Origin of the sequence: Ventrimonas faecis, assembly GCF_040096075.1 — a bacterium.
GTDB lineage: Bacteria > Bacillota > Clostridia > Lachnospirales > Lachnospiraceae > Brotaphodocola > Brotaphodocola faecis.
In genome coordinates this window covers 1-57671 of record NZ_JBBMFJ010000015.1, presented here as the reverse complement: position 1 = coordinate 57671, position 57671 = coordinate 1, and the positions used below count along the sequence as shown (strand labels likewise).

The window sequence follows — 57671 nt, the reverse complement described above, 5'->3', positions numbered from 1 at the left end:
AGCTTCCGGGTGTTGTCATCAAGATCATTCCGGATACCGAGACCCAGTCCATGATGTTTGAGAGCGGTGAGCTTGATATTCTCGACCTGGATTACGCGGCAGATTCCGTTGACCGTTTCACCGAGACCTATCCAGACCAGATCGTACAGGGTCCGCGTGTTGGTATCGTGTACTTTACCATGAACTTTAACAAAGAGCCGTTCCAGGATGTCAGAGTCCGCAAAGCGGTTCAGATGTCCATTGACCGTCAGGCCATTCTGGATGCCCTTTACGGCGGCAGAGGCCAGGTGGAGCAGGGGATCTTCCCGCACGGCCTCATCGGCTTCAACCCGGATCAGGAAGAAATCAAGTACGATCCGGAGGCTGCAAAGGCGCTGCTGGCCGAGGCTGGTTATGCAGATGGCTTTGATATGGAGATTGCGGCAGACAGTTCCGCTTCCGACACTATGACCATGGCGCTGGAGATTGTCAGCGACCAGCTTGCTGAGGTTGGCATCAACGCGGAGATCAAGAATTACGATGAGTCTACCTGGTTAGAGACCAGAAAATCCGGTGAGCTTGGTTCCTTCATGTCTACCTGGTCCGCGGATTACAATGATCCGGACAACTTTATTTATACCTTCTTCGGCAACGAAGAGAAGACCAAGATTCGTTCCATCAACTATCCGGATACAGAGGTGATGGAGCGTGTAGCGAAAGCGCGTACCATTGTAAATGAGGATGAGCGTCTTGCAGAGTACAAGGCTCTGGAAGAGAAGATCGTCCATGAGGATGCAGCCTGGGTGCCGATGTTCTCCAGACTCCATCTGTTTGCGGTGAGCAAGCGGGTACAGGGCTTTGCGCCGATGTGGAGCGGTCTGAGCGATCAGCTTTTCTACAATATTTCTCTGAGCGAGTAAACGCATAAATGCTAAGGGAGTGTTGCACAAAGAGTTCCAGCACGTTCACGTTGTTGTTTGCTGGATCTCTCTTCGCGGCACTCTCTTTTCCTATATAATGTAGAGGAGGATATAGTGTGTTAAAGAAAGTACTCAAGCGGATTCTGATCTCCATCCCGGTACTGGTGGGGGTGGTGCTGCTGATTTTCATTATGCTGCGCATTGTCCCGGGTGATCCGGTCACCACCATGATGGGAGAGCATGTGAATCCGGCTGTGATCGAGAAGATCAGTAAGGAAATGGGGCTGGACAAGCCTCTTTATGTACAGTTTTTCCAGTATATCGCCCATGCGCTGCGGGGCGATTTCGGAACCTCTTACCGGCTGAACCGGAATGTCACAAAGATTATTTTAGAGGCATTCCCCAACACGGTGAAATTGTCGCTGCTGGCAGCTGTGGTGGCCTGGATCATCGGCATTGTGGCGGGCATCATTGCGGCGGTGCGTCAGAATAAGCTGCTGGACCGCCTGTTTATGGGCGGCGCGCTGATCGGCGTGTCCATGCCGGTCTTTATGACGGCGCTGGTGCTGCAGTATCTGTTTGCGTTTAAGTTTAAATGGTTTCCGGTTTCCGGTTTTGATTCCTTCCGGGCCATGATCCTTCCGGCCATCGTGCTGGGATGGAATTCCGCGGGAAGCATTGCCCGCATGACCCGTTCCAATCTGGTGGAGATCATGCAGAATGACTTCATCCGCACGGCAAGGGCCAAGGGTCTTCTGGAGTCCGGCGTTATCGTGAAGCACGCACTGAAAAATGCCATGCTTCCGGTTGTCACCATGATGGCGCTGCAGGTGTCCAGCATGCTGTCCGGCGCGGTGCTGACCGAGAGCGTGTTTGGCGTTCCGGGTATTGGCCGTCTGGCGGTGAACGCTATTGAGACAAGAGACATGCCGCTGTTACAGGGCACGGTTATTTTTACTACAATTCTGATCATTGCAGGCAATCTGGTGGCAGACCTGCTTTACAATGTACTGGATCCGAGAATCAGGGAGGGCGCGTAAGATGGACGAGAATAAGAACATACAGAATCTGTCTGAAAACGGCCAGACCGGAGCGGACAGCAGGATGCAGAATGATGCAAAAGCAAAGTATATGCAGACGGACTTCAGCGCAGAGATCGGCGAGGCAGACACCTGGCTGGACAAGGCAAAGACGCTGGTGCGCCAGAACAAGCTGGCGGCCTTTTCCGCACTGCTGATCATTCTCATGATCCTCATTGCGATTTTTGCCCCGGTGGTGGCTCCTTATGACCACTTGCAGCAGAGTCTGACAGACCGTCTGCAGCACCCAAGTGCGGCTCACTGGCTGGGAACTGATGAGCTGGGACGCGATGTGCTCAGCCGTATCATTTTTGGCGCGCGCATTTCCTTGACCATCGGCCTGGTGCCAACCCTGATTTCCATGGCCATTGGCACGGTGCTTGGCATGTATGCCGGTTTCTATGGCGGCAAGGTGGATTTTATCATCATGCGTCTGGCCGATGTGATGCTGGCATTCCCGTCCTTACTGCTGGCTATGGTGGTCATGTACACCATGGGCGGAGGACTGATCAACATTTTCATTGCGTTAAGCCTGGTAAACTGGGCGGGAACCGCCCGCATTGTGCGCTCCCAGACCCTTTCCTTAAAGGAAAAGGAGTACGTGGAGGCAGCCCGCAGTATTGGTGTGAAAAAATGGGTCATCATGTTCCGGCACATTCTGCCGAACTGCATTCCGTCCCTCATCGTGCTATTTACGTTAAACATCCCGTCAGCAATTCTGTCTGAGGCATCCTTAAGCTTTCTGGGGGTCGGCGCGCAGCCGCCGAGTGCCAGCTGGGGACTGATGGTGGTGCGCGGCAAAAAGTATCTGTTCTCAGAGCCGTGGCTTTCCATCGCGCCGAGTGTGGCCATCATGATCGTGGTTATGGCGTTCAACTTCCTGGGCGATGGTCTTCGGGATGTGCTGGACCCATATTTAAAAGAGCAGTAAGGGAGAGGAGAAACGAGCATGAGTGAATCAATCGTATTGGATATCCGTGATCTGAAATCCCACTTCTTTACCGCGAAGGGGGAGATTCCGGCGGTGGACGGCGTCAGCATTGAGGTTCCGGCCGGAAAGATCGTTGGCATTGTAGGAGAGAGTGGCTGCGGCAAGAGCATGACGGCCATGTCCGTGATGGGGCTTTTGCGGCATCCGGGCAAGGTAGTTGGCGGCAGCATTACCCTGGATGGGCGCGACATTACCCATCTTTCCCCGCGGGAGCTGGCGAAGGTGCGCGGCAATGAGATTTCCATGATCTTTCAGGAGCCGATGACATCCTTAAATCCGGTATATCCGGTGGGAAAACAGGTGCAGGAGGCGATTCTTCTCCACCAGAAGGTTTCCAAGGAAGAAGCAAAGCAGCGGGTGATTGATATTTTCCGCGCGGTGGGAATTCCGGAGCCGGAGAAGCGTTACAGGAGTTATCCGCACCAGCTGTCCGGCGGCCTGCGTCAGAGAGTTATGATCGGCATGGCCATGGTGTGCCGCCCGAAGGTGATGATCGCCGATGAGCCCACCACGGCGCTGGACGTGACCATTGAAGCGCAGATTCTTCAGCTGATGAAGAAGCTCTGTGAGGAGCAGGGCACTTCCATCATCCTCATCACCCATAACATGGGCGTGGTGGCGGAAATCTGCGACTATGTGTATGTCATGTACGCGGGCCGGGTGATGGAGCAGGCCGAGACCTTTGAGCTGTTCGACCACACCGCGCATCCGTACACGAAGGGCTTGTTAAAGTCCATCCCGAAGCTGGACGGACAGGAAGACCGCCTCTATACCATTGAAGGTGTGGTGCCGAACCTGCTGCACCTGCCGAAGGGCTGCCGCTTCTGCACCCGGTGCGAGTGCGCCACGGAGCGGTGTTTTGAAGAGGGACCGGAGCTGTATGAGACAGCGGAGGGGCATAAGGTACGGTGTTTCTTAAGTGAACATGAGGGAAGCTGTGAAAACAAAGCAACAAAGCTGCAGGATGAGGAGGTGACCGCAGATGGAAGCAGATAAGAAAACTGAGAATACAGCCGGTGACCGCAAGCTTCTCCTGCGCACCGAGCATCTGGTAAAGGAATTCCCCATTGGCGGCACGAAGAAGGATCCGCTGGTGGTGCATGCGGTGTCCGATGTGAACCTGGAAATTTACGAGGGCGAGACCCTGGCGCTGGTGGGCGAATCCGGCTGCGGCAAGAGTACCCTGGGCCGCCTGCTGATCCGTCTTCTGGATGTGACCTCCGGCAAGGTGGAATTTGAAGGCCAGGACATCACCGCCATGAAGGAAGCAGAGTTTGCAAAAATCCGCAGACAGCTGCAGATCATCTTTCAGGATCCCTACGCGTCCTTAAATCCACGCATGAGCGTGGCGAAGATCATTGCGGAGCCGTTAACGACTTACGGCATGAAGGATAAAAAGGAACTGGAAGCCCGGGTGAAGGAGCTGATGAAGGAAGTCGGCATTCCGGAGGAATTTTACAACCGGTATCCGCACCAGTTTTCCGGCGGACAGCGCCAGCGTATCGGTATTGCCCGGGCCATTGCCCTGAATCCGAAGCTGATTGTCTGCGATGAGCCGGTATCGGCCCTGGACGTTTCCATTCAGTCCCAGGTGTTGAACCTGTTAAAGGATTTACAGGAAGAATACAAGCTGACCTATCTGTTCATTTCCCATGACTTAAGCGTGGTGAAATTCATTGCGGACCGGGTATGCGTGATGTTTCTGGGAAGTGTCTGCGAGGTGGGAGAGACGAAAGAACTCTACGATCATCCGCTGCACCCATACACCCGCTTCCTCATGAATGCCATTCCGAAGGCAGACCCGCATCTGCGGACCAAAGAAAAAGAACTGCTGTCCGGCGAGATTCCGTCTCCGGTGAACCCGCCGTCCGGTTGTAAATTCCACACAAGATGTCCTTATGCACAGGAAATCTGTGGAAAAGAACAGCCGCCATGTAAGACTTTTGGGGATAGAAAGGTGTTTTGTCATTTCCCGCTGGGGGAAAAAGCATAAAAAGTACAGGCGGTCCGTAATGGGCTGCCTGTTTTCATAAGGAGGAGATTTTGGATGGCATTTGTGTTTGAACATGTAAAGGAAAGCGAGGCGGACGAGGTTCTGGCGCTCTACCGTTCCCTGGTGGGTACCCCGTTCTGCGCCTGGACCGCGGATTATCCGGCCCGCAGCGATGTGGACTTTGACTTATCCCGCAAGGCGCTGTTCTGTCTGCGGGACGAGGAAACCGGGGAGATGGAGGGGGTCATTTCCATCGATGAGGATCCAAAGGTAGAGAATCTGACCTGCTGGACGCCGGAGCTGCAGCCCGGGCGGGAGCTTTCCAGACTGGGCGTAAAGGAAAACTATCAGAATCAGGGCATTGCCAGAAAGCTGATGGCGGGAGCTATCGAAGAGCTGCGCCGCCAGGGTTATAAGAGCGTGCATATCCTGGTGGCGAAGGAAAATAAAAAGGCGCTAGCTTCCTATAAAGTATTTGCCTATGATGAGGTCGGTGAATGTTTCATGCATGAACATGCGTATTTGTGTTACGAAAAGGCACTATAACACTAAAAAATACAATCTGCGTAACAAACTTAACTGTATTTTTGAGTAAGGATGCGGATAAGGCGGCAAACAAAAAATAACTTTACAAATCGGGTAAAATCAAGTAGAATACCGACAGGGAATGAAGTTCTCCCCTGGGAAACCAGAACCGCTTATACAAAGCTGATGACTTCTGTGAGAAAATCACAGGGTCATTGGCTTTTTTTTCGCGAGCAATGGACCCTGTAAAAAAAGGAGGAAAACTTATGTTAACGTCACTTTCATTTATTTTTCTGGTGGGTCTGGCCATGGCGGCTATCTGCCAGCGCATCCGCCTGCCGCGTATCATCGGCATGCTCCTGACCGGTATTGTACTGGGGCCGTATGTGCTGGATCTTCTGGATCCGTCTATTCTTTCCATTTCGTCAGAACTGCGGCAGATGGCGCTGATCATCATTCTGGTGAAGGCGGGACTGTCACTGAATCTGGCAGATTTAAAGAAGGTGGGACGGCCTGCCGTCATGTTGTCCTGCGTACCGGCGAGCTTTGAACTGTTGGGCTATGTGCTGTTTGCGCCCATGATTCTTGGAATTAACCGCATCGAGGCAGCCGTGATGGGCGCGGTGCTGGCTGCTGTTTCCCCGGCGGTGGTAGTTCCCCGTATGGTGAAGCTGATGGAAACGGGCTACGGAACAAAGAAGAGCATTCCGCAGATGATTCTGGCCGGGGCATCCTGCGATGATATTTTTGTCATCGTCTTGTTTTCTACCTTTTCGGGCATGGCCCAGGGCGGAAGCGCGCGGCTGATGGATTTCGCCAACATTCCGGTGTCCATTGTGAGCGGCATTTTGCTGGGCGCTGCCGCTGGATGGCTGTTAAGCCTGTTCTTTGAGACGGCCTATGCGAAAGAACATTACGTCCGCAACAGCATGAAGGTCATTATTGTGCTGGGCGTATCGTTCCTGCTGATGTCCGTGGAAACCTGGGTGAAGCCGTATCTTTCCGTGTCCGGGCTTCTGGCTGTGGTCGGTATGGCCTGTGTGCTGAAGCTGCGGAGCATCAAAGCAGTATCGGCGCGCCTGTCCGAGAAATTTGGCAAGCTGTGGCTGGCAGCAGAGGTGCTGCTGTTTGTGCTGGTGGGCGCGGCGGTAGATATTCGCTACACCATGGGAGCAGGTCTGGCGGCAGTTCTTATGATCTTTACCGCACTGTTGTTCCGCACGGCAGGCGTGCTGATCTGCCTTGTGGGAACCGAGCTGAACCGGAAAGAGCGTCTGTTCTGTGTCATCGCCTATCTGCCAAAGGCAACGGTTCAGGCAGCCATTGGATCTGTGCCGATGGCGATGGGACTTCCGTGCGGTCAGATTGTGCTTTCCATGGCAGTTATGGCGATTCTGATTACGGCGCCGCTGGGGGCACTGGGGATGGATGGTACGTTTGAGAAACTGCTGGAGCGGGAATGATTTCCGTGTTTATTAAGTTTTTTTGAATTCGTTTTTCCCCCTGATGACAGTCAGGGGGAAATCTGTTATATTGGGATACAAAATGAATTACAAAGGAACGAACCAAAATGCGTGACAGACAGAAGGAATCTTACAGAGGAAAATCCCCTGCTATGCAGCGGGTGGAACAAATGCGGAAAAAACGGGTGCAGCGGGAGCGCATGATGGTAGGCGGCGCTGCGGTGGCCCTGGTTGCAGTGGTGTTTGCGGCGGCGCACATGCTGTCAGGGAAAAAGAGCAGCAATGCGGAGCCGGAGAGCAGTATGGTGATCGAGACAACCTTTGCGTCGGATGACATCCGGGTGAATGGCATTTCCCTCACCGGTATGACCCGGGCAGAGGCGAAGGAGGCCATTGCGAAGGAGTATCCTTGGAAGGTTACAGTGACGTATAACGGAGAGACTTTGGATGCGGATAATATTCTGGATGCGGAACTGGAGACATTTCTGGATGGGATCTGTACGGTGAAGGCAGCTGGTGACTATACGTTTTCCGTGATAGATTCGGATACGCTGCGGGAAAGCGCGAAGGCTGCTGCAGAGAAAATTGCGGCGGTCTGGGATGTAAAGGCGAAGAGCAGTACCATTTATGATTACGATGCGGCGAGTGATAAATTCCTCTTTTCTGAGGGAACGCCGGGAATTGCGGTAAACCAGGAAAAACTGGCGTCAGATCTGGCAGACGCAGCGGTAAATGGCAGTTATGACGCTGTGATTGCGGCAGAGGTGAGCACGACCCGGCCGAAGTATTCCGAGGCAGAGGCGCGGGCGCGCTATGAGAAGCTGGCTTCTTTCACCACGGAAACGACAGCCAACGAAAAGCGCAACACCAATGTACGGCTGGCGGCAGAAGCTATCAACGGAACTATTGTGAAGCCGGGCGAGGAATTCTCATTTAACAAGATCGTCGGGCCGAGAACGGCAGAAAAGGGATACCAGGAGGCAGCGGCTTACAACAGCGGCGAGGTGGTGCAGGAGCTGGGCGGCGGCGTCTGCCAGGTTTCTTCTACTTTATATCAGGTGGCGTTCCGCTCCGGTATGAATATTACCTACCGCCGGTCTCACACCTTTGAGCCAAACTATGTTACTCCGGGCCAGGATGCGGCCATCAGCTGGGATTACCCGGATTTCCGGTTTGTGAATACTTCGGAGGTAGCTATTGGCATCCGGGCCAGCTACAGCAACCGGAAGACTACGGTGGCCATTTACGGAGTTCCGATTCTGGAAGATGGAGTGACCTGGAGTCTGGAATCAGAAAAGGTGGAGGAACTGGATACGCCGGAACCAACCTACGAGGAAGACCCGACGCTTGCGCCGGGAACCGAGGTGGTAAAGAAAGCCGGAACCAAGGGAAGCCGCTGGATCACTTATAAGGTGGTGAAGAAGAATGGCGAAGTAGTAGAGCGGACCGAGGACCACTCCAAGGAGTACAAGGGGCATGCAGCCATCATCCGCCGCAACAGCGGAAAGACTCAGGTGAAGGAGACCTCCGCAGCAGCAAAGACTACGGTGGCAGCAACGGTGGACGGCATGCCGGATGATTACGTTCCTGGCCAGAAAGAGAAGGTAGCGCCGGAAAGCTCTGCAGCTGCCACAAAAGGAACGTCAGAGAAAACAACTGCGTCAGAGAAAACCACGGCAGCAGAAAAAACAACGACAGCAGAAAAAACAACAGCGGCAGAGAAGATGACAGCAGCGAAAGACACCACGGTGGCAGAGAAAACAACTGAGGCAGAAAACATGGCTGAAAAAGGTACAACTGCGCCAGAAAAAAGCAATGTACCTGCAGAAGGACAGGCCGTAGCAAAGCCGACCGCGCCGGAAACCTCTGCGCAGTAGAGAAAGAAACAAAATTACAACAAAACATGAAAACAGCAGGAAATGGCAGAGAGGAGGAGTGCATTTTGGGTGGGCGAGATTCGTTAGGAAGTTTCGAAAACGGGCGGGTTTTGTATTATGACAGCAGAAAGAAGAGGGGGATCCTATGCCAGATCAGGAGAAGATACAGAATGAAAATGAAGAACCCCGCACACTGACACTGGAAGAACAGTGGCAGATGGACGAGGAAATGCAAAAAGAGTATGGGAGTAATTATCAGCTTTTCACACCGCAGTGCAGGAACTGTCGTTTCGCAAAAGAGGGAACAACCGAAAGCTGCCAGAAGTACGAGGAGATTCCATGGGAAATCCTGACGGTTCAGAAACGGCGATTTTGAGGGAAAAGGTATAAATCCCTTACCGCACGAAAAACACGCCCGCAAAGCCGCTTGTAGCAAGGCTTTTTCTGCCCCTACTGCGTAACAAAGGGCATGAAAAAAGCGGCGTTCCTGTTCTTCCGTGTGGAAGTGGGAAACGCCGCTGGTGCGGTGCAATATTTAGTTGTAGTACAAACCATGCTTGTCCGTTGTCCGAAAAACCTTGATTTTACTGTGTTTCAAAAAGTATCGTTATCTAACTTCATCTTTCAACCGTCCTGCCTTCCAGCGCATGATTGCTGACATTGGGGCGGGGAAAATCGGCTGCGTTGTCACCAAAGACCTATCCAGACTTGGTAGGAACTATATCGAAGCCGGAAGCTATATCGAAATCTTTTTCCCAAAACACAATGTACGTTATATCGCCATCACGGATGGCGTGGACAGCCTGACCCGTTAGGAAATGGACATCACGCCCTTTAAGAATATCCTGAACGACATGTATAGCCGGGATATTTCCAAAAAGGTGCTGGCGGGGCGTATGACCCGTTCCCGTCAGGGAAAGTTCTGCGGCGGGCAGCCGCCTCTTGGCCTGATGCGTGACCCGGAGGACAAAGGGCATCTCATCCTTGACCCGGATACTGCGCCGGTTATCCGAAAAATCTATGATATGGCGCTGGATGGCTGGGGCTGTATGCGGATTGCAAAGCAGCTCATGGATGATAAAATCCCTATTACCAGAGTAAAGAGCAATACAGAATGTGACTTAAATTACTATTCATGGGGAAGTGCGAGGATCAGCCATATCCTGCGGAACCCCTTTTATAAAGGCGCACATCTTGTCTGCCGGACACATCAGAAAGGCATCCGCTCCAACACCTATGACATTATCCCCCGTGAAGACTGGGAAGTGATTGAGGGCTGCCACGAAGCGGTTGTGACGCCGGAGGAATGGGAACAGGTGGAGGAAATCATTGACCGCAGACCCACCATTATGAAAGGCAACGCCTGCCCCTTCTACAACCTGTTCCACGGGCTTGTCTACTGCGCCACCTGCGGGAAGTCTATGCAGGTGTGGTATGAAAAAGTCGGCAGAACCGGGAAGAACCGCTTCACCGGCGAAATGCGGGAGCCGATTGATAAGGCATACTATATCTGCCAGACCTACAACCGGTTGGGCAAGAACGCATGTACCAGCCACAAGATTGAGGCAAGGGATTTGTATAATCTGGTGCTGAAGGATATTCAGGAATTGGCGGAACAGGCCATGAAGGATGCCGATGCGTTCTATCAGCGGCTCAGCAGCCGGATGGAGCGCCGATATCTGGTGGACGCTTCCCAGACGGAGAAGGAACGGAAACGGCTGGAAGTCCGGAATCAGGAAATTGACGGGATGTTTTTAAGCCTGTATACGGATAAGGCCAAAGGCGTCCTGACCGAGCAGCGGTTTATGAAGCTGACGGCGGCGCTGGAAGAGGAGCAGGAAGCCAACCAGAAGCGCCTGCACGATCTGGCGGTGATGCAGAGCCGGGCGAACCTTTTTACATTCAGTCAAAATGGTAAGGCTGATCCATCAATAAAAATCAACTAAAGGTCTGCAATTTATCGATTGCGTCCTGTATCAACTTTCTGATATTTAAGTCGTCTACACCTGCTACTAAATTATCACAATGATTTACGGGAATTAGAATACGTTTTGCACTGCTTTGTGCAACAGCCAATGCCATACGGGGGGTAATTTCTCCCAGCAGAGCGTCTGCAATTACAATTCCGATAGGACCAATAATTACATCGGCCTTCCCGCTACACACTACAACAGCATTTTCTCCGGTGGCTGCGAAATCTGCCCCGGCCTTTAACATTGCAGATGTCGCCAAAGAGTTCGTTCCGACTGCTGTAACCGTAATGCTAGGCAGAGTGCGCTTGATTTCCATAACAAGTTGTTTACCAATACCACCGCCTTGAGCGTCTATAACTAATATATCCATATTGGCGTTTCATCTCCTTTTCTTTTTGCGATTGTGGGTTATTTGATAAATTGCTCAATCGCTTTGTTCAAACGGTCGATTGATTCTTTGTCGCCATTCTTAACGGCATCCACCAGACAATGATCGATGTGATCCTTCAGGATAACTTTACCGATATTATTGATAGCAGATTTTACTGCGGCAAGCTGAATTAACACATCCGCACAGTCTTGCCCGCCTTCTACCATTCGCCTGACTGATTCCAGGTGTCCAATGGCACGGGAAAGACGATTGATGACCGCTTTGGTCTGCGTATGGCTGTGGTGATGTGTATGACTGTCTTCTGTGGGATCAGAAATGGGATGAGCGGAATTGGGCATAGTGTGGTCACCTCCCTGTGCGTTTAAGATTCCATAGTATTGTACGTAGAAATGTGATATTTGTCAATTGTAACATCCCCCTAGGGGGCTTCACAAAATTGCGCAACATGATATAATTCTTATGGTTGAGATTTGCAGAAACACAAAGATTGCCTGCACGTAGCGGCAATGCGGCCAGAAGGTTGCTCACAGCTTTGCTCTGCCCTCCGCTGTCATCAAGCGGTATAAAAAAACACATGATAGAGCTGAAGCAGGAACGACACAGACAGAAGTCTGCTGTATGCACATAGGAGTGCAACGGCAGACTTTTTCTTTTTCTGAATAATGAAAGCAATTTCATATTGCACGGGGAGGAAAAGGTATGCAGAAGGTAGGAAGAAAATACAAAATTATTTTCAAGGGACGGCAAAAGAAGCTGTATGCCGTAGCTTTGAACAAATTGCGCGCCTGACAAGCGTTCCCTATATTGTGCGGTCCAGTGCGGAAAATGGCTTTTACAGTTGGGCGGGCCAAAAGGGTGTTCCGGCTGTTATTATTGAGCGGGGCGGCTGCGGTCTGGTGAAACGTCATGAAATAGAAGCAGATATTGTGGATGTACGGAATATCCTGAGGGGGCTTGGATTTCTGCGCGATGGCATACAGACCGTGACGTCTTCTCAACACCTGATCCGCAATGCTTATTATGAAAACGCTCCATGCCACGGCTGCTGGCATCCTCAAAAGTTACCTGGAGACATGGTTGTAAAAAATGAACTTCTGGGAGAAATCCGTGATATTTACGGCGAACTGTCGGAGCGAATTTTTGCAAAAACGACGGGCGTTATTCTCTATCAGACCGTCTCCCTGGGAATTGAGGAGGGAACACCGATGGTTGCATATGGAGAGCTGAATGATTGATAAAAGGAAACTAAGAGGATATGGACACAATCAAAAATGACATGAAAAAATACTGGTCCCAAAGAGCGGAGAAATTTTCCCTGCTCCGGCAAAGGGAATTTGCCAGTGAAAAGCACGAACAATGGCTTGCCGAATTGGATCGGTATCTTCCTCCGGGACGGAAGCTGGATATCCTGGATATCGGTACGGGTACAGGTTTTTTGGCTTTTCTTCTGGCTGAACGAGGGCATCATGTAACAGGTATTGATTTGACACCGGACATGATCATGAAAGCAAAGAAAATAGCCGGCAGGCTTGAACTTTCCGCCGACTTTTTTGTTATGGATGCAGAGAAGCCGGATTTTTCGCCCGCATCCTTTGACGCCATTGTTACCCGAAAACTCACATGGGCGCTTCCAAATCTGCCGCTTGCTTATCAAACATGGCACAAACTGTTGCGGCCGGGAGGAATTCTGGTGAATTTTGACGCCGACTACTGCCGGGAAAAACCGGCAGCCGTACCGTCTCACCATGCACACCAGGATGTAAGTACTGGACTCATGCAGGAATACGAGCGGATGAAAAACGTTTTGCGTCCGTGTCAGAAGCCGAGACCACAGTGGGATACGGAATTACTGTTGCAGGCGGGTTTTTCCAATATTGCGATAGACAACGGCATATGGCAGAGGATTTACGCAAAAATTGATGAGTTTTACGACCCAACGCCGGGGTTTGCGGTCTCGGCAACCGCATAGAGAGGAGAAAACATGAATCAATCAAGTTGCTATATCAGTGAAAATATTGCCTACTGGACAAAACGGGCACCAAGTTATTCGAAAGTAAACCAGAAAGAATTGCAGACAAGGCAGCATATCGTTTGGGGCAGGGCGTTGGATATGCGAATTCAAACACACTTTAGCGGGAGAAAAAGAGAGGAGATCCATGTTCTGGACGTGGGGACAGGACCGGGCTTCTTTGCCATCGTTCTGGCAGAATTGGGGTATCAGGTTACGGCGGTCGACTATACGAAAGCCATGCTGGAGCAGGCGCGCATAAACGCCGGGATGTCTGCCGAACGAATCGGCTTTTATCATATGAATGCGGAAAAACTCTCGTTTGCAGACAGCAGCTTTGATGTTGTTGTTTCGCGCAATCTGACATGGAACCTGCCTTCGCCTGAGCGGGCTTATGCCCAGTGGACCAGGGTGCTGAAGCCAGACGGGCTGCTATTGAACTTCGATGCGAACTGGTATCGATATCTCTATGATTCGCAGGCTCAGGAAGGGCATCTTTCTGACCGAGAGAAGGTGCGTTCTTCCGGTGCGGAAGATGATACTGCAGGGACGGATGTGGCGGCGATGGAAGCGATTGCCCGACAGACTCCATTATCAAGGTGTTTACGCCCGCAGTGGGATCTGGACATTTTAAAGCGCCTTGGTATGGATGTGACCGCGGATACAGAGATATGGAAACAGATATGGACGCAGGATGAATGGATTAATAATGCCTCTACACCCATGTTCCTAATTGCCGCATCAAGAACTCCGGGAAGGAGGAGGCTATGAAAAATTATGTCATACGACGTTTGCTGCAATTGATCCCCATTTTGTTAATCATCACCTTTCTTTCGTTTGGCATGATGCAGCTAGCAGGCAGCGATGCCGTCATTCAAAAAATGGAGAATACCGGCATGGCGGCGACCCAGGAGGTGATTGATGCGGCGCGGGCAGAGCTGGGGCTTGATAAGCCTTTTTTGACCCAGTATTTTGTGTGGCTGGGAAATCTCTTGCGCGGAGACATGGGAACCAGCTACATATCCGGGCAGGAAGTGTTCTCTACATTTATTTCGAAACTTCCTGCCACCTTGCTGCTGACGGCTGTATCCATTGCGCTGACCGTTGTGATTTCCATTCCTCTTGGAATACTGGCTGCTGTAAAACAGAACCGATGGGTAGACTATCTGATCCGGGTGGCCAGTTTTTTGGGAAACAGTATGCCGAACTTTTTTACGGGATTGCTGCTGATGTATTTTTTTGCGATCCGTCTGGGATGGTTTCCTGTGATTTCCCGGGAGGTAACTCTGCAGAATGTGGCGCTGCCTTCCCTGGCCCTTGCCATCGCCATGTCGGCCAAATATTTACGGCAGGTCCGCGCCACCGTGTTGGATGAACTGAGCAAGGATTATGTGACAGGCGCAAAAGCGCGGGGAGTCCTGTTTTCCGTGACCTTGACAAAGAGCGTGCTGCGGGCCTGTCTGGTCACGATTATTACTCTGCTGACCCTCTCCATCGGGAGCTTGTTGGGCGGCACTGCGATCGTGGAATCCATTTTTATGTGGGACGGCGTGGGAAAACTGGCGGTAGACGCCATCAATATGCGCGACTATCCCATGATCCAGGCGTATGTGATGTGGATGGCGATTATCTATGTCTGTGTGAATCTGATTACAGACCTGTCCTATCGGGCGCTTGATCCGCGAATCCGATTAGGGGGTGTAAAAGAATGAGCAGTTCCGTTACCGTGCGCCGGCAGAAGATCTGCAAGGATCATACCAAAAAAAGACTTGTCTTCTTCCTGCTCTTAACGGTGTTTTTAATGGTCATTGTCGTTTTCGCCGAGCATATTTGCCCGTATGATCCCAATGCACAAATCTTCTCTACTTTGGAACCGCCCAGTGCACTGCACCCTGCTGGAACAGACCGTTTTGGCCGGGATATGCTGTCCCGCATCCTGGTGGGCCTGCAGACCAGCGTGCTCTCTACACTGGCTTTGGTGGGAATCATCACCGTTGTGGGGACTACCATTGGCATTCTGTGCGGTCATCTGGGAGGCATTGTTGATTCTCTGATGATGAGGGTGTCAGATGTGTGCCTTGCTTTTCCCGGGCTGGTATTCGCTTTGGCGATTGCTGCGCTCCTGAACGGGGGACTTCAAAATGCTATTATCGCCCTGGCGGTGGTCAGCTGGCCCAAATATGCCCGTATTGCCAGAAGTCAGACCCTTGCCCTGAAAAGTACGGACTACATAGCCGCCGCCAAACTTTCGGGAGACACAACCATACAACTTATTGTGCGGCACATCCTGCCCAACAGTGCAGGGCCTATCCTGGTCACCGCGATGCTGGATATCGGCACCATGATGATGGAACTGGCAGGCTTGAGTTTTCTCGGTCTTGGCGCTATGCCGCCTACCGCCGAACTGGGAAATATGATGAGCGGCGGGCGTAGTATGTTGCAGACCTATCCCTGGGTTATTATCGGTCCCGGTATTGGGATTTTTGTAGCGGTTGTGATTTTCAATCTGCTGGGCGATACCGTGCGGGACTATCTTGATCCCCGTAACAATAGAAGGCAGTAATGAGACTTTGACAGTTATTATTGAAAAAAGGAGTAAAAAAGATGAAAAAATGCAGATTCTTGTTGACGCTGTTGACTGCGGCTTTCCTCGCACTGGGAGCGTTATCCGGGTGTGCCGCACAAGGCGATTCCCCTGATGGCGAAACTGCCGGAACCACCTTTGTATTCGGCGATACTACCTTTAATGCGGAAAACGAAGAGCCGGACATTAACCCGCACAACACCTATTCCGGTTGGGCTTGCATCCGTTATGGCGTTGGAGAGACGCTGTTCCGTTATTCAGACACCATGGAGATCGAACCCTGGCTTGCCACCGATTATGAGCTGATCGATGAGTTGACCTGGAAAATCACTCTGCGGGACGGCGTTACCTTCTCCAGCGGCCGGGCGATGGACGGCGAGGCCGTGAAAGAGTGCCTGGAGCATCTGGTGGAGATTCATGACCGGGCACGTGGTGACTTGATGATCGATACGATTACCGCAGAAGGACAGACGGTAACCATTACCACAACGGAGCCTCGCCCCACATTGATCAACTATCTCAGCGATCCCTATGGATGCATCATTGATATGGATGCAGGTGTTACCGAGGATGGCATTGTGTCTGGAACAGGACCGTATATCGCCACTTCGCTGATTACCAGTGAGGAACTGAATCTTAAGAAAAATGAAAACTATTGGAACGGCGAGCCGGGATTTGACAATGTGACGGTGCTGACGATTTCGGACGGGGATACGCTGACCATGGCCCTTCAGTCCGGAGAGATCGATGGCGCTTATGGAATGCCTTATGCCAGCTACCCGTTGTTCCAAAATGACGATTATACCTTCTCCAGCACGGCTACCAGCCGGGCGTTTTTCGCACACATGAATTTTGAGAGTCCCATTATTCAAGATCCTGCCGTACGCCAGGCGATTGCTATGGGCATTGACAAAGAGCGTTTTGTCAACGATCTGCTGGACGGCAATGGTTACCCGGCCATTGGCGTATATCCGGACAATTTCTCTTTCGGAGGCGATGCGGTCACTGCCAAAGCGTATGACCCCGACGGTGCCCGACTGATTCTGGAAGAGGCAGGCTGGATGGATACCGATGGGGACGGCATCCGGGAAAAGAACGGCCAGCCCCTGACCATTCGCTGGCTGACCTATCCCAGCCGCCAGGAGTTGCCTCTGCTTGCCGAATCCGTGCAGGCCACCCTGGGCGATATTGGCTTTGATGTGATTATCAACAGCACAGCGGATCACAACAGCATCCGGGTGGACCCGGCGGCGTGGGATGTCTATGCCAGCGCTATGGTCACGGCACCTACCGGCGACCCGGCGTATTTCTTTACCACCCACTGTCTGGATAGCTCAGCGGTGAATAACGGGCACTATCACAGTGATAAATTGGAAAGTTTGGCGTCAGAACTGGACAGAACCTTTGATATGGACCGCCGGGCGGAATTGGCAGTGGAAATGCAGCAGACCATTCTGGACGACGATGCCTTTGTATTCTGCTCTCACCTGCAGATGAGCATGATTTGTCAATCGGATGTGGAGGGACTGGTTGCGCATCCGTGTGACTTCTATGAAATCACGGTGGATTTGAAGCCTGTCCAGTAAGAGGTCATTTTGAGAGGAGGAAGCGGCATGGAACCCTTATTGACCTACGATTCTGTGGAAGTCAGCTTCAATGGACACGCAGTGACTCATGACGTGAGCTTTACCCTTCATAAAGGGGAGATCCTTGGCATTGTAGGAGAATCCGGCAGCGGGAAAAGCACCCTTTTGAAGGCGTCCATGGGGCTTCTGGGAGGAGGCGGATTGGTGACTAGAGGAGATATCTGGTTTCAGAATAAAGATTTGCCTGACTTGCCGGAACCGGAACTGCGGAAAATCTGCGGCGCACAGATCGGGATGATTTTTCAAGATGCGGGCGCTTCCCTTTGTCCAATTCGAACAATCGGAGATCAGATTTATGAAAGCATGGCGGCGCACATGGAAATCACCAGAGTCCAGGCGAAAGAAAAGGCTTTGATACTGTTTGACAAACTCCAGTTTAAAAATGGACAGCGTATCTGGGAGAGCTACCCGTTTGAACTTTCCGGAGGCATGAACCAGCGAGCTGGTATTGCCATAGCCATGCTGATGGAACCGCTTGTGCTGATGGCTGACGAACCTACAAGTGCGCTGGATGTGGCTGTGCAAAAACAGGTGATAGAAGAAATGCTGCACTTGCGCGAACTGTTTGGAACTGCGATTATTTTGGTTACTCATGATATTGGCGTTGTGTCAGCTATGGCAGATACAGTTCTGGTGCTAAAGGATGGACGAATCATGGAGTTCGGAACGACACAGCAGATCCTGTGTGAACCGCAGGATACTTACACCCGTAAGCTGCTGGCAGCAGTGCCGAAACTGCGGAGGGCATAAAAGGATGGGTGTTTTATTAAAAATAGAAGGATTGACAAAGATTTTTTTAGAGGAAGACAAAACAGAGCATATGGCAGTTGACCATGTCAGTTTTCATGTCGATGATGGCGAAACCGTAGGACTGGTGGGTGAGTCAGGCTGTGGGAAGAGTACACTGGCGAAACTGATTACCCGGCTGATTGAACCTACTGCCGGAACAATTCATCTGAATGGAAAAGAGATTACGAAATCCAGAGGAAAGGAACTGCGGGAAGCATACCAGCAGGTGCAAATGGTATTTCAATCTCCTGCGGGTTCATTTGACCCTCGCAAAACCATAGGTCATGGCATCAGTGAAAGTATGCGAAATAACGGGACGCCGAAGGCAGAGAGGATGCGGCGCACAGAGGAACTTCTGGGGCAATGTGGGCTTTCCCCAGAGTATGCGAGACGTTATCCTTACGAGATAAGCGGTGGTCAGTGCCAGCGGGCGGCTCTTGCCCGCGCACTGGCAATCAGACCGAAACTGCTGATCTGTGACGAGGCCACCAGCGCCCTGGATGTAACAATTCAGCAGCAGATTATGGAACTATTAAAATCTCTAAAGCAGGAGAAACAACTTTCTTTTTTGTTTATTTGTCATAATTTGGCTCTGGTACAGTCTTTTTGTGACCGAGTGCTGGTTATGTACGAAGGAAAGATTGTTGAGGAAGGTACTCCGGAGCAGATCATTCAATCTCCGCAGTCTGAATACACCAAACATTTAGTGGATGCTGCCTTTTAGAATACATTTCGAGGATTGTTTAACAACAAAGAAATCTGACGCGTTTGCGCAACGTGTGAACAGCAACGGGTTTCTAAATTTTCCATAAAGAATCCTCTGATCTACTGACAATAGAACAGAAATCTGGTATATTGATGAGGCGGCAAATTGTTTGGAGAAAATACAGGGCTGTTGTGAAATGGAACCAGCCCTGGTATGACAGAAAGTGAGTGATAACACATGATTGATGAAATTATGGAATATAACCGGAAATTTGTGGAGAACAAAGGCTATGAGCCGTATCTGACCAGCAAGTATCCGGATAAGAAACTGGCTATTTTAACCTGTATGGATACCCGCCTACTGGAACTTCTTCCGGCGGCGCTGGGCATTAAAAATGGTGATGCCAAGATCATCAAGAACGCCGGCGGCGTGATCGTGCATCCCTACGGCAGCGTGGTGCGAAGCCTGCTGGTCGGCATTCTGGAGCTGGGCGTGGAAGAGGTTATGGTCATCGGCCATACCGACTGTGGCGTGCAGGGCATGGACGGAAATGAGATGTTAGAGAAGCTGGTGGAGCGCGGCATTGACCAGCAGCACATCGACATTGTGCGTCACAGCGGTATTGACTTGGAGCGCTGGCTTGGCGGCTTCGAGTCCGTGGAGTCTTCCGTACATGAGACGGTACGCAGACTGAAAGAACACCCGCTGATGCCGAAGGATGTGCGGATCAGCGGATTTATCATGGATTCCGCAACCGGAGAGCTGAACCGGGTGGAAGAGTAACAGCTGTGGATTACAGGCAGAATTTGCTGTGCAGCGCGTGAAGCTTCTTATCGGTTGATATAGCGCCACAGAGTGGTGCGGCTGATGCCGAGCCTTTTGGCGGCAGCAGTCTGGTTTCCGTCGCAGAGGGCCAGCACATGCTGGACGATATCCTGGCTGATCCTGTCCAGAGACTGGTCCAGATTCAGGGCAAAGGCCGGCTTGTTCGTTTCATTGCCCTGCGTATGCGCATGCGGATGCGGCATGGCATGGGATGGAGGATCCGCAGGAAAGAGTACGGATTCTTCCTTTAATATGGTTTTTATGGTTTCACCGGATATGTAGGCGGTGCTGGTTTCCAGCACTGCCTTTTTTAGAATGCGCTTGAACTGCGTGCTGTTGCATGGGTAGTCGTAGTCCATGACAAGCTGGGCGGCATCTTCGGAAAGTCCGACTACTTGGCGCCCAAGATCCTGGTTTAAGGTATCAATGTAAAGGCTGGCAGAAGATACCAGGTCGCTTTTCTGTTCCCGCAGCGGTTTGATGGGAAGCGGAATACAGCCCAGCGTGTTGCTGTATTCGAGGGCGGTGTGGGGCAGACAGCCATCTCTGGATTGGGTGCAGGAGAAAATCAGCCGGTTGCGGATATGCAGGTTGGTGTCCAGAATAATGGATAAAAGCTGCTTCTGACGCTGTGGCGGCAATACGCCCAGATTGGAAATATAGATGGTATTATCGTTGTCTGTAAACGGCGAATTATAATGGTTGATCATAAAATTCCAGGTTTTATCGTTTAACAGGGCGCAGTTGATGACATAAAGCGGATTATCACAGCGATGGCTTTTCGCATAGTAAAGGTAGGCAACCCGGTCTTTTCCGGTGCCTATCTCGCCGGTGATCATTAGGGGCGTGTCGAAGGGCGCAATTTGCTCCGTGGCGGAGATAATGTCGCGGGCAAGTTCAGTATTACTATAGAAGCTTTCTACAAAACTCTGCTGTGCCTGCTCTTTATCCATGATGGTGATACCGTATTTGGAATGGCTGAGCGGAATTTTGGAGGGCATGACCCGGAAAATAATGTACGGTTCACTTCCTTCCTCGGCAAAGCTGGAACGGATGGAATATAGCTGGTTTTCCAGAGTGACAAAGAAGGAACGCCGGGGAATATTTTTCGATTTGGAGATTTCTTTTTTCAGACAGCTGATGAAGAGATCTTCTTTTTCTGCATCCAGTGTGGAATACAGGCAGTTTCCGTCCAGATCCAGGATCAGATGGCGGTTGGAGCTGCTGTGAATCAGGGCCTGCATCATGGCGTTGGAGGAAAGCAGCTTCTGGTTCTGATGCCAGGTTCGAATGGTGCTTTCTATGGCCTGCTTTACGCTTTCCGCGCTGGAAGTCAGGATAATGGGCGTGATCCCGATCATTTTCGCGTGGTCGTAGGGGATCATGTCGCAGATGACGGTTTTGTAATCCTGTTCCTTCATATTATCCAGCAGACGGTCCGAATCCGTCCAGTTTTCCGGGGAAAAGGAGAAAATGTCCAGTTTGATCTGCAGAAGGTCACAGAGATTTTTGGCAATGACGGTCAGGGACTGGAAACCGAGCAGCGCGAATTTGGTGCTGGTATTCTGAGCCATTTTGATGCATCGCAAAATGTCATAATATCCGATACCGATATCAATAACGGGAATGTGGACCGCCTGGGAAATCATGTTTGCGGTATTTGCGCGGGAGATGATGATGTCATACTGTTCGCTGTACCGCCTGGCAATGGCAAGTCCCTGTTCCATGCTGCCGGTGAATGCGGTCAGCTCAATTTCCGGGTACTGCAGGGCGCATTGTTTCATGAGCGTGACGAGCCCTTTATAGGGTGCAATTCCAAGAATGCGGATTTTTTTCATGTATAAAACCTCCGAGTGTTACAAACTTAAACATATTATAAAAGAAATTCATTGAAAATAAAAGTGGATTCTGTGTAAAATATGAAATGTAGCGAAAATAAATCTAAAATTTTTGGAAATTAAAATAATGGTGTTTCAAAAATGAACAGCAAGGGCGGTGAGAAGAATTGAAAGACAGATATCTGATCATTGCGGATGATTTTACGGGCGCGAATGACACCGGCGTGCAGCTTCGGAGAAGGGGCTTTGCCACGGATGTGTTATTTGCAGGAAAGCCGGTAGGAGCAGAACATTCAGTTGTGATCGATACCGAATCCAGAACGGTGCATCCGGATCATGCGTATGAGATTGTATCACATGCAGTGGAGAATGTGGATTTTGACGAGTTCTGTTTTGTAATCAAAAAAGTAGATTCTACCATGCGGGGAAACATCGCGTCAGAGGTGAAGGCAGTAGATGAAAAGTTCCAGCCGGAACTGATTATCTTCGCTCCGGCGCTGCCGGATCTTGGACGTACGACAGTGGATGGAGTACAGTGCCTGAACGGTACGGAAATCTGCAGAACGGAACTGGCACTGGATCCGAAAAATCCGGTGGTGGAAGATAATCTGGTGCGTATGCTGTCTGCGGTATATGACGAAAAGGTATTGTTAAAGCGCCTTCCGGATGTGCGGAGCAAGGATCTGGCTTTCGGGGAAGGAAGAATCTATGCCTGTGACGCGGAGACAAACGAGGATCTGAGAAGGATTCTGGTTGCGGCCGGCAAAGAGGAAAAAAAGATTCTCTATATCGGAACGGCCGGACTGGCAGATAATCTGATGCAGCTGGAGCGTCCGTCACTTCCGGCGTTCGGTGTTGTGGCGAGTGTCAGCACGGTAACAAACCGGCAGATGAAGTACTGCGAGGGAAAGGGCATCACCATGGTTCAGATCCCGATGCACCGCATTCTTTCCGGGGAAGAAGATACGAGCACTTATCTGGAGCAGACAGTCAGTGCATTGAAGCGCGGCGAAGATACAATTCTTCTTGCGAATACATCCTACAACCGTGAGGAACTGGAGCTTTCCTTTGAAGCGGGCGAGAAGCTGGGACTTGGTCCGGTGGAGACCGGCGATAAGGTCCGTTCCATCATCGGCCATCTGGCACTGCAGGTGCTTGAGCAGGTTCCGGTGTCCGGAGTATTCCTGACCGGTGGAGATACGGCACTTGGCATGCTGGCCAACATCGGGGCAGACGGATCGGAAATCCTTTCCGAGATTCGCGTAGGCATCCCGTTAGTCCGGGTGAAAGGCGGTTCCTTTGAAGGCATGAAGCTGGTTACCAAGGCGGGTGCTTTTGGTGAGGATGACGCAGTTGCGTTTGCGCTCAGAAAATTGAAAGAAACCATTTAAATTCTTATACATCATAAAGGAGGAGTTACAATGAAAGAATTTTTATTACCTTACGGAAAAGAAAAATTAACTGCAAAGATTGAGGACGAGCATTTTGCCGGTGTCCTTTTATCTGAACTTCATAGCTATAAAGCACCGAAGAGTGGCGCAGAACTGGTTCAGGAGGCTCTGGAGCATCCAATCGGAACTCCGAGACTGTGCGACATGGCAGCAGGAAAGAAAAAGGTCGTTGTGATTTCTTCTGATCATACCAGACCGGTTCCGAGCCATATCATGATGCCTCTGATCCTGGCTGAGATCCGGAAAGGAAACCCGGATGCAGATATCACCATTCTGATTTCCACCGGTCTTCACAGAAGCACCACGAAAGAGGAGCTGGCAGCAAAATTTGGACCGGAGATCATGGCAAATGAGAAAATTGTAGTTCATGACTGTGACGACAAAGACAACCTGGTTTACCTGGGAAAACTTCCGTCCGGCGGCAACCTGATCATTAACCGTCTGGCTGCAGAGGCTGACTTATTAGTAGCAGAGGGCTTTATTGAGCCGCATTTCTTCGCTGGTTTCTCCGGCGGCAGAAAGAGTGTGCTTCCGGGTGTTGCAAGCCGTGAGACTGTTATGTACAACCACAACTCTGGATTCATCGCAGACCCGCACGCGCGTACCGGCGTAATCGAAGGCAACCCGGTCCATAACGATATGCTGTATGCAGCAAGAGCAGCAAGACTGGACTTCATTGTGAACGTTGTCATTGACGCAGCACATGATCCGATCTTCGCTGTTGCAGGTGACTGTGATCTGGCTCACAGAGTTGGCCGTGAGTTCCTGGCTTCCAAGTGTCAGGTAGACGCAATCCCGGCAGACATCGTCATTTCCACCAACGGTGGTTATCCGCTGGATCAGAACATTTACCAGTCTGTAAAGGGAATGACCGCTGCAGAGGCTACCGTAAAAGAGGGTGGCGTGATCATCATGCTTTCCAAGGCAGCAGACGGACACGGCGGCAAATACTTCCATGAGACCTTCCGCGATGAGAAAGATTTGAACCGCATGATGAAGACCTTCCTGGACAGAAAACCGGAGGAGACCATCATTGACCAGTGGCAGTCCCAGATCTTCGCAAGACTGCTGTTAAAGGCAACGGTTGTATTTGTTTCTTCCTGCGATGACCAGTTGGTAGAAGACTTACATATGGTTCCGGCTCACAGCATGGAAGAGGCTATGGAGAAGGCAAAAGCAATCGTAAAGAAAGACGATTACAAAGTAACCGTAATTCCGGATGGTGTATCTGTTATCGTAAGAGAGTAAACAAAAGAGGGGGATTATCATGAAATTTATTCTGATACCGGATTCTTTCAAGGGAACCTTAAGTTCTGAACAGATCTGTGAAATCGCGAAAGAAAAAGTAGAAAAGCATTTCCCGGGCGCAGAAACCGCGTGTGTCCCGGTAGCGGACGGTGGAGAAGGCTCCGTAGATGCGTTTCTGACTGCGCTTGGCGGCAGTAAGGTGTCTGTAACCGTAAAGAATCCTTACTTTGAGGATATGGAGTCCTACTACGGACTGATTCATGAAGGAAAAACCGCGGTTATCGAGATGGCTTCCTGCGCAGGACTTCCGTTGGTGGAAGACAGAAAGAATCCGAAACTGACCACAACTTACGGTGTTGGACAGCTGATCCTTGCGGCAGCAGAGAGTGGCGTGGAGAAGATCATTGTAGGTCTGGGCGGATCCAGTACCAACGATGGCGGATGCGGAGCAGCCGCTGCAGTTGGCATTAAATTTTATGACAAAGACGGCAAGGAGTTCGTTCCGACCGGCGGAACTACCGCGGATATCGCGAAAATTGATTTAAGCGGCAGGGCAAAGGTTCTGGATCAGGTTGAGATTGTTACCATGTGTGATATCGACAATCCGATGTACGGACCGACCGGTGCCTCCTACATTTTCGGACCTCAGAAGGGTGCTGATGAGGCCATGGTAGAAGAACTGGACGCAGGAATTAAGAACTTAAGCCGTGTGATTGCCGAGGCAACCGGCGAGGATATCAGCCAGGTACCTGGCACCGGCGCAGCAGGTGCTATGGGTGCCGGCATGATCGCTTTCTTTGGTTCCCGTCTCCAGATGGGCATTCAGACTGTTCTGGATACCGTAAACTTCGATGAGATGATCAAAGACGCGGATTACATCATTACCGGCGAGGGCAAGCTGGATTCCCAGAGCCTGCGCGGAAAAGTCGTGATCGGCATTGCGGAACGCGCAAAGAAACAGAATAAAAATGTAATCGCTGTTGTAGGCGGAGCAGATGACAGTGAGATTGATAAAGCTTACGAGATGGGCGTGACCGCGGTATTCCCGATCAACCGCCTGCCGCAGGATTTCTCCATCAGCCGTCATCACAGCAAGGAAAATCTTGGCTACACAGTCGATAACATTTTAAGATTACTGGCAGCAAAATAGTGCCAGATAGGGGGATAACTACATGAACATTTTAAAAACTGTGAAAAAGATTCCTGGCGGACTGATGGTAGTTCCGCTGCTGTTAGGTGCCATCATCAATACCTTTTTCGGCGGCACCATCTGGACCATGTTTGATGGTACGTTTACCACATATCTGTGGAAATCCGGCGCAATGCCGATCCTGGCAGTGTTCATTTTCTGTAACGCGACAACCATCAACTTCAAGAAAGCCGGCGTAACGATTTATAAAGGTGTAACGATCACGCTTGTAAAAGTTGGTATGGGTATCATCATCGGCCTGATCTGTGGCAAGCTTTTTGGTGAAGCTGGTTTCCTTGGCCTTTCTACCCTGGCAATCGTAGGTGCCCTGGCAAACTCCAACGGTGGTCTGTACGCAGCTCTTGCAGGTGAGTATGGTGACGCAACCGATGTAGGCGCAGTATCCATCCTGTCCATCAACGATGGCCCGTTTTTCACCATGGTCGCATTAGGCGCTGCTGGTGTTGCAAAAATCCCGATGTCCGTTCTGGTTGGATGTATCATTCCGGTTATTGTCGGATGTATCCTTGGTAACCTGGATGAAGATATCCGTAAATTCTGCGAGCCGGGTGCTTCCATGCTGATCCCGTTCTTCGCATTCCCGCTGGGCGCAGGCTTAAATATCATGAACCTGTTAAAGGCAGGCGCTCCTGGTATCCTCTTAGGTGTTGGATGTACCGTGATTACTGGTCTTGCAGGCTACCTGGTTTACAAACTGTTAAAGATGGACTATCCTGAGGTTGGCGGTGCTATTGGTACCACAGCAGGAAATGCAGCAGCAACTCCGGCATCTGTAGCAGCAGTAGACGCAACCCTGTTAGCAGTATCTGAAGCAGCAACCGCTCAGATCACCGCAGCAATCATTGTTACAGCAATCTGCTGTCCGCTGCTGGTATCTACCCTTCACAAAATGGAGGAAAAGCGCAGAGCAGCTAAGAAGTAATAAGGTGTTGTTTAGAAAAGGACCGGATGGATTGACGCCTCCGGTCCTTTCCATGTAAGATAGAATATGGGTAACTGTTCAGTAGGTCTGCGCATTCACTGCGCTGACCGTATGAAAACATGGGCTTGCAGGCAAAAATCCCATTGCCGAAGGCAATTTTCAATGGATTTTTGCCCGTAACTGTGAAGGTACTGAACAGTTACGAATATGGAAAAATTTCAGGAGGACTGTTACCGATGAGTGAAAAGAAAATTGTGGGAATTACCATGGGAGATCCGGCCAGCATCGGACCGGAAATCACGGTAAAGGCATTTGCGGACAAGTCATTATACGATCTGTGCCGCCCGGTTGTGGTTGGTGATGCCTGTGTGATGGAGGCAGCTCTGCCGATCGTGGGACATACGGAGATGAAAATCAATCCGATTCAGGATATCAGCGAGGCAAAGTATGAATATGGCACCATCGATGTTCTGGATATGGGCCTGGTAGATATGGACAAGTTAAAACGCGGTGAGGTTTCCGCTATGTGCGGCGAGGCAGCATTCCAGTATGTAGCCAAAGTGATTCATCTGGCTATGGACCATAAAGTAGATGCCACCGTTACCAATGCTTTTAACAAAGAGGCAGTCAACCTTGCCGGCCATCATTATTCCGGCCATACGGAGATTTACGCAGAGATGACCGGAACCAAAAACTATACCATGATGCTGGCGCATGAGAACCTGCGGGTTGTTCATGTTTCTACGCACGTATCTCTGCGTGAGGCCTGCGACCGCGTGAAGAAACAGCGTGTGCTGGATGTCATCCGCATTGCGGACAAGGCCTGCAAAGAGCTTGGCATCAAAGAGCCGAAGATTGGCGTGGCAGGACTGAACCCGCACAGCGGCGAGCATGGCTTATTCGGTCATGAGGAGATTGACGAGATCATCCCGGCAATCGAAGCTGCGCAGGCAGAGGGCATCAACGCAGACGGCCCGGTACCGCCGGACAGCTTGTTCTCCAAAGCAAGAGGCGGCTGGTATGATATTGTCGTTGCCATGTACCATGATCAGGGACACATTCCGTTAAAGGTTGTCGGCTTTGTATACAATCAGGAGAAACACGCGTGGGATGCCGTTTCCGGTGTGAATATCACGCTGGGACTTCCGATTATCCGCGTATCGGTAGATCACGGAACCGCCTTTGACCAGGCAGGAACCGGCACCGCCAGCGAACTGAGCCTGCGCAATTCCATTGAATACGCAGTGATGTTTGCGAATAACCGAAAATAAGATAAAAAAGTGCCGTTCCGGCTGTTGCGTGACAGTCTGGAATGGCACTTTTTGTTTTGGATTTTTTACCGAATCACGTTGGTTTCCCCGGTTTTCATGATCCGGAGAATTTCTTCCTCGCTCACCAGGTTGAAGTCGTGCTGGATCATCAGTTTCATGACACTGGCGGTGATGGAAAAGTCGATGAGCTTCTGGGGGGAGAACCCGTGCACCAGACCGTGGATCAAAGCTCCGGCGAAGGCATCTCCAGCGCCCACGGCTTCCAGGCTGTGTACGGTATGGATGGGGCTTTCGTAGAAGTGTCCATCCTTTAAGTAAATGCCCATCCATTCGCCGTCCTCAGCGGTTTTCAGATTGCGCAGAACACTGGCTACAGCCTTGCAGTTCGGGTAAAGCTCCTGAATTTTCAGTATGCCCTGGCGGTAGGTCTCAATCTGGTCGATGCCGTGGGCCATGTCACCGTCAAAGGCGTGAATGCCCAGGGTGGCTTCAAAGTCCTCGTCATTGGCAATGCACAGGTCCACGTACTGCATCAGCTCCTTCATGACAGACTGGGCCTTTTCCTGAGACCACATTTTTGTCCGGTAGTTTAAGTCACAGATGACGGTAATGCCGTGGCTGTGGCAGTATTTCAGTGCGCCAAAAACAGCCTGCTCTACGGAAGGGCTGATGGCCGGGGTCACGCCGGAAAAGAAGAAGATATCAATGCCGGAAAGCAGTGCCTCCCAGTTAAATTCATCTGCGTCTGCCTCAGCCAGGGCGCTTCCGGCCCGGTCATAGAGGACACTTGTGGGGCGGATATCACTTCCTTTTTCAAAGAAATAGATGCCAAGCCGCGCGCCGCCCCGCAGAATGCGGGAGGTATCGACACCGTAGCGGCGAAGCTCATTGAAGGCGGCATCGCCCACCGGATTTTTCGGAAGCTTTGTCAGAAATGCGGCATCATCACCCAAGGTGGCGAGAGATACGGCTACATTGGATTCGGCGCCTCCATAGCTGGCTTCAAAACCGTCTGCCTGCACGATACGAAGGTGTTCCGGAGTTTTTAAACGGAGCATGATTTCTCCAAAGGTAAGTATTTTCACGAAAAGATCATCCTTTCAGAGTGAGATTTCTGTATTTGATGTGTGGTGTTTCTTCTTACTCGTTATATTATAACATGGATTTTGTCACTGTACAGTGGGTAGGAATTTTTCTGCAGGTTATGGCTGAAAGACCGTAAAAAGTATGGTATGATAAGGAACGGAAAAAATTGTTGAAGACAGAAAGCAGAGGAAACATCATGGACGAGCGTTTACAGAAGCAGCTGGATTTTATTCTGGAGATTGATAAAGAGAAAAATATTTTCCGCCAGACCCATTTAAGCGGCCACGGGCGCAATGAGAACGATGCGGAGCATGCCTGGCACATGGCCATCATGGCCTATCTGTTACAGGAGTATTCCAATGAAAAGATTGATGTGGCCCGGGTTATGCTCATGTGCCTGATCCACGATGTGGTGGAGATTGACGCGGGAGACACTTATGCTTACGATGCGGAGGGCTTAAAGACCCAGAAAGCGCGGGAAGAGGCAGCGAAAGAGCGCCTGTATTCCATGCTTCCGGAAGATCAGAAGGCAAATCTGGTGACAATTTTCGACGAGTTCGAGGAGCGAAAGACCCCGGAGGCGAAGTTTGCCAGAGCATTGGATAATCTGCAGCCACTTATCTTAAACAACAGCAACGACGGTGGCGACTGGAAAAACCACGATGTGACCGCAAAGCAGGTATACGGAAGACAGTCCCGGACCCGCGAAGGATCGGAGAAGCTGTTTGAGGTGACAGACAAAATTCTGAAAGAGAATATCGCAAAGGGAAATCTGAGACAGGAATAGACTGAAAAACTGCAAAGCAGAAAGTCCCGGAAAGCAGCGAGAATGCCTGCTTTCCGGGACTTTTGTTTTGCCAGACTTATTTAGCCGGTTTTTCTTCCGTTTCTTCGTCCTCTTCCTCAGCCTTTGCGTATTCGCCAATGTGGAACAGCTGGGAATCAGCAGTGGTGGTTACGGTAACACCTTTCTCTTCCAGTTTCAGATCCTTCACATACAGAGTCTTGGTTCCCTGCGGAAGCTTAGCCAGATCAATTTCAATCGGGTCAAGAAGATGTGCCGGATCTGCTTTGTAGTGGATCTCGGTAATCTCCGGTTCGAAGACACCCTGTACAACCTCTTCATTGAGGAAGGTAACCGGAACGGTGGCGGCTACCACTTCACCAGCAACCAGAGCTTGGAAATCCAGTGCCAGAATCTTCTTGCTGAGCGGATCGTAATCAATATTCTTTACCAGGGCATCGACCTTTTCACCGGAGATATCCAGCATGGTCTGTGCGCCTTCTTTTGCCTTCTTAATGAAGCTTAAAGCATCTTTTTCTGCGTATTTCAGGGCTACGTTTTCTTTCATTTCACGACCGTACAGAACACCGGTGGTGTAACCCTCTCTTCTTAATTTTTTAGCCTTAACCTCAGGATCTCTTTTTTCAGCTGCTAACGTCATCATAATAATTGCCTCCTACTTGAATGGCCGGCCAAAATCCATCCGGTCTTATAATCTTTCTTCATTCGTGTAGATGGAGAGCTTGCTTTATGAGGAAGTTCTTCTTTTTGCACTGACTGTATTATAGCACTTCCGGGAAAAAGTGAACCTTCAAAAAGTACCAAAAAAACAAACATACAAAATAATAAAATTATCTATATTTTCAGAAATTAGCACTCTTTTATGCAGACTGCTAATAACGCACTGGCAGAATTTGGACATTTGTATTGAAAAATGCGTGCAAAAACGATAAGATAAGAACAGAATTATGTATGAATAAAAAAACAATATGTGTGTCGGAAAAGGAGGGCCGGACATGCTTTATATTGGAATTGATCTTGGAACATCCGCGGTGAAGCTTCTTTTGATGAGCGGAGACGGCCAGATCAAAAAGATTGTTTCGAGGGAGTATCCCATTTATTTTCCGCATCCGGGCTGGTCGGAGCAGAAACCGGAGGACTGGTTTGCGGAGACCATGGATGGTTTGAAGGAGCTGCTGGCGGACTGTGATAAAAATCAGGTATCGGGCATCAGCTTTGGCGGGCAGATGCACGGGCTTGTGATCCTGGACAAAGACGATCAGGTAATCCGCCCGGCGCTTCTCTGGAATGACGGACGAACCTGGGAGGAATGCGATTACCTGAATCACGTGGTCGGCAAAGAAAAACTTTCGGAATATACGGCCAATATCGCCTTTACGGGCTTTACCGCGCCGAAGATTTTGTGGGTCAGAAACAAGGAGCCGGAGAACTTTGTGCGGATCGCGAAGATCATGCTTCCAAAAGATTACATCGCGTACCGCCTGACCGGTGTGCATTGTACCGATGTGTCCGATGCGTCCGGCATGCTTTTGTTTGATGTAAAGAACCGCCGCTGGTCTAAGAAGATGTGCGAGATCTGTGGCGTCCGCCCGGAGCAGCTGGCAAGGGTCTATGAATCTTTTCAGAGCGTGGGAACTGTGCTTCCAGAGATTGCGGATGAGCTGGGAATTCCTCATATAGTAAAAGTTGCGGCCGGTGCCGGAGATAATGCGGCAGCGGCAGTCGGAACCGGTACGGTGGGAGATGGCATGTGCAACATTTCTCTGGGAACCAGCGGAACCATTTTCATTTCCTCTGAAAAATTCGGCGTGGACCGGCACAATGCGCTGCATGCGTTCGCTCATGCAGACGGCCATTATCACCTGATGGGATGCATGCTCAGCGCGGCATCCTGTAACAAATGGTGGATGGACGGAATCCTGCAGACTTCGGACTACGCGAAAGAACAGGCTGCCATTACAAAACTGGGGGAGAACCATGTGTATTTTCTGCCGTATCTGATGGGAGAGCGTTCCCCGCACAATGACCCGAATGCCCGCGGTACCTTCATCGGCATGACCATGGACACCAGCCGGGCAGATATGACCCAGGCAGTGCTGGAGGGCGTGGCTTTTGCGCTGCGGGATTCCCTGGAAGTGGCAAAGTCCCTTGGCATTCAGATTGAGCGGACCAAGATCTGCGGCGGCGGAGCCAAGAGTCCGCTTTGGAGAAAGATCATTGCCAATGTCATGAACTTAAAAGTCGATATGATTGAGAGCGAGGAAGGACCGGCGCTGGGTGGTGCTATGCTGGCGGCGGTTGCCTGTGGAGAATACGCGAGCGTGGAGGAGGCAGCCCGGAAGCTGGTGAAGATCACCAAAACGGTGGAGCCGGAATCGGAGCTGGTGGTAAAGTACGAAGAGCGGTATCAGAAATTCCGGCAGATTTATCCGGCGTGCAAGTCATTATTTCAGCTGATCCAATAAACATGTTATAGAAATTCACATTTATATCAGGAGGGTAAGCACATGAACAACATTCCAGAAGTGAAAGCAGGCATTGTTGCGGTGAGCCGTGACTGTTTCCCGGAGTCTTTGTCTGTGAACCGCAGAAAAGCGCTGGTGGAGGCGTACAGCAAAAAGTATGACGCAAAGGATATTTACGAATGTCCGGTCTGCATCGTGGAGAGCGAGATCCATATGGTACAGGCGCTGGAGGATATCAAGGCGGCTGGCTGCAACGCGCTGGTGGTATACCTTGGAAACTTCGGGCCGGAGATTTCCGAAACTCTGCTGGCAAAACATTTTGACGGGCCGAAAATGTTTGTTGCTGCCGCAGAAGAAAGCAAGGGCAATCTGGTACAGGGACGCGGCGATGCTTACTGTGGCATGCTGAACGCAAGCTATAACCTGGCACTGCGCAACATTAAGGCGTACATTCCGGAATATCCGGTGGGAACCGCAGAAGAATGTGCAGATATGATCCACGAATTTTTGCCGGTCGCAAGAGCCGTCATCGGCCTGTCTGATCTGAAGATCATCAGCTTTGGACCAAGACCGTTAAACTTCCTGGCCTGCAATGCACCGATCAAGCAGCTTTACAATCTGGGCGTGGAGATTGAGGAAAACTCCGAGCTGGATCTGTTTGAGGCGTTCAACAAGCATGCGGGTGATCCGAGAATCCCGGATGTTGTGGCAGATATGGAAAAAGAGTTAGGCGAGGGCAACAAGAAACCGGAGATTCTGCCGAAGCTGGCCCAGTATGAACTGACACTCCTTGACTGGATCGAGGCACATAAGGGCTACCGCAAATACGTGGCCATTGCCGGAAAATGCTGGCCTGCATTCCAGACCCAGTTTGGCTTTGTGCCGTGCTACGTCAACAGCCGTCTGACCGGCCGCGGCATCCCGGTATCCTGCGAAGTAGATATTTACGGCTGCTTAAGCGAGTTCATCGGCACCTGCGTCAGCCAGGATGCGGTTACCCTTCTGGACATCAATAACACTGTGCCGTATGACCTTTACGATACCGAAATCAAAGGAAAATTCGATTATAAGAGCCACGATGTCTTCATGGGCTTCCACTGTGGCAATACCAGCACGAAGAAGCTGTCCTTTTGCCAGATGAAGTATCAGCTCATCATGGCAAGAAGCCTTCCGGAAGAGGTGACTCAGGGAACGCTGGAGGGCGATATTGTTCCGGGTGACATTACCTTCTTCCGTCTGCAGAGCACTGCGGATAACAAGCTGAGAGCTTACGTGGCAAACGGTGAGGTTCTGCCGGTGGCAACCCATTCCTTTGGCAGCATCGGTGTGTTTGCCATCCCGGAGATGAAGCGTTTCTATCGCCATGTGCTGATTGAGGGCAACTTCCCGCATCATGGCGCAGTGGCATTCGGCCATTACGGAAAGGCACTGTACGAGGTATTTAAGTATATTGGAGTCGATGTCCGGGAGATTGGCTACAACCAGCCGGCCGGCGTGCGCTATCCGACAGAAAATCCATTTGCGTAATGTGATTTTCCGGGATGTGGGAACCTGTGAAATAAAAAAGGGGCGAAGCTTTTCAAGAAGCTTCGCCCTGTTTTTCATTTCATAAGCAGATCAGATGGCCGGAAGAAACGCGTTGACTACATTATAATTATATCATATAACGCTATGAAAGCAAAGAAAACAAAAGGCCAATATGGCTTCAATTCAGATAATTCCGCATGGTTTTCAGCGCATTTTTCTCCAGCCTTGACACCTGTGCCTGGCTGATGTGAATCTCCTCGGCAACCTCGGTCTGGGTCTTGCCCTCAAAGAAACGCAGATCAATGATATGGCGCTCCCGGTGGGGCAGCCGATCCATGGCTTCCCGCAGGGAGATTTCTTCCACCCAGTTCTCCTCGGAACTCTTCTTATCTTTAATCTGGTCCATGACATAGAGCGGGTCTCCGCCATCGGTGTAGATGGGCTCGTAGAGACTGACCGGGCTCTGGATGGCATCCAGGGCGTAGGTAATGTCCTCTTTGCTTACACCGATTTCCTGGGCAATTTCCATGAGGGTTGGTTCTCTGGAGTTTTTGCGGGTCAGGCCTTCTCTGGCGTAAATGGCCTTGTAGGCTGTGTCCCGCAGGGAGCGGCTGACCCGGATGGAATTGTTGTCCCGCAGATAGCGCCGGACCTCTCCTAAGATCATGGGCACCGCGTAGGTGGAGAAGCGGACATTCTGGGTAATATCAAAATTGTCGATGGCCTTGATCAGGCCGATGCATCCGATCTGAAACAGGTCATCCACATTTTCATTGCTGCCGGAAAAGCGCTGGATCACACTCAGGACCAGACGCAGGTTTCCTTTGATGTACTGTTCTCTTGCTTCTTCGTCACCTTCCAGAATCCTCTGAAACAGCGCGTCCTTTTCCTCATTCGTAAGCAGGGGCAGCTTCGCCGTATTGACTCCGCAGATTTCCACTTTGTAGCCTGCCATGTTCCTTACCTCCGCAAATTGTGTAATGTTCCGGGATGTGATACATAGAACATGATTTACGGAAATGGGGGGAATTATACTTCCAGAAATTGGCTGTCTCCAATTTTGCCGTTGCTTTTTTACGGCTGCCTGTTTATGATGATGCTATGAGACCACAATACGATAAGAAACATAAAGGAGCAGACCCATGGGACATTTTTATTTTGTAAGACACGGACAGACGGTATGGAATGTGGAAGGAAAAATTTGCGGAGCCACAGATATTGCCCTGACTGAACTGGGACATGAGCAGGCTATTGCGACTGGCAAAAAAATTCTCGAAGAGCATATCCATGCGGATGAAATTTTGTATTCCCCGCTGATGCGGGCGGCGGACACGGCAAAGCATATTTCAGAGGTGACCGGCATTCCGGCGCGGGTGGAGCCGCGTTTAAAGGAACAGAACTTTGGCAAGTGGGAGTCCACGCCAAGAGGTGGAGCTGAGTTTAAAGTGGCAAAGCAGTCTTTTGCCTGCAGCTATGAGGGCGGCGAGTCCATGCTGCGCTTGGCACAGAGAATTTACAATTTATTAGATGAGGTCAAAGCACAGTCTGAGGAAAAGACCTATATTCTGGTGGCTCACAATGGCATTGCAAGAGTGGTGCAGTCTTATTTTACGGATATGACCAATGAAGAGTTTGCAGGGTATGGCGTGAAGAACTGTGAAGTGGTGCGGTACGATTTCTAGAAAATTCGCAGTTCGGGCTGAGTTGCAGTGGGACAGATGGTTGGAGGGCGGCCTGGAAAATTTGACAGGCAATTATGAAAAAAGTTGGCAAAAAATACTTGAGGTAAAGTTAGCTTTAGGTATTATGATGTATCCAGAACATTGCGCTTTCAAAATAGAAAGCGATTTATAGTAAAAGGAGGTAACTGTGAGGGTACTGAACAGTTACAAAAGGAGGAACATTGTATGAGTGACCAGAAACCAGTTGCAGCAACGAACGGCAGCCAGTACGTGCCGTATGATCAGAGAACCGGCGAAGAGTCTGTGGTATATTTCACCAGAGATCTTTCCGAGGAAGGTTTAAAGAAAGTTTACAACCGCATTAAGGAGCACATTTCCGGCAAGACCGGCGTGAAGCTTCATACCGGTGAGAAGAACGGCCCAAACATCATCCCGCGTCCGTGGGTGAAAGAGCTTCTGGCATCCGAGCTTCCGGAGGCAAACATTGTAGAGACCAACACCTACTACGAGGGTGACCGCTACACCACTGAGCAGCACAGAGAGACCCTGAAAGTCAATGGCTGGACCTTCTGACCGGTAGATATTATGGATGAAGACGGAACCGCTATGCGTCCGGTGAAGAATGGCAAGTGGTTCACCGAGATGAGCGTCGGCAAAAATCTGTTAAATTATGATTCCCTGCTGGTTCTGACCCACTTCAAGGGCCATGTCATGGGCGGCTTCGGCGGATCCAACAAGAACATCGGTATCGGCTGTGCAGATGCTAAGGTAGGAAAGGCAATGATCCATAGAGCAGAGGGCTCCGATAATATATGGAGCATCGCTACCGAGGAGCTGATGGAGCGCATCAGCGAATCCACCAAATCTGTGGTAGACCATTTTGGCGAGCACATTGCTTTCATCAATGTGATGCGTAACATGTCTGTATCCTGTGACTGTGAGGGCGTAGGCGCAGAGCCGGTTGTTACTCCGGATGTAGGAATCGTGGCATCCGCAGACATTCTGGCAGCAGACCAGGCCTGCGTCGACATGGTATTTGCCATGAAAGAAGAGGATCATAAGGCACTGACTGAGCGTATGCTCAGCCGCCACAGCATGCGCCAGCTCTCCTATATGAAGGAACTGGGCATGGGCAACGACCGTTACCGCCTCATCGATCTGGATAACGACGATGCAGTCATCGATGCAGCCAAGGCAGTCGAGGGCGTGGTACCGTTTGGTCAGGTGAGAAAGATTGAAGTTATCGTGAAGTGATATTGAAGTAGATGTTGAAGTAAATTAAATTTTTTCTATTCCCTTGCTATTTGGAAAATGTGTGTTATAATACAAATAGAACAAGATGATATTGTAATATAAATACATTCAGGCTGCTGTCCATATGCGTTGCGCAGGCAGCAGCCAATTTAGAAAGCAGGGTGAGAACAATGGCTGCAAAGAAAGATTTTTATGAAGTACTCGGTGTGTCCAAGACAGCGAGTGATGCAGAAATTAAAAAAGCATACCGTAAACTTGCCAAAAAGTATCATCCGGACAGCAATCCGAACGATGCCGTGGCAGCAGAGCGGTTTAAAGAGATAAATGAAGCCTATGACGTTTTGAGTGATCCGGAAAAGAAGAAATTGTACGACCAGTTTGGCGCGGCAGCGTTTGAGGCCGGATTTGATCCGAAGGCGGCAGCTGGAGGATATGGCGGCTTTGGCGGTTTCGGTGGATTCCACGGTGGTTTCGGCAGCGGAACCGGTGGATTCCACAGTTACTCGGGCGATCCGAACAGCGGGTACCAGGAGTTCCATTTTGAGGGCAACCCGGAAGATATGGATGACATCCTTGGAGGTATGTTCGGTGGAATGTTTGGAGGACATGGCGGAAAGCGGAGAACATCCGGTGCCAGCGGAAGCAGCTCTCAGGGCAGCGGATTCCATGGTGGTTTTGGCGGCAGTGGTTTCCACGGCAGCGGCTTTGATAGCAGCGGCTATCAGGGCGGCAGCTTCCATAGTGGTTTTGGAAGCGGTGGATTCGATGGTTTTGCTTCTAACGGCGAATACCAGAGCCGTGGCCGGGATATTACCTCTGACCTGACTGTGACATTCGACGAAGCGGCTTTCGGCTGCGACAAGATGATCACATTGACCGGTTCCGACGGACGGAAGCAGACACTGCAGCTTCACATCCCGGCAGGCATGGAGGACGGCAAGAGCCTTCGCCTGCAGGGCAAGGGCGGCGCAGGAATGAATGGTGCTCCGGCGGGCGACCTGCTGATCTGCATTCATGTTGCGGAGAAGCCTGGATTCACCAGAAAAGGCGCGGATGTCTATACCACAGCAAATATTCCGTTCACTACAGCAGTGCTGGGCGGTGAAGCCATCATCCAGACCTTAAACGGCCGCGTATCCTGCCGCATCAAACCGGGCACCCAGTCCGGTTCCAAGATCCGTCTGAAGGGCAAAGGCGTAGCCAATATGCGGGATCCGAAGACCTTCGGCGATCTTTATGTAACCGTTCAGATTGAAGTGCCGACCAATTTAAGCGCGGAGGCTCTGACAAAGCTGAAAGAGTTTGAAGCAGCGAGCAATCGCAAAAAAAGCGGGTTTCACGCCGCATAATAGAAAGTAAAATAGAAAGTTCTGCACAATGAGAGTAACTTCTCAAAGTGCAGAACTTTTTTCGTTCCGTCCCTATATGATTGCCATAATGCGCTCCTCCGTTCAGAACCCGTCTTCCCCAGTTGTTATGCTTTATTCTTTTCGTAAAGGATCATGAGCCCTTTTAAGAGAAGGGCATCATCGTAGAGAATCTTGTGGCGGCAGAGCGGAACCACAAAGCGGGAGAGACCGCCGGTGGCAATGATGGTGGCCGGTTCCCCCAGCTCTTCTTCCATATGGTCCAGAATTCCGTCAATCATGCCGGCATTGCCGTACATAATGCCGCTGCGCATGCAGTCGATGGTGTTTTTGCCAATGACGTGCTTTGGAATATCCAGGCTGATGGATGGAAGCTGCGCGGTGTTGCTGCTTAAGGAGTCCAGGGACACACGGAGACCCGGATAGATGATGCCGCCGATGTAGTTACCGCCCTTATCGACAACGGACATGGTGGTTGCGGTACCCATATCGATGATGATGATGGGACCCGGATATTCCTTTATGGCAGCCACGGCGTCTACGATCATGTCGCTTCCCACGGTTTTTGGGTTATCCATGATGATGTTCATGCCGGTTTTGATTCCGGCGCCCACCAGCATGGGATGATAGCCCAGGATCTTCTTCACGGCGGAAGAGATGGCCGCGTTTAACGGCGGAACGACAGAGGACATGATGGCACCCTCGATCTCGGACGGGTCGATCTGGTGGATTTCCAGAATGTTCTTTATATTAATGGCGTACTCGGTTCCGGTTTTTGCGTGGTCGGTGGTGACACGCTCTACAAAATAAGTTTTATGAGAATCGATACAGCCGATGACGATGTTGGTATTTCCCATATCCAGTGCTAAAATCATGGAAAGAAGCTCCTTTTATTCGTGAAAATTTTCGTGTGGGACAGGCGTAAAAGCCTGTGTGCATTATGTTACATCCTACCATATTTTAGAGCGAATGACAATAAAAAACGGGGTTCTCTGACAACGATCACTCTTTTATTGACGGATAAAATATGGTATACTGAAAAAACTGTTTACGATAGATCGAGGAGGAATTTTACTCTTATGTTAAAAGGAAAAACCGTAGTTCTGGGTGTGAGCAGCAGCATCGCAGCCTACAAGATCGCAAATCTGGCCAGCATGCTGGTAAAGCAGCACGCCAATGTGCGGGTCATCATGACACAGAACGCAACCAATTTCATTACCCCAACGACCTTTGAAACCCTCACCGGACAGAAGTGTCTGGTTGACACCTTTGACCGGAACTTTGAGTTTCAAGTGGAGCATGTATCCCTGGCCAAGCAGGCAGATATCTTCATGATCGCCCCGGCTACCGCCAATGTGATCGCGAAAGTATCCCATGGTCTTGCGGATGATATGCTGACGACTACCTTCCTGGCCTGCAAGGCCCCGAAGTATCTGGCACCGGCCATGAATACTCAGATGTATGAGAATCCCATCACCCAGGATAACCTGAATATCTGCCGGAAATACGGCATGCACATCATCGAACCGGCCAGCGGCTATCTGGCCTGCGGCGATACCGGAGCCGGAAAGATGCCGGAGCCGGAGACATTATTGGAATACATTTTACAGGAGCTGGCCTGTGAGAAAGATCTGGCCGGAAAGAAGGTTCTGGTGACGGCAGGACCAACCCGGGAAGCCATTGACCCGGTGCGCTACATTACCAATCACTCCACCGGAAAGATGGGTTATGCCATTGCCCGGGCGGCGGCAAGACGCGGCGCAGAGGTAACGCTGGTGAGCGGACCGGTGGATTTAAAAGCGCCGATGGGCGTAAAGCTGGTGCCGGTAGTCAGCGCAAGGGATATGTTTGACGCCGTGACCTCTGTCAGTGCGGAGCAGGATGCCATCATCAAGGCGGCGGCTGTGGCTGATTACCGTCCGGCTGTGGTGGGCGCTGAGAAAACCAAGAAGAGCGACGGCAATATGAATATAGAACTGGAGCGCACCGATGATATTCTGGCATGGCTGGGGGCTCACCGGAGAGAGGGGCAGGTACTCTGTGGCTTCTCCATGGAGACCCAGAATATGCTGGAGAACTCCCGGGCAAAGCTTGTAAAAAAGAACGTGGACATGATCGTGGCCAACAGCCTGCGCACCGCCGGAGCCGGATTTGGCACGGATACCAATATCGTGACGGTCATTACGAAAGACGGGGCAGAAGAGCTGGCGCTCATGAGCAAGGATCAGGTAGCGCATGAGCTGCTGAACCGGATTTTTGCCGCAAAGCACTAAAAACAGGGATTTTCCAATCAAAAAGCCATTGTTTCCGGCAACTCTGGCTCTTGTCAAAGATTCATATGTCTGATAAAATGTAAGATTGGAGTAACTGCGCGGGTATGCGTAGTCAGCCAATGGAAACGAGCAGAAAAAGCGGGCGGATTCAGACCGCTTTCACCTATAGAACGGAGGACTTATTTTTGTCAAATATCACAGAAGAAATTAAGAAACGAAGAACCTTTGCGATCATTTCCCACCCGGATGCAGGTAAGACGACCCTGACGGAGAAATTCCTTCTTTACGGAGGCGCCATCAACCTGGCTGGTACCGTAAAGGGCAGAAAGGCCGCAAAACATGCGGTTTCCGACTGGATGGAGATCGAGAAGGAGAGAGGTATTTCCGTTACCTCTTCCGTTATGCAGTTTGAGTACGACAACTACTGCATCAACATCCTGGACACCCCGGGACATCAGGACTTCTCTGAGGATACCTACCGTACCCTCATGGCTGCCGACAGCGCGGTCATGGTCATTGACGGTTCCAAGGGTGTTGAGGCCCAGACCATCAAGCTGTTCAAGGTCTGCGTTATGAGAGGCATCCCGATCTTCACCTTTATCAACAAGATGGACCGTGAGGCGAGAGATCCGTTTGAGCTGATGGACGAGATTGAGAACGTGCTGGGTATCCGCACCTGCCCGATCAACTGGCCGATCGGCTGCGGAAAGAACTTCAAGGGCGTGTATGACCGCCACGACAAGACCATCACCACATTCACCGCTGCCATGGGCGGACAGAAAGAGATTGCTTCCCAGACCTTCCCGGTGGAGGGAACTGACGTGGAGTCCGTCATCGGAGCAGATTACCACCAGCAGTTATTGGATGAGATCGAACTGTTAGACGGCGCAGCCGATGAGTTCGATCAGGAGCGTGTCAGCCGTGGAAACTTATCTCCGGTATTTTTCGGTTCCGCTCTGACCAACTTCGGTGTAGAGACCTTCCTGCAGCATTTCCTGAAGATGACCACTTCTCCGCTGCCGAGAAAGGCCATCACCCGTGAAATCAGCCCGTTTAACGATGATTTCTCTGCCTTTGTCTTCAAGATCCAGGCAAACATGAACAAGGCGCACCGTGACCGTATCGCCTTCATGCGTATTGTATCCGGCAAGTTCGAGGCCGGCATGGAAGTAAACCATGTACAGGGCGGCAAGAAGATCCGCCTGTCCCAGCCGCAGCAGATGATGGCGCAGGACAGAAAGATTGTCGAGGAAGCTTACGCCGGTGATATCATCGGTGTATTTGATCCGGGCATCTTCTCCATTGGAGATACCCTGTGCCTGTCCAACGAGAAGTTTGAGTTTGAGGGCATCCCGACCTTCGCGCCGGAGCATTTTGCCCGCGTGCGCCAGATTGACACCATGAAGCGCAAACAGTTCTTAAAGGGCGTGAGCCAGATTGCCCAGGAGGGCGCAATCCAGATCTTCCAGGAGTTCAACACCGGTATGGAGGAGATCATTGTCGGCGTAGTCGGCGAACTGCAGTTTGAGGTTCTGACCTACCGCCTGGAGAATGAGTACAACGTAGAGGTCAAGCTGGAGAAACTGCCGTACGAGTACATCCGCTGGATCGAGAACAAGGACGAGGTGGATGTAGCCAAGATCCAGGGTACCTCCGACATGAAGCGCATCAAGGACTTAAAGGACAACCCACTGCTGATCTTTGTCAACAGCTGGAGCATCGGCATGGTGGAGGACCGCAACCCTGGTCTGAAGCTGAGCGAGTTTGGCCGCAACTAGAACTGTGGCATAATCCGAAAACAAACGGGCTGCCGCACCGGATGTTGGGTGTGACAGCCTGATGTGAATAAAATGGAAAAGGAGTGTAACATTATGAGCAAGATTGACGTAGTAAGAGCTGCAATGGTAGAGGCTATGAAGGCAAAAGACAAGGCAAGAAAAGATTCCCTGTCCATGCTGCTTTCCGCACTGAAGAACGCGCAGATTGACAAACGCGCAGACCTGACTGAGGATGAGGAGAACGCAGTCGTAAAGAAGGAAATCCGCCAGACCCAGGAGACCTACGATATGGCTCCGGCAGACCGCACCGACATCCGCGAGGAAGCTGCCGCCAGACTTGCCGTATACAAAGAGTTCGCTCCGGAAGATATGAACGTAGAGCAGATTACCGAGGTGATCAAAGGGGTGCTCGCAGAGCTTGGCATTGAGAAGCCGACCGTGGCAGATAAGGGCAAGATCATGAAGGTTCTGATGCCGAAGGTAAAAGGCAAGGCAGACGGCAAGCTGGTAAATCAGACCTTAGCTGATATGACAAAATAGTTTTGGAGGGGGATTTCATGTATAAAGAGAAAATCAGTGCCTGGGTGGATGCCCACAAAGACGAGATGATCGAAGACATTTTTGAGCTCTGCCGCATCAACAGCGAGAAGATGCCGGAAGAGGAAGATATGCCGTTTGGTCCGGGCGCGGCAGAATGCCTGGATACGGCCCTGGATATGGCCGAGGGGTACGGCTTTGAAACCTGTGATTACGACGGATATGTTGGCTGCGTGGACATGAATGAGCTTCCGAAGCAGCTTGATATTCTGGCGCATCTGGATGTAGTCCCGGCAGGAGAAGGCTGGACGGTGACAAAGCCGTTTAAACCGGTACTCAAAGATGGAAAACTGTATGGACGCGGCACTGCGGATGACAAGGGACCGGCTGTGGCAGCTCTTTACGCCATGCGTGCCGTGAAGGAACTGGGCATTCCGTTAAAGAAGAATGTGCGCCTGATCCTGGGCACCGATGAGGAATGTGGCAGCAGCGACATCGAACATTACTATAGCATGGAAAAAGAGGCTCCCATGACCTTCTCTCCGGATGCGGCTTACCCGCTGGTAAACACGGAGAAGGGACGCTTCCCGGGTCATTTCACTGCAAAGTTTGAGGCCTCTGAAGCGCTTCCGAGACTGGTTTCCATCAAGGCCGGAACCAAGGTCAATGTAGTTCCGGGTAAGGCACGGGCAGCCGTAGAAGGTTTTGCCATGACCGCTCTAGAGGCAGCTGCGGCAGAGACGGAGAAAGAGACTGGAATTCATTTTGATTTTGAGGCGGACGGCACGTTTACCGCAGTAACCGCGACCGGTGTCGGCGCCCATGCGTCTACCCCGGAAGTGGGCAACAATGCCCTGACCGGTCTTCTGGCATTCCTTGGAAAGCTGGACTTTGCGGCATGTCCGCAGATTGACATGGTAAGAAAGGCAGCTGCTCTGATTCCGCATGGTGATGTAAACGGAAACACGCTGGGCGTGTTCATGGAAGATGAGCTTTCCGGCAAAATGACGCTGTCCTTCAATATGCTGACGGTAGACGCCGGAAGCCTGGACGGTAAGTTTGACAGCCGTGTACCGGTATGTGGCAATGATGAGAACGTGCTGGAGGTTGTGCGCAGCCGCATGGCAGAGCAGGGAATCACCCTGTTGAATAAAGCCATGATCCCGCCGCATCATGTATCGGAGGATTCTCATTTTGTAAAGACCTTATTAAAGGCGTTTGAGACCTACACCGGACGCAAGGGTGAGTGCCAGGCTATGGGCGGCGGCACCTATGTGCATGATTTAAAGAATGGCGTGGCATTCGGCGCAGCTATGCCGGAGACGGACAACAAGATGCATGGGCCGGACGAGTTTGCGGTACTTGATGAGCTTTTGGTCAGCGCCAAGATTTTTGCGCAGGCCATTGTGGATCTGTGCGGCTGATTGCGTGAGCGCTCAGCAACAGATGAAAGTCGTGAACTGAAAACAGGATAGAGACAAGTGAGGAGAAACTTTCTGACAACAGAGGGTTTCTCCTTTTTATTTTGCATGAAATTGTATTTATAAAAAAACACCTATAAACCTATTGACATAGTGGGTTGAAGAAATTATAATACAGAACAACGAAACACCTACAGAGATACAGGGTAATTCAAAAAATGAGTTACCGAACAGGCGAAAAAGACGTAAGGATGAATTTGGAAAGGCAGGTACATACCATGAGCAAAAATTATAAGTTTGAAACCCTTCAGCTTCACGTAGGACAGGAAAACGCAGATCCGGCAACGGATTCCAGAGCTGTTCCGATTTATGCAACTACCTCTTATGTATTCAAAGATTCCGCACAGGCAGCAGGCCGTTTCGGTCTGACTGAGCCGGGTAACATTTACACCAGACTGATGAACCCGACTTCCGACGTATTCGAGAAGAGAGTCGCAGCCTTAGAGGGCGGCATTGGCGCACTGGCAACCGCATCCGGTTCCGCAGCCATCGCTTACGCAATCCAGAACATCGCAAAGGCAGGAGACCACATCGTATCTTCCACCAACCTGTACGGCGGAACTACCAACCTGTTTGAGAACACTCTGCCGGAGCAGGGAATCACAGCTACCCTGGTAGATCCTGCAGATCCGGAAAACTTCGAGAAAGCGATTCAGCCGAACACCAAGCTTCTCTATGCAGAGACTCTTGGCAACCCGAACTCGGATGTGGCAGATCTGGAAGCAATCGGAGAGATTGCCCACCGCCACGGCATTCCGTTCATCGTAGACAGCACCTTCGCTACTCCGTATCTCTTACGTCCGCTGGAGCACGGCGCTGATATCGTGGTTCATTCCGCTACTAAGTTCATGGGCGGCCACGGAACCGTCATGGGCGGTGTGGTTGTAGATGGTGGTAAGTTTGACTGGAACCAGAACGACAAGTTTCCGGGATTAAGCGAGCCGAACCCTTCTTACCACGGCATCGTGTTCACAGAGGCATGCGGAAATGCGGCTTACATTACAAAACTCCGCACCACGCTGATGAGAGACCTGGGCGCAACCATTTCCCCGTTCAACTCCTTCCTGTTACTGCAGGGCTTGGAGACTCTGTCCTTAAGAGTAGAGCGCCACGTGGAGAACGCGCTGAAGGTAGTGGAGTTCTTAAAGAACCATCCGCAGGTAGAGAAAGTAAACCATCCGTCCCTGGCTACCGGACGTCAGAAAGAGCTGTATGACCGCTACTTCCCGAACGGTGCAGGTTCCATCTTCACTTTCGAAATCAAGGGTGATGTCAATACCGCAAAGAAATTCACCGAGAGCCTGGAGTTATTCTCCCTGCTGGCAAACGTGGCTGATGTGAAGTCCCTGGTTATCCATCCGGCATCCACCACCCACTCCCAGTTAGACGAGGAAGGCCTGCTGGCATGCGGCATCAAGCCAACCACCATCCGCCTTTCCATCGGTACTGAGCACATCGATGACATTATTGACGACCTGAAACATGGTTTTGAGGCAGTAAAATAAGCTGCGTGAAAAGCCTGGGCGCCGCGCTTTTTCCCCCCACATACAGAGCGTGGCGCCCGTAACATTCAGAGACTGACAGAATAAAAAACGTTATACATCGCAAGGAGGACATGACTATGGCAAACATTTACACTTCCGCAGACCAGCTGATCGGAAAGACTCCTCTTCTGGAGCTTACAAATATTGAGAAAAAATTTGGCTTAAAAGCAAAGATTCTGGCAAAGCTGGAGTATTTTAACCCGGCCGGTTCCGTAAAGGACCGTATTGCAAAAGCCATGATCGACGCGGCAGAAAAGAACGGTCAGTTAAAGCCGGATTCCGTGATCATTGAGCCGACCTCCGGCAATACCGGAATTGGCCTGGCTTCCGTGGCAGCAGCACGCGGATACCGCATCATCATTGTTATGCCGGAGACCATGTCCGTGGAGCGCCGCCAGTTAATGAAAGCTTATGGCGCTGAACTGGTTCTGACCGAGGGCGCAAAGGGCATGAAGGGTGCCATCGCAAAGGCCGATGAGCTGGCAAAGGAGATCCCGAACGCATTCGTGACCGGACAGTTCGTAAACCCGGCAAACCCGAAAGCGCATTTTGAGACCACCGGCCCGGAAATCTGGGAAGACACCGACGGTCAGGTAGACTATTTTGTAGCAGGTGTTGGCACCGGCGGAACCATTACCGGAACCGGCAATTTCTTAAAATCCAAGAATCCGGATGTTAAGGTTGTCGCAGTAGAGCCGGAAACTTCCGCAGTGCTTTCCACCGGTGTGGCAGGCGCGCACAAGATTCAGGGAATCGGCGCAGGCTTCGTGCCGGAGGTACTGGATACTAAAGTTTATGACGAGATCATTCCGGTCAGCAACGATGACGCGTTCGCAACCGGCAAGGAAATCGGTAAAAATGAAGGCGTACTGGTAGGAATTTCTTCCGGTGCCGCAGCATGGGCAGCCATTGAACTGGCAAAACGCCCGGAGAACGAGGGCAAGACGATTGTAGTGCTTCTTCCGGATACCGGAGACCGCTATCTGTCCACCCCGTTATTTGCAGACTAATTTAAGAAAAGGATGGTTTGGGGATTATGATGATTTCAACAAGAGGAAGATATGCACTGCGCGTCATGGTAGATCTGGCAGAACATGCCACCGGGGCGTTCACGCCTTTAAAGGAGGTGGCAGAGCGGCAGGATATCTCCCAGAAGTATCTGGAATCCATCATGTCCAACCTGTCCAAATCTGGTTTTGTGGAAGGGGCTCAGGGAAAGGGCGGCGGCTACCGCCTTGTGAGGGAGCCGGAGGAGTACAAAGTTGGCGAAATTCTGCGCCTGACCGAAGGATCCCTGGCTCCGGTAGCCTGTCTGGAGGCGGATGCCAAACCCTGCGCCATGTCTCCGCACTGCCGGACCCTTCCCATGTGGAACCGCCTCAATCATGTGATCAATGAATTTTTTGACAGCTACACCATCGCCGATCTCATGCAGACCGAGGATGGAGGGGACTATGTGATTTAAGTTTGAGGTGCCAGACAACGGTCGGAGCAAACTGCCGTGCTTGCCCGAAGCAGTTTGGGACAACGTTGGCTGATAGGGCGAACGCCCGTCAGCGAGGAAATGCGAAGCATTTTCGAGCTTGCACCGTAAAATTGTCAGAATAACCTTGACAAACTCACCCACCCGGCGTACAATACGCCACATAGGGTAGTAGTATAAGAACTACGGAAACGAGGAACCAGCTATGACTCAGAATAAGACCATGCAGATGAATATGGTTATGATGTGCGGCATGATGATGGACATGTGCCGTATGTTCGTATGCAATCAATTTCATCAGTAATCTGCAAGGTCAGGAAAGAGCATAGAAGAAGCATAAAATCAGAAGCAAGAACACATTCTAAGCCGTAAGCCTGTTGCAGGTTTACGGCTTTTTGTTTTTCGTTTTCGTAAAGCAGGGAAAGGAAAAGAAAATGGCATTAGAGGAAACCATCATCCAGTTAAAGCACATGGGCAAGGAATTTAAGACGGCCAACGGGCCGGTGAAAGCCCTCGATGACATTAATCTGGAAATCAAACGGGGAGAAATCTTCGGAATCATCGGTCTTTCCGGCGCGGGAAAGAGTACCCTGGTGCGCTGTATCAACATGCTGGAGATTCCAACCTCCGGCGAGGTATTGTTTGAGGGTGAAAATCTGGCGGCATTAAGTGAGGCGGGCCAGAGAAAGGCAAGACAGTCCATGGGCATGATCTTCCAGCAATTCAACCTGCTGGCCCAGAGAAATATTCTCCGGAATGTATGCTTCCCCATGGAGATCGCGGGAGTTCCAAAGCAGCAGGCGAAAGCGCGGGCCATGGAGCTGTTAAAGCTGGTTGGACTGGAAGACAGGGCAAAAGCCTATCCGGCACAGCTTTCCGGCGGACAGCGCCAGAGAGTTGCCATTGCCCGGGCCATTGCCACCAACCCGAAGGTGCTCCTTTGTGATGAGGCCACCAGCGCACTGGACCCGAATACCACCAAGTCCATTTTGGAGCTGATCAAGCAGATCAACCGGGACTTAGGCATTACGGTCATTGTCATCACCCATGAGATGGCGGTGATTGAAGCCATCTGTGACCGGGTAGCCATTATCGACCACAGCCAGATTGCCGAGTTCGGCCGGGTATCGGAAATCTTCTCCGAGCCGAAATCGAAGATTGGCCGTCAGCTGATTCTGGGGGACGCGGTGGAAAATGTGAAGTTTGACAAGTCCAGAAAGATCCGCATCACCTTTGACGGACGCTCCTCCATGGAGCCGGTTCTGGCCAACATGATTTTAGCCAGCAAGGTTCCGGTGAATATCCTGTACGCTTCCACCAAAGACATTGGAGGCACGGCTTATGGACAGATGATCATTCAGCTTCCGGAGGACGAAGCGGACGCGGCAAGAGCCCTGCATTATTTAAAGACCGTGCAGGTGCCGTATGAGGAGGTGAACGGCGATGTTATTTAGTCAGCAGATTTTGGAACTGATCCGCAACGGAATCGGAGAAACCTTATGTATGGTGATCATTTCCACCATTGTTTCCTACATCATCGGAATCCCACTGGGCATCATCCTGGTGGTGACCGATAAAGAGGGCATCCGCCCCATTCCGGCACTGCAGAAGGTGCTGGGACTCATCATCAACCTGCTCCGGTCGGTGCCGTTCCTCATTCTTCTGATCATGATGATCCCGGTTACCAGAAAGTTGGTGGGAACGAGCCTTGGCTGGAAAGCGGTCGTGCCGCCGCTGGTGGCATCCGCGGCGCCCTACATTGCCCGCATGGTAGAGTCTTCCTTTAAGGAGATTGATGCCGGTGTCATTGAGGCAGCAAAGTCTATGGGAGCTTCCACGTTCCAGATCATCTGGAAGGTTCTGCTTCCGGAGTCAAAGCCGTCCCTCTTAATCGGAGCGGCTATCTCCACCACCACCATTCTGGGCTATTCCGCTATGGCAGGCGCGGTTGGCGGCGGCGGACTGGGCGGCATTGCCATCAACTACGGTTACTACCGTTATGAGACGGACATCATGCTGGTGACGGTAGCCATTCTGGTCATCATTGTCCAGGTTATTCAGGAGATCGGCATGAGACTGGCAAGAAAGAGTGACAAACGAATCCGGTAGAGCGTTTGGACAGGGGAGAAAACCTGACAAACCGGGCCGGAGACAAACAGACAGCGGATTTAGCAGCCGGTCACACGGCTGTCGGCCAAAGGCCATATAAATCAAATTTATTTATCGAGGAGGATAAGTATTATGAAAAAGAACATTGGTGTGATCGCAGCAGCATTCCTGGCAGCAGCAGCCCTGACCGCATGCGGCGGCAGCAAACCGGCTGAGACCACTGCAGCAGCAGAGGCAGCAGAGACTTCCGCAGCAGAGGCAGAGAGCAGCGAAGCAGCAGAGGAGACCACCGGAGATCTGGAGGATCTGACCGTAGGCGCAAGCCCGGCACCTCACGCAGAGATTCTGGAGGCAGCAAGAGAAGAGCTGGCAAAGAAAGGCTACAACTTAAAGATCGTGGAGTACACCGATTACGTTCAGCCGAACCTGGCACTGGACGCAGGTGATCTGGATGCAAACTATTTCCAGCATCTTCCATATCTGGAGCAGTTCAATGAGGAGAGAGGAACCAAGTTAGTAAGCGCAGGCAAGATCCACTACGAGCCGTTTGGTATTTACGCAGGCAAGACCGCAACCCTGGATGCACTGGCAGACGGCGCAAAGGTAGCAGTTCCGAACGACGCAACCAACGAGGCCCGGGCCCTGCTTCTTCTTGAGGCAAATGGCCTGTTAAAGCTGAAAGATGGCGCTGGCTTAAAAGCAACCAAGACCGACATCGTAGAGAACCCGAAGAACCTTGACATCCTTGAGGTTGAGGCAGCACAGGTTCCGCGTTCACTTCCGGATGTTGACATTGCGGTTATCAACGGCAACTACGCAATTGAGGCTGGCTTAAAGGTATCTGACGCACTGGCAGTAGAGGCTTCTGACTCTGAGGCAGCAACTACCTATGGTAACGTTGTAGCTGTTCAGGAGGGCAAGGAAGAGGATGCGAAGACCAAAGCACTCATGGAGGTTCTGACCAGCGACGCAGTCAAAGAGTACATCGAGCAGACCTACGAGGGCGCTGTTGTTCCGTTATTCTAATCAGCAGACGAAAATGAAAAAGAATGCGCCAGGCCTCCTTTAGGAACCGCCTGGAAACGATACGCATAGACTACAGTAAGAACGTTTTGTTCCGGATGTGGCCTATGCGTATGTTTGATTTAAAAAAAAAAGAAGTCATCAACATCTGCGACTGCAAAAAGCTGGGGTTTGTGGGCGATGTGGAATTTAACCCGGAAAACGGCTGCATCACCCATCTGATCGTTCCGGGGCCTGGCTGCCTGTGCGGAATCTTCGGGCGGGAGAAGGAATACATCATTCCGTTCAAGGACGTGTGCCAGATCGGGGATGACATTATTCTGGTGGAGGTTAAGAAGCTGAAGGACATCGAGAAACCGTGCAAGTGCGATTAGGTTTGTGCAACGCATGAACTGTGACTGGGTATGTCAGTTTTATAACGGTTTCGTGCTTTAAAAATACTTGCGTCCATGTAAAGGATGGGTTAAAATAATGACAAAAGTGATACACAGGAGGAAAACAACTTGAAGTGTCCATTTTGCGGCGCAGCAGATACCAAAGTCATTGATTCCCGTCCGGCAGAGGATAACAGCTCCATCCGCCGCCGCCGTCAGTGCGTGGTCTGCGGAAAGCGCTTTACCACATATGAGAAACTGGAAACCATGCCCCTCATGGTCATCAAAAAGGACCAGTCCCGTGAACCGTATGACCGTTCCAAAATCGAGGCGGGGGTGGTGCATTCCTGCCATAAGCGGCCTGTCTCCATTCAGCAGATCAACCAGATGATCGATGAAATTGAGAACGAGATCTTTACCATGGAAGACCGGGAGGTGGAAACCTCCGCAATCGGAGAACTGGTCATGCAGAAGTTAAAGCAGCTGGATGAGGTAGCCTATGTGCGCTTTGCGTCGGTCTACCGGGAATTTAAGGATGTCAACACCTTTATGGAGGAGCTTGGAAAGCTTCTGGAAAATAAGCGAAAGTAGGACAGGGTACGATTGTGATATTAGAACCATTTTATCCCAGAGAATGGGTGGACAGCACCTATGAAATCGACTGGGAGGGCTGGAAAGAAAAAGGAAAAAAGGGAGTCATTTTTGATATTGATAATACCTTGGTTCCCCACGGTGCTCCGGCGGACGAGCGTGCTCTGGCTTTGTTTGAGCAGCTTCACGGACTGGGATTTCAGACCCTTCTTCTCTCAAACAACAAGGAGCCGCGGGTGAAGTCCTTTGCCGGGCAGGTTCATTCTCCTTACATTTACAAGGCCGGAAAGCCGGGAATAAAAAATTACAACCGGGCGGTAGAAGAGATGGGACTTTGCAAAGACGAGGTTTTGTTTGTGGGAGACCAGCTCTTTACCGATGTGTACGGCGCGAACCGGGCCGGAATTTATGGGATCCTGGTAAAACCCATCAATCCGAAGGAAGAAATCCAGATTGTGTTAAAGCGGTATCTGGAGGCGGTTGTGCTGTATTTTTATAAGCGTGATAGAAAGAAAAATTAAAAAGCAGCAAACAAAAAAGAGGCAGTTCCCGGAAAAGGAATTGCCTCTTTTGCGTTCGGTTGATTTGACCGGAAACTGTGCGGAGTATTAAACTCTGGACAGGTACTCACCGGTACGGGTGTCGATCTTGATCTTGTCACCGTTGTCAACGAACAGCGGAACGTATACGGTTGCGCCAGTCTCAACGGTTGCCGGCTTGGTTGCGCCCTGAGCGGTATCGCCCTTGAAGCCCGGCTCGGTGTTGGTGATCTCAAGCTCTACGAATAACGGCGGCTCTACGGAGAATACTTTGCCGTTGTAAGAGCAGATCTTAACAACCTCGTTCTCCTTAACGAACTTTAATGCGTCACCGATTACGTCGGAAGCAAGAGCCATCTGCTCGTAGTTCTCCATGTTCATGAAGTTGTACAGATCGCCATCCTCGTACAGATACTGCATATCGACACGGTCGATTCTTGCGGACGGGAATTTCTCGGTCGGACGGAAAGTTCTCTCTACTACTGCGCCGGTCATAACGTTTTTGATTTTGGTTCTTACGAATGCAGCACCTTTACCCGGTTTTACGTGCTGGAACTCTACGATCTGGTATACGTTACCCTCGATTTCCAAGGTAATGCCGTTTCTAAAATCACCTGCTGAAATCATGTGATATTCCTCCTTGAATTTGCGTACTCGCTATTAATCTACTATATTCTATACTAAAAGACATGATTTTTCAACTGTTTTTTGGCTTAAACAGGCCTTTTCTTGCATTTTGACCTTAAATCGGGTATAATAATAGTTCAGTATGAAGAAAACGTTACAGTGAAACCAATCAAAGGAGAAACAAAGGTGAAAAGAATTCTGGATCTGATCGCGGACGAGATGAAGTCTGCATTTACCGCCTGTGGCTACGACGCATCCTACGCAAAGGTTGTCTTATCCAACCGCCCGGACTTATGTGAGTACCAGTGCAACGGCGCTATGGCAGCGGCCAAGGCATATAAAAAGAAACCGATCGACATTGCGAATGAGGTTGTTGAGAAATTAAGCGGAGACGGCATGTTTTCCGAAATCAATGCCGTAATGCCTGGTTTCATCAACATCCGTTTAAATACCGCTTATCTGGCTGATCTCATGAACGGCATGGCAAAGGAAGAGAAGCTTGGCGTGGAGGAAGAGGGCCACGGAGAGACTATTATCGTGGACTACGGCGGAGCCAACGTGGCAAAGCCGCTCCATGTCGGCCACCTGCGTTCTGCCGTTATTGGTGAGAGCGTAAAGCGCATGGGCCGTTACTTAGGCTACAACATGATCGGTGACGTACATCTTGGTGACTGGGGCCTGCAGATGGGCCTCATCATCGAGGAACTGCGTGACCGCAAGCCGGATCTGGTTTATTTCGATGAAAACTACACCGGAGAATATCCGTCCGAGCCGCCGTTTACCATCAGCGAGCTGGAGGATATCTACCCGACTGCCAGCGGCAAGTCCAAAGTAGACGAGGCTTTCAAGGAGCGTGCGCAGACCGCTACCTTCAAGCTTCAGAAGGGCTATCCGCCGTACACTGCCATCTGGAAACATATCATGAGTGTTTCCCTGGCAGACTTAAAGAGAAACTACGACAATCTGGACGTTCATTTTGAACTCTGGAAAGGCGAGAGTGACGCGGAGGAGTATATTCCGTGGCTGATTCAGGACCTGCAGGACAAGGGTCTGGCATACGAGAGCCAGGGCGCTCTGGTTGTAGACGTAACCGAGCCGACCGACTCCAAGGAGCTGCCGCCGTGTATCGTGCGCAAGTCTGACGGTGCTGCCCTGTACGCAACCTCCGATCTGGGAACCATCATCCAGCGTGAGAAGGATTTCCATCCGGTCAAGTACGTTTACATTACCGATAAGCGTCAGGAGCTTCACTTCAAGCAGGTGTTCCGTGTGGCAAAGAAGGCCGGCTATGTAAAGCCGGAGACCCCGATGATCCACATCGGCTTTGGTACCATGAACGGCAAGGACGGCAAGCCGTTTAAGACCAGAGAGGGCGGCGTGATGCGTCTGGAGCACCTCATTGCGGACATCGATGAGGCTGTTTACAACCGCATCATGGAAAACCGCAGCATGGATGAGGCAGAGGCAAAGGAGACCGCCAAGATTGTCGGCCTTGCAGCCTTAAAATATGGTGACCTGTCCAACCAGGCAGCCAAAGATTACGTGTTCGATATTGACCGCTTCATCTCCTTTGAGGGAAATACTGGTCCGTACATTCTGTACACCATTGTTCGTATCAAATCCATTCTGGGCAAGTATGAGGCACAGAACCCGGGCACAACGGCAGAGACCATTCTTCCGGCAGCCAGTGACGCCGAGAAGACTCTGATGCTGGAGCTGTCCAAGTACAACGATGTTATGGAGAATGCGTTTGCAGAGACCGCGCCGCACAAGATCTGTCAGTACATCTTCGACCTGTCCAACGCCTTCAACAGCTTCTACCACGATACCCGCATTCTGGCAGAGGAAGACAAAGCGCGCCAGGCAAGCTGGATCGCCCTCATTACTCTGGTAAAACGCGTGCTTGAGGTATGCATCCAGGTACTTGGATTTGAAGCGCCGGAGAGGATGTAATTTGACGTTACAGCGAAGCGGAATCGAGCTGAGCAGGCATGTCACGTATTTCACCAGTATGCGCAAGGAGGCACTTTTTATGAAGATAACGGAGTCTGCCACCAGCACATTCTGGAAGGGAGAGCAGGGAATCCGCGCCTCCGTCCAGGATGGAGACAGCTTATATAAGGTGAGTTTATATGTCAAGGGTAGTCAGGTTCGTGACTACTCTTGTTCTTGTGTAAATGGAAATTCCTACCGGGGCATGTGCGCGCACGCAAAGCTTGTGTGGGAACAATGGAAAAAAGAGCAGGAGCAGCATTCCGGCCGTCCTGTCTCCACATCGCAGGAGATCCGTACCATGATCCGGGAGTATACCAACCGGGAAGTGGCAAAGATCATTGAAGATGCGGAGGAGACAGAGATCCGGCTGGTGCCGCGCCTGATGTTAAAAAACGGTTCTGCCAGTCTGGAATTCAAGCTTGGCCGGGATCGTTTTTATATTATAAAGGACCTGATGTCCTTTGCGGAGGCAGTACGCACAGGAGCCAGCGTATCTTATGGAAAGCAGCTGACCTTCCATCACAGCCTGAATGCCTTTGCGGAAGAGGACCGGGAGCTGTGTGCCCTTCTTCTGGAGCTGGTGCAGGTTTATCAGGAACATTTTGAGCAGTTCCGGAAGAGTTCGTTTGTCACCATGCAGGGGCTTCGCACTCTGAATTTAAACCGCGCTAACCGGGACCGCTTTTTCCAGCTTATGGAAAACCGGGATCTGGAGGTGGAGTTTGGCGATGGCAGCCACTGTAATGTGAAGGTAAAGCAGGAGTGCATGCGCCTGCCGGTACAGATCCGCCGGGCGGGCCGGGATGGCATTGCCGTTTCGATCGATCAGGAGCTCTTTGGTATTCCGGGGGAGCGGGGCTGGTATGTGGGAAACGAGACAAGCCTGGTGTGCCTGGATGAGACAGAATCCCGGGAGCTGGGCGTGTTCCTGGAGCAGGTATTAAAAGATAAAAAGAGCCACACTCTGGATATTCAGGACCGCGACATTCCGCTGTTTTACGAGCGGGTACTGCAGAAGATTCTTCCTTACGCGGAGCTTACCGTCCACGATGTGGATCTGGAAAGCTACCGTCCGAAAGAACTGAAGGCGCAGTTCTCCTTTGACAGCACCGGTCCGGACGAGATTACCATGAAGCCGCTGCTGTCCTACGGCGATTTTTCCTTCTCTCCGCTCAACGATGACAAGGTGCCTCGGATCATCTGCCGTGATGTGCCGGGCGAGTTTAAGATCAGCCAGGTCATCACCCGGTATTTCCAGTACCGGGACGGCGAGTCGGAGTATCTGGTCATCCGGAACGATGAGGAGGCATTGTACCGCCTGCTCTCCGAGGGCATGGAGGAATTCATGGAGCTGGGGCAGGTGCTGGTATCTGATGCAGCCCGGAAAATTCGCGTCCTGCCATCCCCGCAGGTAAAGGTGGGCGTACAGACTGCCGGAAGATGGCTGGAACTGAGTGTAGACGCCGAGGGCATGTCCCGGGACGAGCTGCTGGATATCTTATCCGGCTACGATCCGAAAAAGAAGTATTACCGTCTGCGCAGCGGGGAGTTCTTAAATGTAGATGAAAATGGTCTCATGACGGTGGCCCGCATGACGGACAGTCTCGGTATTGGAAGAGAGGAGCTTTTGTCCGGTCTGGTCAAGGTTCCGGTTTACCGTGCCCTGTATCTGGACAGTGTATTAAAAGAGGGCAATGGCATCACCTTTTACCGGGATAATCTGTTTCGGGCCGTGGTCCGCGGTATGAAGTCCGTGGAAGACAGCGACTATGTGGTTCCGGCGTCTTTGCAGCAGGTGCTGCGCGGTTATCAGAAGACCGGCTACCGCTGGCTCAAAACGCTGGACGTAAATGGATTTGGCGGCATTCTGGCCGACGATATGGGCCTTGGAAAGACCATCCAGATCATTGCGCTGCTGCAGGCCGAGGCAGAGGAGCACCCGGAGTCCCAGTCTCTGATTGTATGTCCGGCTTCCCTGGTCTACAACTGGGAAAATGAGTTAAACCGGTTCGCGCCGGGACTCACCGTGCAGACTGTGACGGGCACTGCGCCGGAGCGGGAGAAGATATTGAAAATCGCGGCGCAGCTCGGAACGGAGCACCTGGAAACAGCTGCTTCGGAGACAACTGTTCAGGCAGATGCCCAGGAATCAGCAGAGGCCATCTGCCACCCGCAGATTCTCATCACCTCCTACGACCTCTTAAAACGTGATATCGCCTGCTACGAGCCATTTCAGTTCCGGTTCCAGGTGATTGACGAGGCTCAGTACATCAAGAATCCGCTGACTCAGAGCGCCAGGTCAGTGAAGCTGATTAAGGCCCAGACCCGCTACGCCCTGACCGGTACGCCGATTGAAAACCGTCTGTCGGAGCTGTGGAGCATTTTCGACTATTTAATGCCGGGATTTTTATTTACCTATTCCCGGTTCCGCAAGCAGTTTGAGTCCCCCATTGCCAAAGACGGAGATCCGTACGCACTGGAGAGCCTGCGGCGGCTTTCCGGCCCGTTTGTGCTGCGCCGTTTGAAGAAGGATGTTTTAAAAGATCTTCCAGACAAGCTGGAGACCGTGGTGTACTCTATGGCGGAGAAAGAGCAGAAACAGCTCTACACCGCCCATGCCCTGGCTTTAAAGGAAGAACTGGAGCAGATGAGCGGCGATACCTACGGAACCGAGCGCATTCAGGTGCTGGCAGAGCTTACAAAGCTGCGCCAGATCTGCTGCGATCCGTCATTGTGCTTCGACCGCTACAAGGGCGGTTCGGCCAAGCTTGACACCTGCATGGAACTGATTACGGGAGGCATCGCGGGAGGCCATAAGATCCTTCTGTTCTCCCAGTTCACGTCCATGCTGGAGTTGATCGGACAGCGGTTAAAGAAGGAAGGCATTGCCTTCCATGAACTGACAGGCGCAACGCCGAAGGAAGAGCGAATTCGCATGGCCGGAGCATTTCAGACCGATGAGACGCCGGTATTCCTGATTTCCTTAAAGGCAGGAGGAACCGGCTTAAACTTAACAGCGGCCGACATCGTGATCCACTACGATCCGTGGTGGAATGTGGCAGCCCAGAATCAGGCCACCGACCGCGCTCACCGTATCGGACAGGAGAAACAGGTATCGGTATTCAAGCTGATCATGAAAGATACGGTAGAGGAAAATATCTTACTGCTTCAGGAACAGAAGCGGGATCTGGCAGACCAGATCATTTCCGGAGAGCAGGTATCCATCGGCAGCCTCAGCAAAGACGAACTGCTTAAGATCCTTTCTCCGCAGTAAAGGTACGGAACAGAAAAATTATTCCCGTACAGAAAATGCCAGGGGCGCCGAATTGGCGCACCTGGCATTTTCGTTACTTTATAATATTGTTATTGAACTAAGTCGCTGCGCGACGGCCTGCCAAGGTTGTTGCGCAGCTTTTTCTTTCTCAAATAAAAAAGCAGTGAC

At 51.1% G+C, this 57671-nt stretch carries 53 protein-coding genes, 1 pseudogene and 1 riboswitch (1 of these 55 running past the window's edge); of the genes and pseudogenes, 46 read left to right on the top strand and 8 right to left on the bottom strand.

The window, feature by feature from the left end; all coding sequences use genetic code 11:
• From WMO41_RS08495 to WMO41_RS08450, 10 genes and pseudogenes are all read left to right on the top strand, one after another.
• Positions 1 to 899, top strand: the 3' portion of a protein-coding gene (locus tag WMO41_RS08495; RefSeq protein WP_349229391.1) for an ABC transporter substrate-binding protein. Its footprint begins 772 nt before the window's first position; the window shows 899 of its 1671 coding nt (coding positions 773–1671); its start codon lies beyond the left edge, outside the window; its stop codon occupies positions 897 to 899.
• Positions 900 to 1015: 116 nt separating this feature from the next.
• Entirely contained in the window at positions 1016 to 1939 is a 924-nt protein-coding gene (locus WMO41_RS08490) for an ABC transporter permease subunit (protein WP_177291577.1), read from the top strand.
• A gap of 91 nt (positions 1940 to 2030) precedes the next feature.
• Positions 2031 to 2909, top strand: coding sequence for an ABC transporter permease subunit (locus tag WMO41_RS08485; RefSeq protein WP_177291582.1), 879 nt, complete (start codon positions 2031 to 2033; stop codon positions 2907 to 2909).
• A gap of 18 nt (positions 2910 to 2927) precedes the next feature.
• Complete coding sequence (locus tag WMO41_RS08480) at positions 2928 to 3965, top strand: ABC transporter ATP-binding protein (protein WP_349229389.1); 1038 nt, start codon at positions 2928 to 2930, stop codon at positions 3963 to 3965.
• Complete coding sequence (locus WMO41_RS08475; protein WP_349229388.1) at positions 3952 to 4962, top strand: ABC transporter ATP-binding protein; 1011 nt, start codon at positions 3952 to 3954, stop codon at positions 4960 to 4962. The genes WMO41_RS08480 and WMO41_RS08475 overlap by 14 nt, the downstream gene beginning before the upstream one ends.
• A 54-nt stretch (positions 4963 to 5016) precedes the next feature.
• Complete coding sequence (locus WMO41_RS08470; RefSeq protein ID WP_349229387.1) at positions 5017 to 5508, top strand: GNAT family N-acetyltransferase; 492 nt, start codon at positions 5017 to 5019, stop codon at positions 5506 to 5508.
• 108 nt (positions 5509 to 5616) lie between these two features.
• A riboswitch (Fluoride riboswitch) is annotated at positions 5617 to 5690 on the top strand.
• A gap of 63 nt (positions 5691 to 5753) precedes the next feature.
• The gene (locus tag WMO41_RS08465) at positions 5754 to 6950 is read left to right on the top strand and encodes a cation:proton antiporter (RefSeq protein ID WP_349229386.1); all 1197 of its coding nucleotides are present in this window, start codon (positions 5754 to 5756) and stop codon (positions 6948 to 6950) included.
• 170 nt (positions 6951 to 7120) lie between these two features.
• Positions 7121 to 8827 carry a VanW family protein gene (locus WMO41_RS08460; protein ID WP_349229385.1) on the top strand — a complete coding sequence of 569 codons (1707 nt, stop codon included), beginning with the start codon at positions 7121 to 7123 and terminating at the stop codon, positions 8825 to 8827.
• A 145-nt stretch (positions 8828 to 8972) separates the two neighbouring features.
• Positions 8973 to 9203 carry a hypothetical protein gene (locus tag WMO41_RS08455; protein WP_349229384.1) on the top strand — a complete coding sequence of 77 codons (231 nt, stop codon included), beginning with the start codon at positions 8973 to 8975 and terminating at the stop codon, positions 9201 to 9203.
• 232 nt (positions 9204 to 9435) lie between these two features.
• Positions 9436 to 10722 (top strand): annotated as a pseudogene (locus WMO41_RS08450) (recombinase family protein); the annotation flags it as partial.
• A gap of 43 nt (positions 10723 to 10765) precedes the next feature.
• Here WMO41_RS08450 and WMO41_RS08445 read toward each other — a convergent pair.
• Together WMO41_RS08445 and WMO41_RS08440 are read right to left on the bottom strand one after the other, a co-directional pair.
• Positions 10766 to 11170 (bottom strand): DUF3842 family protein, encoded by a 405-nt coding sequence (locus WMO41_RS08445; protein ID WP_349229383.1) that lies wholly within the window; start codon positions 11168 to 11170, stop codon positions 10766 to 10768.
• A gap of 38 nt (positions 11171 to 11208) precedes the next feature.
• The gene (locus WMO41_RS08440; protein ID WP_349229382.1) at positions 11209 to 11529 is read right to left on the bottom strand and encodes a metal-sensing transcriptional repressor; all 321 of its coding nucleotides are present in this window, start codon (positions 11527 to 11529) and stop codon (positions 11209 to 11211) included.
• 324 nt (positions 11530 to 11853) lie between these two features.
• Here WMO41_RS08440 and WMO41_RS08435 point away from each other — a divergent pair, with 324 nt between their 5' ends.
• The 9 genes from WMO41_RS08435 to WMO41_RS08395 all read left to right on the top strand — a co-directional run bounded on the left by WMO41_RS08435 (position 11854) and on the right by WMO41_RS08395 (position 19707).
• Entirely contained in the window at positions 11854 to 12426 is a 573-nt protein-coding gene (locus WMO41_RS08435; protein WP_349229381.1) for a succinylglutamate desuccinylase/aspartoacylase family protein, read from the top strand.
• A 20-nt stretch (positions 12427 to 12446) separates the two neighbouring features.
• A complete protein-coding gene (locus WMO41_RS08430) occupies positions 12447 to 13160 on the top strand; it encodes a class I SAM-dependent methyltransferase (RefSeq protein WP_349229380.1) in 714 nt (237 codons plus the stop codon).
• Positions 13161 to 13172: 12 nt separating this feature from the next.
• Positions 13173 to 13970: a class I SAM-dependent methyltransferase gene (locus tag WMO41_RS08425; RefSeq protein ID WP_349229379.1), complete on the top strand. Its 798-nt coding sequence runs from the start codon at positions 13173 to 13175 to the stop codon at positions 13968 to 13970.
• A complete protein-coding gene (nikB, locus tag WMO41_RS08420) occupies positions 13967 to 14911 on the top strand; it encodes a nickel ABC transporter permease (RefSeq protein ID WP_349229378.1) in 945 nt (314 codons plus the stop codon). The genes WMO41_RS08425 and nikB overlap by 4 nt, the downstream gene beginning before the upstream one ends.
• A complete protein-coding gene (locus WMO41_RS08415; RefSeq protein ID WP_349229377.1) occupies positions 14908 to 15762 on the top strand; it encodes an ABC transporter permease in 855 nt (284 codons plus the stop codon). The genes nikB and WMO41_RS08415 overlap by 4 nt, the downstream gene beginning before the upstream one ends.
• A gap of 41 nt (positions 15763 to 15803) precedes the next feature.
• Positions 15804 to 17369, top strand: a complete 1566-nt coding sequence (locus WMO41_RS08410; RefSeq protein WP_349229376.1) for an ABC transporter substrate-binding protein — start codon at positions 15804 to 15806, stop codon at positions 17367 to 17369.
• 27 nt (positions 17370 to 17396) lie between these two features.
• On the top strand, positions 17397 to 18179 hold the full coding sequence (locus tag WMO41_RS08405) for an ABC transporter ATP-binding protein (protein WP_349229375.1): 783 nt from the start codon (positions 17397 to 17399) through the stop codon (positions 18177 to 18179).
• A 4-nt stretch (positions 18180 to 18183) separates the two neighbouring features.
• The gene (locus tag WMO41_RS08400; protein WP_349229374.1) at positions 18184 to 18942 is read left to right on the top strand and encodes an ABC transporter ATP-binding protein; all 759 of its coding nucleotides are present in this window, start codon (positions 18184 to 18186) and stop codon (positions 18940 to 18942) included.
• Between the two features lie 219 nt (positions 18943 to 19161).
• Positions 19162 to 19707, top strand: coding sequence for a beta-class carbonic anhydrase (locus WMO41_RS08395; RefSeq protein ID WP_349229373.1), 546 nt, complete (start codon positions 19162 to 19164; stop codon positions 19705 to 19707).
• A gap of 47 nt (positions 19708 to 19754) precedes the next feature.
• On the opposite strand, the gene WMO41_RS08390 is transcribed toward WMO41_RS08395, so the two are convergent.
• The gene (locus WMO41_RS08390) at positions 19755 to 21587 is read right to left on the bottom strand and encodes a sigma-54-dependent transcriptional regulator (RefSeq protein ID WP_349229372.1); all 1833 of its coding nucleotides are present in this window, start codon (positions 21585 to 21587) and stop codon (positions 19755 to 19757) included.
• Between the two features lie 167 nt (positions 21588 to 21754).
• Here WMO41_RS08390 and WMO41_RS08385 point away from each other — a divergent pair, with 167 nt between their 5' ends.
• The 5 genes from WMO41_RS08385 (at position 21755) to pdxA (ending at position 27689) form a co-directional block, all read left to right on the top strand.
• Positions 21755 to 22978, top strand: a complete 1224-nt coding sequence (locus WMO41_RS08385; RefSeq protein ID WP_349229371.1) for a four-carbon acid sugar kinase family protein — start codon at positions 21755 to 21757, stop codon at positions 22976 to 22978.
• Between the two features lie 30 nt (positions 22979 to 23008).
• Positions 23009 to 24286: a nickel-dependent lactate racemase gene (gene larA / locus WMO41_RS08380; RefSeq protein WP_349229370.1), complete on the top strand. Its 1278-nt coding sequence runs from the start codon at positions 23009 to 23011 to the stop codon at positions 24284 to 24286.
• A gap of 19 nt (positions 24287 to 24305) precedes the next feature.
• Positions 24306 to 25436 (top strand): glycerate kinase family protein, encoded by a 1131-nt coding sequence (locus WMO41_RS08375; RefSeq protein ID WP_494338437.1) that lies wholly within the window; start codon positions 24306 to 24308, stop codon positions 25434 to 25436.
• A 22-nt stretch (positions 25437 to 25458) separates the two neighbouring features.
• Entirely contained in the window at positions 25459 to 26418 is a 960-nt protein-coding gene (locus WMO41_RS08370; RefSeq protein WP_349229369.1) for a 2-keto-3-deoxygluconate permease, read from the top strand.
• 266 nt (positions 26419 to 26684) lie between these two features.
• On the top strand, positions 26685 to 27689 hold the full coding sequence (gene pdxA / locus WMO41_RS08365) for a 4-hydroxythreonine-4-phosphate dehydrogenase PdxA (protein WP_494338438.1): 1005 nt from the start codon (positions 26685 to 26687) through the stop codon (positions 27687 to 27689).
• 65 nt (positions 27690 to 27754) lie between these two features.
• Here the strand turns inward: pdxA and WMO41_RS08360 are convergent, their stop codons facing one another.
• On the bottom strand, positions 27755 to 28774 hold the full coding sequence (locus WMO41_RS08360) for a sugar kinase (protein ID WP_349229367.1): 1020 nt from the start codon (positions 28772 to 28774) through the stop codon (positions 27755 to 27757).
• Positions 28775 to 28971: 197 nt separating this feature from the next.
• Between WMO41_RS08360 and WMO41_RS08355 the strand changes: the two genes are divergently transcribed.
• Positions 28972 to 29562, top strand: coding sequence for an HD domain-containing protein (locus WMO41_RS08355; RefSeq protein WP_349229366.1), 591 nt, complete (start codon positions 28972 to 28974; stop codon positions 29560 to 29562).
• A 76-nt stretch (positions 29563 to 29638) separates the two neighbouring features.
• Here the strand turns inward: WMO41_RS08355 and WMO41_RS08350 are convergent, their stop codons facing one another.
• The gene (locus WMO41_RS08350; RefSeq protein WP_177292297.1) at positions 29639 to 30223 is read right to left on the bottom strand and encodes a 50S ribosomal protein L25; all 585 of its coding nucleotides are present in this window, start codon (positions 30221 to 30223) and stop codon (positions 29639 to 29641) included.
• A gap of 352 nt (positions 30224 to 30575) precedes the next feature.
• On the opposite strand from WMO41_RS08350, the gene xylB reads away from it, so the two are divergent.
• Positions 30576 to 32045, top strand: a complete 1470-nt coding sequence (xylB, locus tag WMO41_RS08345; RefSeq protein WP_349229365.1) for a xylulokinase — start codon at positions 30576 to 30578, stop codon at positions 32043 to 32045.
• 42 nt (positions 32046 to 32087) lie between these two features.
• Complete coding sequence (locus WMO41_RS08340) at positions 32088 to 33572, top strand: L-fucose/L-arabinose isomerase family protein (RefSeq protein ID WP_349229364.1); 1485 nt, start codon at positions 32088 to 32090, stop codon at positions 33570 to 33572.
• A gap of 178 nt (positions 33573 to 33750) precedes the next feature.
• Here the strand turns inward: WMO41_RS08340 and sigG are convergent, their stop codons facing one another.
• Positions 33751 to 34527: an RNA polymerase sporulation sigma factor SigG gene (gene sigG / locus WMO41_RS08335; protein ID WP_349229363.1), complete on the bottom strand. Its 777-nt coding sequence runs from the start codon at positions 34525 to 34527 to the stop codon at positions 33751 to 33753.
• Between the two features lie 187 nt (positions 34528 to 34714).
• Between sigG and WMO41_RS08330 the strand changes: the two genes are divergently transcribed.
• The 4 genes from WMO41_RS08330 (at position 34715) to WMO41_RS08315 (ending at position 37857) form a co-directional block, all read left to right on the top strand.
• Positions 34715 to 35254: a histidine phosphatase family protein gene (locus WMO41_RS08330; RefSeq protein ID WP_177292293.1), complete on the top strand. Its 540-nt coding sequence runs from the start codon at positions 34715 to 34717 to the stop codon at positions 35252 to 35254.
• Between the two features lie 225 nt (positions 35255 to 35479).
• On the top strand, positions 35480 to 35827 hold the full coding sequence (locus tag WMO41_RS08325; RefSeq protein WP_349229362.1) for a hypothetical protein: 348 nt from the start codon (positions 35480 to 35482) through the stop codon (positions 35825 to 35827).
• A 12-nt stretch (positions 35828 to 35839) separates the two neighbouring features.
• Positions 35840 to 36508 carry a DUF362 domain-containing protein gene (locus WMO41_RS08320; protein WP_349229361.1) on the top strand — a complete coding sequence of 223 codons (669 nt, stop codon included), beginning with the start codon at positions 35840 to 35842 and terminating at the stop codon, positions 36506 to 36508.
• A 170-nt stretch (positions 36509 to 36678) separates the two neighbouring features.
• Entirely contained in the window at positions 36679 to 37857 is a 1179-nt protein-coding gene (locus WMO41_RS08315) for a DnaJ C-terminal domain-containing protein (protein WP_349229360.1), read from the top strand.
• 125 nt (positions 37858 to 37982) lie between these two features.
• Here WMO41_RS08315 and WMO41_RS08310 read toward each other — a convergent pair whose 3' ends face one another.
• On the bottom strand, positions 37983 to 38750 hold the full coding sequence (locus tag WMO41_RS08310) for a type III pantothenate kinase (protein WP_349229359.1): 768 nt from the start codon (positions 38748 to 38750) through the stop codon (positions 37983 to 37985).
• Positions 38751 to 38954: 204 nt separating this feature from the next.
• Here WMO41_RS08310 and coaBC point away from each other — a divergent pair, with 204 nt between their 5' ends.
• The 13 genes from coaBC (at position 38955) to WMO41_RS08245 (ending at position 51589) form a co-directional block, all read left to right on the top strand.
• Complete coding sequence (gene coaBC / locus WMO41_RS08305) at positions 38955 to 40148, top strand: bifunctional phosphopantothenoylcysteine decarboxylase/phosphopantothenate--cysteine ligase CoaBC (protein WP_349229358.1); 1194 nt, start codon at positions 38955 to 38957, stop codon at positions 40146 to 40148.
• A gap of 185 nt (positions 40149 to 40333) precedes the next feature.
• The gene (locus tag WMO41_RS08300; RefSeq protein WP_349229357.1) at positions 40334 to 41926 is read left to right on the top strand and encodes a peptide chain release factor 3; all 1593 of its coding nucleotides are present in this window, start codon (positions 40334 to 40336) and stop codon (positions 41924 to 41926) included.
• A gap of 93 nt (positions 41927 to 42019) precedes the next feature.
• Positions 42020 to 42466, top strand: a complete 447-nt coding sequence (locus WMO41_RS08295; protein WP_349229356.1) for a GatB/YqeY domain-containing protein — start codon at positions 42020 to 42022, stop codon at positions 42464 to 42466.
• 17 nt (positions 42467 to 42483) lie between these two features.
• Entirely contained in the window at positions 42484 to 43887 is a 1404-nt protein-coding gene (gene pepV, locus WMO41_RS08290) for a dipeptidase PepV (protein ID WP_349229355.1), read from the top strand.
• 275 nt (positions 43888 to 44162) lie between these two features.
• Positions 44163 to 45449: an O-acetylhomoserine aminocarboxypropyltransferase/cysteine synthase family protein gene (locus WMO41_RS08285; protein WP_349229354.1), complete on the top strand. Its 1287-nt coding sequence runs from the start codon at positions 44163 to 44165 to the stop codon at positions 45447 to 45449.
• Positions 45450 to 45565: 116 nt separating this feature from the next.
• On the top strand, positions 45566 to 46498 hold the full coding sequence (gene cysK / locus WMO41_RS08280) for a cysteine synthase A (protein ID WP_177292891.1): 933 nt from the start codon (positions 45566 to 45568) through the stop codon (positions 46496 to 46498).
• A 26-nt stretch (positions 46499 to 46524) separates the two neighbouring features.
• Positions 46525 to 46953 carry an Rrf2 family transcriptional regulator gene (locus WMO41_RS08275; protein WP_177292892.1) on the top strand — a complete coding sequence of 143 codons (429 nt, stop codon included), beginning with the start codon at positions 46525 to 46527 and terminating at the stop codon, positions 46951 to 46953.
• Positions 46954 to 47405: 452 nt separating this feature from the next.
• On the top strand, positions 47406 to 48425 hold the full coding sequence (locus tag WMO41_RS08270; RefSeq protein WP_349229353.1) for a methionine ABC transporter ATP-binding protein: 1020 nt from the start codon (positions 47406 to 47408) through the stop codon (positions 48423 to 48425).
• Positions 48415 to 49080 carry a methionine ABC transporter permease MetI gene (locus WMO41_RS08265; protein ID WP_177292894.1) on the top strand — a complete coding sequence of 222 codons (666 nt, stop codon included), beginning with the start codon at positions 48415 to 48417 and terminating at the stop codon, positions 49078 to 49080. The genes WMO41_RS08270 and WMO41_RS08265 overlap by 11 nt, the downstream gene beginning before the upstream one ends.
• Positions 49081 to 49212: 132 nt before the next feature.
• A complete protein-coding gene (locus WMO41_RS08260; RefSeq protein WP_349229352.1) occupies positions 49213 to 50106 on the top strand; it encodes a MetQ/NlpA family ABC transporter substrate-binding protein in 894 nt (297 codons plus the stop codon).
• Between the two features lie 104 nt (positions 50107 to 50210).
• Positions 50211 to 50477, top strand: coding sequence for a PRC-barrel domain-containing protein (locus tag WMO41_RS08255; protein WP_494338436.1), 267 nt, complete (start codon positions 50211 to 50213; stop codon positions 50475 to 50477).
• Positions 50478 to 50606: 129 nt separating this feature from the next.
• A complete protein-coding gene (gene nrdR, locus WMO41_RS08250) occupies positions 50607 to 51068 on the top strand; it encodes a transcriptional regulator NrdR (protein WP_349229350.1) in 462 nt (153 codons plus the stop codon).
• 17 nt (positions 51069 to 51085) lie between these two features.
• Positions 51086 to 51589 carry a YqeG family HAD IIIA-type phosphatase gene (locus tag WMO41_RS08245; RefSeq protein WP_349229404.1) on the top strand — a complete coding sequence of 168 codons (504 nt, stop codon included), beginning with the start codon at positions 51086 to 51088 and terminating at the stop codon, positions 51587 to 51589.
• A gap of 87 nt (positions 51590 to 51676) precedes the next feature.
• Here the strand turns inward: WMO41_RS08245 and efp are convergent, their stop codons facing one another.
• The gene (gene efp / locus WMO41_RS08240) at positions 51677 to 52234 is read right to left on the bottom strand and encodes an elongation factor P (RefSeq protein WP_349229349.1); all 558 of its coding nucleotides are present in this window, start codon (positions 52232 to 52234) and stop codon (positions 51677 to 51679) included.
• A 186-nt stretch (positions 52235 to 52420) separates the two neighbouring features.
• Between efp and argS the strand changes: the two genes are divergently transcribed.
• Positions 52421 to 54187, top strand: a complete 1767-nt coding sequence (gene argS / locus WMO41_RS08235; RefSeq protein WP_349229348.1) for an arginine--tRNA ligase — start codon at positions 52421 to 52423, stop codon at positions 54185 to 54187.
• 79 nt (positions 54188 to 54266) lie between these two features.
• Entirely contained in the window at positions 54267 to 57503 is a 3237-nt protein-coding gene (locus tag WMO41_RS08230) for a DEAD/DEAH box helicase (RefSeq protein ID WP_349229347.1), read from the top strand.
• Positions 57504 to 57671: the final 168 nt, after the last annotated feature.

What these genes read in the sequence shown, in the direction of transcription:
- WMO41_RS08485 (WP_177291582.1), top strand. Translation starts at nt 2,031, where the DNA reads ATGCAGACGGACTTCAGCGCAGAGATCGGCGAGGCAGACACCTGGCTG.
- WMO41_RS08480 (WP_349229389.1), top strand. Translation starts at nt 2,928, where the DNA reads ATGAGTGAATCAATCGTATTGGATATCCGTGATCTGAAATCCCACTTC.
- WMO41_RS08475 (WP_349229388.1), top strand. Translation starts at nt 3,952, where the DNA reads ATGGAAGCAGATAAGAAAACTGAGAATACAGCCGGTGACCGCAAGCTT.
- WMO41_RS08470 (WP_349229387.1), top strand. Translation starts at nt 5,017, where the DNA reads ATGGCATTTGTGTTTGAACATGTAAAGGAAAGCGAGGCGGACGAGGTT.
- WMO41_RS08465 (WP_349229386.1), top strand. Translation starts at nt 5,754, where the DNA reads ATGTTAACGTCACTTTCATTTATTTTTCTGGTGGGTCTGGCCATGGCG.
- WMO41_RS08460 (WP_349229385.1), top strand. Translation starts at nt 7,121, where the DNA reads ATGCGGAAAAAACGGGTGCAGCGGGAGCGCATGATGGTAGGCGGCGCT.
- WMO41_RS08455 (WP_349229384.1), top strand. Translation starts at nt 8,973, where the DNA reads ATGCCAGATCAGGAGAAGATACAGAATGAAAATGAAGAACCCCGCACA.
- WMO41_RS08445 (WP_349229383.1), bottom strand. Translation starts at nt 11,170, where the DNA reads ATGGATATATTAGTTATAGACGCTCAAGGCGGTGGTATTGGTAAACAA.
- WMO41_RS08440 (WP_349229382.1), bottom strand. Translation starts at nt 11,529, where the DNA reads ATGCCCAATTCCGCTCATCCCATTTCTGATCCCACAGAAGACAGTCAT.
- WMO41_RS08435 (WP_349229381.1), top strand. Translation starts at nt 11,854, where the DNA reads ATGAAAGCAATTTCATATTGCACGGGGAGGAAAAGGTATGCAGAAGGT.
- WMO41_RS08430 (WP_349229380.1), top strand. Translation starts at nt 12,447, where the DNA reads ATGGACACAATCAAAAATGACATGAAAAAATACTGGTCCCAAAGAGCG.
- WMO41_RS08425 (WP_349229379.1), top strand. Translation starts at nt 13,173, where the DNA reads ATGAATCAATCAAGTTGCTATATCAGTGAAAATATTGCCTACTGGACA.
- nikB (WP_349229378.1), top strand. Translation starts at nt 13,967, where the DNA reads ATGAAAAATTATGTCATACGACGTTTGCTGCAATTGATCCCCATTTTG.
- WMO41_RS08415 (WP_349229377.1), top strand. Translation starts at nt 14,908, where the DNA reads ATGAGCAGTTCCGTTACCGTGCGCCGGCAGAAGATCTGCAAGGATCAT.
- WMO41_RS08410 (WP_349229376.1), top strand. Translation starts at nt 15,804, where the DNA reads ATGAAAAAATGCAGATTCTTGTTGACGCTGTTGACTGCGGCTTTCCTC.
- WMO41_RS08405 (WP_349229375.1), top strand. Translation starts at nt 17,397, where the DNA reads ATGGAACCCTTATTGACCTACGATTCTGTGGAAGTCAGCTTCAATGGA.
- WMO41_RS08400 (WP_349229374.1), top strand. Translation starts at nt 18,184, where the DNA reads ATGGGTGTTTTATTAAAAATAGAAGGATTGACAAAGATTTTTTTAGAG.
- WMO41_RS08395 (WP_349229373.1), top strand. Translation starts at nt 19,162, where the DNA reads ATGATTGATGAAATTATGGAATATAACCGGAAATTTGTGGAGAACAAA.
- WMO41_RS08390 (WP_349229372.1), bottom strand. Translation starts at nt 21,587, where the DNA reads ATGAAAAAAATCCGCATTCTTGGAATTGCACCCTATAAAGGGCTCGTC.
- larA (WP_349229370.1), top strand. Translation starts at nt 23,009, where the DNA reads ATGAAAGAATTTTTATTACCTTACGGAAAAGAAAAATTAACTGCAAAG.
- WMO41_RS08375 (WP_494338437.1), top strand. Translation starts at nt 24,306, where the DNA reads ATGAAATTTATTCTGATACCGGATTCTTTCAAGGGAACCTTAAGTTCT.
- WMO41_RS08370 (WP_349229369.1), top strand. Translation starts at nt 25,459, where the DNA reads ATGAACATTTTAAAAACTGTGAAAAAGATTCCTGGCGGACTGATGGTA.
- pdxA (WP_494338438.1), top strand. Translation starts at nt 26,685, where the DNA reads ATGGGAGATCCGGCCAGCATCGGACCGGAAATCACGGTAAAGGCATTT.
- WMO41_RS08355 (WP_349229366.1), top strand. Translation starts at nt 28,972, where the DNA reads ATGGACGAGCGTTTACAGAAGCAGCTGGATTTTATTCTGGAGATTGAT.
- WMO41_RS08350 (WP_177292297.1), bottom strand. Translation starts at nt 30,223, where the DNA reads ATGATGACGTTAGCAGCTGAAAAAAGAGATCCTGAGGTTAAGGCTAAA.
- xylB (WP_349229365.1), top strand. Translation starts at nt 30,576, where the DNA reads ATGCTTTATATTGGAATTGATCTTGGAACATCCGCGGTGAAGCTTCTT.
- WMO41_RS08340 (WP_349229364.1), top strand. Translation starts at nt 32,088, where the DNA reads ATGAACAACATTCCAGAAGTGAAAGCAGGCATTGTTGCGGTGAGCCGT.
- sigG (WP_349229363.1), bottom strand. Translation starts at nt 34,527, where the DNA reads ATGGCAGGCTACAAAGTGGAAATCTGCGGAGTCAATACGGCGAAGCTG.
- WMO41_RS08330 (WP_177292293.1), top strand. Translation starts at nt 34,715, where the DNA reads ATGGGACATTTTTATTTTGTAAGACACGGACAGACGGTATGGAATGTG.
- WMO41_RS08325 (WP_349229362.1), top strand. Translation starts at nt 35,480, where the DNA reads ATGAGTGACCAGAAACCAGTTGCAGCAACGAACGGCAGCCAGTACGTG.
- WMO41_RS08320 (WP_349229361.1), top strand. Translation starts at nt 35,840, where the DNA reads ATGGATGAAGACGGAACCGCTATGCGTCCGGTGAAGAATGGCAAGTGG.
- WMO41_RS08315 (WP_349229360.1), top strand. Translation starts at nt 36,679, where the DNA reads ATGGCTGCAAAGAAAGATTTTTATGAAGTACTCGGTGTGTCCAAGACA.
- WMO41_RS08310 (WP_349229359.1), bottom strand. Translation starts at nt 38,750, where the DNA reads ATGATTTTAGCACTGGATATGGGAAATACCAACATCGTCATCGGCTGT.
- coaBC (WP_349229358.1), top strand. Translation starts at nt 38,955, where the DNA reads ATGTTAAAAGGAAAAACCGTAGTTCTGGGTGTGAGCAGCAGCATCGCA.
- WMO41_RS08295 (WP_349229356.1), top strand. Translation starts at nt 42,020, where the DNA reads ATGAGCAAGATTGACGTAGTAAGAGCTGCAATGGTAGAGGCTATGAAG.
- pepV (WP_349229355.1), top strand. Translation starts at nt 42,484, where the DNA reads ATGTATAAAGAGAAAATCAGTGCCTGGGTGGATGCCCACAAAGACGAG.
- WMO41_RS08285 (WP_349229354.1), top strand. Translation starts at nt 44,163, where the DNA reads ATGAGCAAAAATTATAAGTTTGAAACCCTTCAGCTTCACGTAGGACAG.
- cysK (WP_177292891.1), top strand. Translation starts at nt 45,566, where the DNA reads ATGGCAAACATTTACACTTCCGCAGACCAGCTGATCGGAAAGACTCCT.
- WMO41_RS08275 (WP_177292892.1), top strand. Translation starts at nt 46,525, where the DNA reads ATGATGATTTCAACAAGAGGAAGATATGCACTGCGCGTCATGGTAGAT.
- WMO41_RS08270 (WP_349229353.1), top strand. Translation starts at nt 47,406, where the DNA reads ATGGCATTAGAGGAAACCATCATCCAGTTAAAGCACATGGGCAAGGAA.
- WMO41_RS08265 (WP_177292894.1), top strand. Translation starts at nt 48,415, where the DNA reads ATGTTATTTAGTCAGCAGATTTTGGAACTGATCCGCAACGGAATCGGA.
- WMO41_RS08260 (WP_349229352.1), top strand. Translation starts at nt 49,213, where the DNA reads ATGAAAAAGAACATTGGTGTGATCGCAGCAGCATTCCTGGCAGCAGCA.
- WMO41_RS08255 (WP_494338436.1), top strand. Translation starts at nt 50,211, where the DNA reads ATGCGTATGTTTGATTTAAAAAAAAAAGAAGTCATCAACATCTGCGAC.
- efp (WP_349229349.1), bottom strand. Translation starts at nt 52,234, where the DNA reads ATGATTTCAGCAGGTGATTTTAGAAACGGCATTACCTTGGAAATCGAG.
- WMO41_RS08230 (WP_349229347.1), top strand. Translation starts at nt 54,267, where the DNA reads ATGAAGATAACGGAGTCTGCCACCAGCACATTCTGGAAGGGAGAGCAG.